60 protein-coding genes and 2 pseudogenes (1 of these 62 running past the window's edge) are annotated in these 57671 nt (G+C 36.7%); 10 read left to right on the top strand and 52 right to left on the bottom strand.

What is annotated here, in order from left to right; translation table 11 throughout:
- Positions 1–305: 305 nt before the first annotated feature.
- Entirely contained in the window at positions 306–2021 is a 1716-nt protein-coding gene (cydD, locus tag MHH44_RS09870; protein ID WP_340718266.1) for a thiol reductant ABC exporter subunit CydD, read from the top strand.
- Positions 2005–3681, top strand: a complete 1677-nt coding sequence (cydC, locus tag MHH44_RS09865) for a thiol reductant ABC exporter subunit CydC (RefSeq protein ID WP_340718265.1) — start codon at positions 2005–2007, stop codon at positions 3679–3681. The genes cydD and cydC overlap by 17 nt, the downstream gene beginning before the upstream one ends.
- A gap of 230 nt (positions 3682–3911) precedes the next feature.
- Here the strand turns inward: cydC and MHH44_RS09860 are convergent, their stop codons facing one another.
- The 27 genes and pseudogenes from MHH44_RS09860 to MHH44_RS09735 all read right to left on the bottom strand — a co-directional run bounded on the left by MHH44_RS09860 (position 3912) and on the right by MHH44_RS09735 (position 22691).
- Complete coding sequence (locus MHH44_RS09860; protein ID WP_340718264.1) at positions 3912–4301, bottom strand: DUF302 domain-containing protein; 390 nt, start codon at positions 4299–4301, stop codon at positions 3912–3914.
- Between the two features lie 283 nt (positions 4302–4584).
- Positions 4585–4771 (bottom strand): annotated as a pseudogene (locus tag MHH44_RS21200) (ArsB/NhaD family transporter); the annotation flags it as partial.
- Positions 4772–4853: 82 nt separating this feature from the next.
- Positions 4854–5378 carry a peroxiredoxin family protein gene (locus tag MHH44_RS09855; RefSeq protein ID WP_340718263.1) on the bottom strand — a complete coding sequence of 175 codons (525 nt, stop codon included), beginning with the start codon at positions 5376–5378 and terminating at the stop codon, positions 4854–4856.
- Positions 5375–6061 carry an ABC transporter ATP-binding protein gene (locus MHH44_RS09850; RefSeq protein WP_340798455.1) on the bottom strand — a complete coding sequence of 229 codons (687 nt, stop codon included), beginning with the start codon at positions 6059–6061 and terminating at the stop codon, positions 5375–5377. The genes MHH44_RS09855 and MHH44_RS09850 overlap by 4 nt, the downstream gene beginning before the upstream one ends.
- A complete protein-coding gene (locus MHH44_RS09845; RefSeq protein ID WP_340718261.1) occupies positions 6058–6870 on the bottom strand; it encodes an ABC transporter permease in 813 nt (270 codons plus the stop codon). The genes MHH44_RS09850 and MHH44_RS09845 overlap by 4 nt, the downstream gene beginning before the upstream one ends.
- Positions 6867–7325 (bottom strand): nitrous oxide reductase accessory protein NosL, encoded by a 459-nt coding sequence (locus tag MHH44_RS09840; RefSeq protein WP_340718260.1) that lies wholly within the window; start codon positions 7323–7325, stop codon positions 6867–6869. Before MHH44_RS09840 ends, MHH44_RS09845 begins: the two co-directional genes overlap by 4 nt.
- Positions 7322–8653, bottom strand: a complete 1332-nt coding sequence (locus MHH44_RS09835) for a right-handed parallel beta-helix repeat-containing protein (RefSeq protein ID WP_340798454.1) — start codon at positions 8651–8653, stop codon at positions 7322–7324. Before MHH44_RS09835 ends, MHH44_RS09840 begins: the two co-directional genes overlap by 4 nt.
- 5 nt (positions 8654–8658) lie before the next feature.
- Positions 8659–9321, bottom strand: a complete 663-nt coding sequence (locus MHH44_RS09830) for a nitrous oxide reductase accessory protein NosL (RefSeq protein ID WP_340718258.1) — start codon at positions 9319–9321, stop codon at positions 8659–8661.
- 277 nt (positions 9322–9598) lie between these two features.
- The gene (locus MHH44_RS09825) at positions 9599–10381 is read right to left on the bottom strand and encodes a sulfite exporter TauE/SafE family protein (RefSeq protein ID WP_340718257.1); all 783 of its coding nucleotides are present in this window, start codon (positions 10379–10381) and stop codon (positions 9599–9601) included.
- A gap of 65 nt (positions 10382–10446) precedes the next feature.
- Complete coding sequence (locus MHH44_RS09820; RefSeq protein WP_251401579.1) at positions 10447–10674, bottom strand: sulfurtransferase TusA family protein; 228 nt, start codon at positions 10672–10674, stop codon at positions 10447–10449.
- A gap of 129 nt (positions 10675–10803) precedes the next feature.
- Positions 10804–11931, bottom strand: a complete 1128-nt coding sequence (locus tag MHH44_RS09815) for an MBL fold metallo-hydrolase (RefSeq protein WP_340798453.1) — start codon at positions 11929–11931, stop codon at positions 10804–10806.
- A gap of 112 nt (positions 11932–12043) precedes the next feature.
- A complete protein-coding gene (locus MHH44_RS09810; protein ID WP_340718255.1) occupies positions 12044–12439 on the bottom strand; it encodes a DsrE/DsrF/DrsH-like family protein in 396 nt (131 codons plus the stop codon).
- 1 nt (position 12440) lies between these two features.
- Positions 12441–13001 (bottom strand): sulfurtransferase TusA family protein, encoded by a 561-nt coding sequence (locus MHH44_RS09805; protein ID WP_340718254.1) that lies wholly within the window; start codon positions 12999–13001, stop codon positions 12441–12443.
- 50 nt (positions 13002–13051) lie between these two features.
- Positions 13052–13348 carry a rhodanese-like domain-containing protein gene (locus MHH44_RS09800; protein ID WP_340718253.1) on the bottom strand — a complete coding sequence of 99 codons (297 nt, stop codon included), beginning with the start codon at positions 13346–13348 and terminating at the stop codon, positions 13052–13054.
- Positions 13349–13360: 12 nt separating this feature from the next.
- On the bottom strand, positions 13361–13702 hold the full coding sequence (locus MHH44_RS09795) for a rhodanese-like domain-containing protein (RefSeq protein ID WP_340718252.1): 342 nt from the start codon (positions 13700–13702) through the stop codon (positions 13361–13363).
- Positions 13703–13712: 10 nt separating this feature from the next.
- Positions 13713–14189, bottom strand: coding sequence for a DsrE/DsrF/DrsH-like family protein (locus MHH44_RS09790; protein WP_340718251.1), 477 nt, complete (start codon positions 14187–14189; stop codon positions 13713–13715).
- A 49-nt stretch (positions 14190–14238) separates the two neighbouring features.
- Positions 14239–14499: a metal-sensitive transcriptional regulator gene (locus MHH44_RS09785; protein ID WP_340718250.1), complete on the bottom strand. Its 261-nt coding sequence runs from the start codon at positions 14497–14499 to the stop codon at positions 14239–14241.
- A 557-nt stretch (positions 14500–15056) separates the two neighbouring features.
- Positions 15057–16136: a sensor histidine kinase gene (locus MHH44_RS09780; protein ID WP_340718249.1), complete on the bottom strand. Its 1080-nt coding sequence runs from the start codon at positions 16134–16136 to the stop codon at positions 15057–15059.
- The gene (locus MHH44_RS09775; protein ID WP_340718248.1) at positions 16123–16806 is read right to left on the bottom strand and encodes a response regulator transcription factor; all 684 of its coding nucleotides are present in this window, start codon (positions 16804–16806) and stop codon (positions 16123–16125) included. Before MHH44_RS09775 ends, MHH44_RS09780 begins: the two co-directional genes overlap by 14 nt.
- Before the next feature lie 104 nt (positions 16807–16910).
- Entirely contained in the window at positions 16911–17663 is a 753-nt protein-coding gene (locus MHH44_RS09770; RefSeq protein ID WP_340718247.1) for a cytochrome c biogenesis CcdA family protein, read from the bottom strand.
- Between the two features lie 31 nt (positions 17664–17694).
- The gene (locus MHH44_RS09765; protein WP_340718246.1) at positions 17695–18279 is read right to left on the bottom strand and encodes a TlpA disulfide reductase family protein; all 585 of its coding nucleotides are present in this window, start codon (positions 18277–18279) and stop codon (positions 17695–17697) included.
- Positions 18272–18682: an OsmC family protein gene (locus MHH44_RS09760; protein ID WP_340718245.1), complete on the bottom strand. Its 411-nt coding sequence runs from the start codon at positions 18680–18682 to the stop codon at positions 18272–18274. The genes MHH44_RS09765 and MHH44_RS09760 overlap by 8 nt, the downstream gene beginning before the upstream one ends.
- Before the next feature lie 50 nt (positions 18683–18732).
- Complete coding sequence (locus tag MHH44_RS09755; RefSeq protein ID WP_340718244.1) at positions 18733–18939, bottom strand: hypothetical protein; 207 nt, start codon at positions 18937–18939, stop codon at positions 18733–18735.
- Between the two features lie 128 nt (positions 18940–19067).
- A complete protein-coding gene (locus MHH44_RS09750) occupies positions 19068–19445 on the bottom strand; it encodes a YidH family protein (RefSeq protein WP_340718243.1) in 378 nt (125 codons plus the stop codon).
- 153 nt (positions 19446–19598) lie between these two features.
- A complete protein-coding gene (gene trxA / locus MHH44_RS09745; protein WP_340718242.1) occupies positions 19599–19910 on the bottom strand; it encodes a thioredoxin in 312 nt (103 codons plus the stop codon).
- A 3-nt stretch (positions 19911–19913) separates the two neighbouring features.
- Positions 19914–20960: a TlpA family protein disulfide reductase gene (locus MHH44_RS09740; RefSeq protein ID WP_340718241.1), complete on the bottom strand. Its 1047-nt coding sequence runs from the start codon at positions 20958–20960 to the stop codon at positions 19914–19916.
- Positions 20961–20999: 39 nt separating this feature from the next.
- Positions 21000–22691: an FAD-dependent oxidoreductase gene (locus MHH44_RS09735; protein ID WP_340798452.1), complete on the bottom strand. Its 1692-nt coding sequence runs from the start codon at positions 22689–22691 to the stop codon at positions 21000–21002.
- Between the two features lie 662 nt (positions 22692–23353).
- On the opposite strand from MHH44_RS09735, the pseudogene MHH44_RS09730 reads away from it, so the two are divergent.
- A pseudogene (locus MHH44_RS09730) lies at positions 23354–23553 on the top strand (flavoprotein); the annotation flags it as partial.
- Between the two features lie 222 nt (positions 23554–23775).
- On the opposite strand, the gene MHH44_RS09725 reads toward MHH44_RS09730, so the two are convergent.
- The 5 genes from MHH44_RS09725 to MHH44_RS09705 all read right to left on the bottom strand — a co-directional run bounded on the left by MHH44_RS09725 (position 23776) and on the right by MHH44_RS09705 (position 31490).
- Positions 23776–24441 (bottom strand): hypothetical protein, encoded by a 666-nt coding sequence (locus MHH44_RS09725; RefSeq protein ID WP_340798451.1) that lies wholly within the window; start codon positions 24439–24441, stop codon positions 23776–23778.
- Positions 24434–26068, bottom strand: coding sequence for a tyrosine-type recombinase/integrase (locus MHH44_RS09720; RefSeq protein WP_340798450.1), 1635 nt, complete (start codon positions 26066–26068; stop codon positions 24434–24436). The genes MHH44_RS09725 and MHH44_RS09720 overlap by 8 nt, the downstream gene beginning before the upstream one ends.
- A 22-nt stretch (positions 26069–26090) precedes the next feature.
- A complete protein-coding gene (locus tag MHH44_RS09715) occupies positions 26091–29441 on the bottom strand; it encodes a helix-turn-helix domain-containing protein (protein ID WP_340798449.1) in 3351 nt (1116 codons plus the stop codon).
- A gap of 8 nt (positions 29442–29449) precedes the next feature.
- Positions 29450–30697: a hypothetical protein gene (locus MHH44_RS09710; protein WP_340798448.1), complete on the bottom strand. Its 1248-nt coding sequence runs from the start codon at positions 30695–30697 to the stop codon at positions 29450–29452.
- Positions 30698–30917: 220 nt separating this feature from the next.
- Entirely contained in the window at positions 30918–31490 is a 573-nt protein-coding gene (locus MHH44_RS09705) for an ATP-dependent DNA ligase (RefSeq protein ID WP_340799505.1), read from the bottom strand.
- A gap of 112 nt (positions 31491–31602) precedes the next feature.
- On the opposite strand from MHH44_RS09705, the gene ku reads away from it, so the two are divergent.
- Entirely contained in the window at positions 31603–32427 is an 825-nt protein-coding gene (ku, locus tag MHH44_RS09700; RefSeq protein ID WP_008407087.1) for a non-homologous end joining protein Ku, read from the top strand.
- Between the two features lie 50 nt (positions 32428–32477).
- Here ku and MHH44_RS09695 read toward each other — a convergent pair whose 3' ends face one another.
- Positions 32478–33038 (bottom strand): glutathione peroxidase, encoded by a 561-nt coding sequence (locus tag MHH44_RS09695; RefSeq protein ID WP_008407088.1) that lies wholly within the window; start codon positions 33036–33038, stop codon positions 32478–32480.
- Positions 33039–33361: 323 nt separating this feature from the next.
- Here MHH44_RS09695 and MHH44_RS09690 point away from each other — a divergent pair, with 323 nt between their 5' ends.
- Positions 33362–34603: an erythromycin esterase family protein gene (locus tag MHH44_RS09690; RefSeq protein WP_340798447.1), complete on the top strand. Its 1242-nt coding sequence runs from the start codon at positions 33362–33364 to the stop codon at positions 34601–34603.
- Between the two features lie 157 nt (positions 34604–34760).
- Here MHH44_RS09690 and MHH44_RS09685 read toward each other — a convergent pair whose 3' ends face one another.
- Positions 34761–35132 (bottom strand): VOC family protein, encoded by a 372-nt coding sequence (locus tag MHH44_RS09685; RefSeq protein ID WP_008407090.1) that lies wholly within the window; start codon positions 35130–35132, stop codon positions 34761–34763.
- Positions 35133–35327: 195 nt separating this feature from the next.
- Between MHH44_RS09685 and aac(6') the strand changes: the two genes are divergently transcribed.
- Positions 35328–35762, top strand: coding sequence for an aminoglycoside 6'-N-acetyltransferase (aac(6'), locus tag MHH44_RS09680; protein ID WP_008407091.1), 435 nt, complete (start codon positions 35328–35330; stop codon positions 35760–35762).
- Between the two features lie 15 nt (positions 35763–35777).
- The gene (locus tag MHH44_RS09675; RefSeq protein WP_340798446.1) at positions 35778–36218 is read left to right on the top strand and encodes a GNAT family N-acetyltransferase; all 441 of its coding nucleotides are present in this window, start codon (positions 35778–35780) and stop codon (positions 36216–36218) included.
- A gap of 55 nt (positions 36219–36273) precedes the next feature.
- On the opposite strand, the gene MHH44_RS09670 is transcribed toward MHH44_RS09675, so the two are convergent.
- The 6 genes from MHH44_RS09670 to MHH44_RS09645 all read right to left on the bottom strand — a co-directional run bounded on the left by MHH44_RS09670 (position 36274) and on the right by MHH44_RS09645 (position 41487).
- Positions 36274–36783, bottom strand: a complete 510-nt coding sequence (locus MHH44_RS09670; protein ID WP_008407093.1) for a YfiT family bacillithiol transferase — start codon at positions 36781–36783, stop codon at positions 36274–36276.
- A 30-nt stretch (positions 36784–36813) separates the two neighbouring features.
- Complete coding sequence (locus tag MHH44_RS09665) at positions 36814–38334, bottom strand: succinate CoA transferase (protein ID WP_340798445.1); 1521 nt, start codon at positions 38332–38334, stop codon at positions 36814–36816.
- A 383-nt stretch (positions 38335–38717) separates the two neighbouring features.
- A complete protein-coding gene (locus tag MHH44_RS09660) occupies positions 38718–39257 on the bottom strand; it encodes an NADPH-dependent FMN reductase (protein ID WP_008407095.1) in 540 nt (179 codons plus the stop codon).
- A gap of 203 nt (positions 39258–39460) precedes the next feature.
- A complete protein-coding gene (locus MHH44_RS09655; protein ID WP_008407096.1) occupies positions 39461–39772 on the bottom strand; it encodes an ArsR/SmtB family transcription factor in 312 nt (103 codons plus the stop codon).
- A 40-nt stretch (positions 39773–39812) separates the two neighbouring features.
- Positions 39813–40769: a cation diffusion facilitator family transporter gene (locus tag MHH44_RS09650; RefSeq protein ID WP_008407097.1), complete on the bottom strand. Its 957-nt coding sequence runs from the start codon at positions 40767–40769 to the stop codon at positions 39813–39815.
- Between the two features lie 181 nt (positions 40770–40950).
- Complete coding sequence (locus tag MHH44_RS09645) at positions 40951–41487, bottom strand: TetR/AcrR family transcriptional regulator (RefSeq protein WP_340798444.1); 537 nt, start codon at positions 41485–41487, stop codon at positions 40951–40953.
- A gap of 170 nt (positions 41488–41657) precedes the next feature.
- Here MHH44_RS09645 and MHH44_RS09640 point away from each other — a divergent pair, with 170 nt between their 5' ends.
- Positions 41658–43067 (top strand): MDR family MFS transporter, encoded by a 1410-nt coding sequence (locus tag MHH44_RS09640; RefSeq protein WP_340798443.1) that lies wholly within the window; start codon positions 41658–41660, stop codon positions 43065–43067.
- A gap of 39 nt (positions 43068–43106) precedes the next feature.
- On the opposite strand, the gene MHH44_RS09635 is transcribed toward MHH44_RS09640, so the two are convergent.
- Both MHH44_RS09635 and MHH44_RS09630 read right to left on the bottom strand, forming a co-directional pair.
- Positions 43107–44285: a M14 family zinc carboxypeptidase gene (locus tag MHH44_RS09635; RefSeq protein WP_340798442.1), complete on the bottom strand. Its 1179-nt coding sequence runs from the start codon at positions 44283–44285 to the stop codon at positions 43107–43109.
- A gap of 99 nt (positions 44286–44384) precedes the next feature.
- Positions 44385–47471, bottom strand: coding sequence for an efflux RND transporter permease subunit (locus MHH44_RS09630; protein WP_340798441.1), 3087 nt, complete (start codon positions 47469–47471; stop codon positions 44385–44387).
- Positions 47472–47564: 93 nt separating this feature from the next.
- Here MHH44_RS09630 and MHH44_RS09625 point away from each other — a divergent pair, with 93 nt between their 5' ends.
- Positions 47565–48386 (top strand): TetR/AcrR family transcriptional regulator, encoded by an 822-nt coding sequence (locus MHH44_RS09625; protein ID WP_008407102.1) that lies wholly within the window; start codon positions 47565–47567, stop codon positions 48384–48386.
- A gap of 41 nt (positions 48387–48427) precedes the next feature.
- Here the strand turns inward: MHH44_RS09625 and MHH44_RS09620 are convergent, their stop codons facing one another.
- A complete protein-coding gene (locus MHH44_RS09620) occupies positions 48428–49162 on the bottom strand; it encodes an alpha/beta fold hydrolase (protein WP_340798440.1) in 735 nt (244 codons plus the stop codon).
- A 102-nt stretch (positions 49163–49264) separates the two neighbouring features.
- A complete protein-coding gene (locus MHH44_RS09615) occupies positions 49265–50137 on the bottom strand; it encodes a DMT family transporter (protein ID WP_008407104.1) in 873 nt (290 codons plus the stop codon).
- 454 nt (positions 50138–50591) lie between these two features.
- Here MHH44_RS09615 and MHH44_RS09610 point away from each other — a divergent pair, with 454 nt between their 5' ends.
- The gene (locus MHH44_RS09610) at positions 50592–50972 is read left to right on the top strand and encodes a nucleotide excision repair endonuclease (RefSeq protein ID WP_008407105.1); all 381 of its coding nucleotides are present in this window, start codon (positions 50592–50594) and stop codon (positions 50970–50972) included.
- Positions 50973–51198: 226 nt separating this feature from the next.
- Here the strand turns inward: MHH44_RS09610 and MHH44_RS09605 are convergent, their stop codons facing one another.
- The 8 genes from MHH44_RS09605 to MHH44_RS09570 all read right to left on the bottom strand — a co-directional run.
- Positions 51199–51792: a hypothetical protein gene (locus MHH44_RS09605; RefSeq protein WP_008407106.1), complete on the bottom strand. Its 594-nt coding sequence runs from the start codon at positions 51790–51792 to the stop codon at positions 51199–51201.
- Between the two features lie 141 nt (positions 51793–51933).
- Positions 51934–52506: a 5' nucleotidase, NT5C type gene (locus tag MHH44_RS09600; protein WP_340798439.1), complete on the bottom strand. Its 573-nt coding sequence runs from the start codon at positions 52504–52506 to the stop codon at positions 51934–51936.
- Between the two features lie 9 nt (positions 52507–52515).
- On the bottom strand, positions 52516–53592 hold the full coding sequence (locus tag MHH44_RS09595; RefSeq protein WP_340798438.1) for an FAD-dependent monooxygenase: 1077 nt from the start codon (positions 53590–53592) through the stop codon (positions 52516–52518).
- On the bottom strand, positions 53585–54700 hold the full coding sequence (gene ribD, locus MHH44_RS09590) for a bifunctional diaminohydroxyphosphoribosylaminopyrimidine deaminase/5-amino-6-(5-phosphoribosylamino)uracil reductase RibD (protein ID WP_340798437.1): 1116 nt from the start codon (positions 54698–54700) through the stop codon (positions 53585–53587). The genes MHH44_RS09595 and ribD overlap by 8 nt, the downstream gene beginning before the upstream one ends.
- Before the next feature lie 12 nt (positions 54701–54712).
- A complete protein-coding gene (locus MHH44_RS09585; RefSeq protein WP_008407110.1) occupies positions 54713–55447 on the bottom strand; it encodes a GTP cyclohydrolase II in 735 nt (244 codons plus the stop codon).
- A gap of 135 nt (positions 55448–55582) precedes the next feature.
- Positions 55583–57028: a sodium/pantothenate symporter gene (gene panF, locus MHH44_RS09580; protein ID WP_179946246.1), complete on the bottom strand. Its 1446-nt coding sequence runs from the start codon at positions 57026–57028 to the stop codon at positions 55583–55585.
- Complete coding sequence (locus tag MHH44_RS09575) at positions 57028–57300, bottom strand: YhdT family protein (RefSeq protein WP_039967203.1); 273 nt, start codon at positions 57298–57300, stop codon at positions 57028–57030. Before MHH44_RS09575 ends, panF begins: the two co-directional genes overlap by 1 nt.
- Positions 57301–57503: 203 nt before the next feature.
- A protein-coding gene (locus tag MHH44_RS09570; protein ID WP_340798436.1) for a diaminopimelate dehydrogenase crosses the window boundary here: on the bottom strand, positions 57504–57671 show its final stretch. 816 nt of this gene lie beyond the right edge of the window; the window shows 168 of its 984 coding nt (coding positions 817–984); the start codon falls outside the window, past its right edge; its stop codon occupies positions 57504–57506.

Genomic DNA, 57671 nt, shown 5'->3' with positions numbered 1-57671 from the left:
TTATAACATAAATCATTACGATGGTTGATAACGAGAGCTCGTCACAAATATTGCTTTTTTCTTAGGCATAGTTATTCACCTCGTATAGAATATTTAATCAATTTAATTTTCTTCTAGTGCAAATTTAAAAGGTTTTTCATTATAAAACGGTGAGATGCTTCGATTAATGTTCGAATCTTCTTTTTCATAATTCCCGCTTATTGTACGCGTTTAAATTTATCCTAATCACGTAACACTAGTAAATATTCTACTTCGCCTGTTTTAGTATTCGTATAAATAGCTGATGTGCGAAAGGAGCGAATCTTATGCATTTTTTACAACAACTTACAAATAAAAATAAGTTGCTATTATTACTTCTCATTCTTATTTCCGGGATAACTGGCGCAAGTATCATATTACAAGCCTTAAGCATTGTAACAATTGTTAATGACGTGTTTATCGAACACGTACCGTTCCAGGATACGTTTCCGTCTTTTGGTTACTTATTTTTATCAATGATCGGAAGATTGCTTTCTCAATTTGGGATTGGCAAAATCGGTGGCATATTTGCAGCGAGCGTGAAAATAGCTGTTCGACATGAGCTTTTAGCGAAGTGGTCTGAATCTTCTTTAGAGAAGCACATTCAACATAAAACTGGTGAAAGAGTGACACTTTTTGTGGATACAGTTGAACAATTAGAAAGCTATTATCGTGAATACATTCCGCAAGTAATTAAAACAATCATTGTGCCAATAATGATATTAGCCACTGTCTTTTATATTCATCCTAATAGTGGTTGGATTATGCTCATTACTGCCCCGTTTGTGCCGATTACGTATATTATTATTGGCATGCAAACAAAGAAAAAATCAGAAGAACAACTAGAGGCTTTAAATCGTTTTTCAGGGAAATTTCTCGATTTACTACAGGGCCTGCAAACCATCCGATTATTTGGACAAAGTAAACAACAGGAACAAGTGCTAGCTACCAGTAATGAAGGCTTTATGAAACGTACATTAAGCGTATTAAAAATTGCGTTTGCATCGACATTATTTATTGAACTAATTGCCACATTAGGTATTGGCTTAATTGCACTCGAGATTGGCTTTCAAATGATTGTCTTTCAAACGCTCGCATTTGCACCAGCCTTTTTCATTTTGACACTTGCACCTGAGTATTATAATTCATTGAAGGAATTAGGCAGTGCCTTTCATACAGGACGAGGAAGCCTTGGTGCGGCAAATTTAATCGAACAGCAACTTACTGAAAAAACAGCCCCTGTTCAATGGGGTACCAATAGCTTACCAACGCAGCCCAAAATAGCATTAAATCAAGCCGTTTACAGCTATGCAAACGGGACGACCATTGGACCTATATCTTGTACAATATCTCCTAGAAAAACCGTTGCTTTCATCGGTCAAACTGGACATGGGAAAAGTACAATTTTAAATATGCTTTCAAGTTTGATTGAAATTGACCAAGGTTCCGTTATGTTAAATGATCAGCCGCGTGCAATCTATAAGGAATCGGACTGGTATGCTCAGGTAAGCTACATTTCACAACATCCTTATATATTCTCTGGTACGTTGCGAGACAATATTTGTATGGGGCTGCCGTATAGTGACGCAGAAATTTTAAGAGCATTGAAGGATGCCCAACTTATGGACTGGCTCTCAATGATTCCACAAGGATTGGACATTGCGCTTGGCGAAGGGGGACTTGGCTTATCAGGTGGTGAAAAGCAACGCGTTGCCATTGCGCGTGCCTTTTTAAAAAAGGGACACATTGTATTTTTTGATGAACCAACAGCTGGACTTGATGTGTTAACAGAACAACTATTAACACATTCCATTCAAGTATTAAGTGAATTTGCAACCGTCATTATTGCCGCACATCAATATAAAAGTATTCGCTTTGCAGATGTTATCTATATCGTTGAAAACGGACAAATTGCTGCTTATGGTACACAAGGTGAACTAGTCCAACATCCATTTTATCAAAAGATGATGAAGGGAGGATTTATCGATGAAATCATTAGTTGAGTTCATTTGGACAGATAAGAAAGATGTGTTACTAGCACTGTTATGTGGAACAATTGGTGGTTTAACAGCAGTTGCGCTTTTTGCACAAAGTGGGCTTCTTATTTCTAAAGCCGCGCTATTACCACCCTTTTATATCATTTTAATCCTAACCGCCTTTTTAAAACTATTTGGTGTAACAAAATCAATTAGTAAATACACCGAGCGCTTGATTACACATCGTGTAACATTTCGTTTCATCAGTAAAATTCGAATGCTATTTTTTAATAAACTGCTACCTAAAGCGCATTTATTAAACACTTATAAAAGTGGTGATTTACTAACCAGAGTTACAACAAATGTGGAGACTGTACAAAATTTTTTTTTACGTGTATTATACCCACCGTTTGTGACAGGCATTGTCTTTTTTACAACATGTTTATTTATGCTTTTCTTTTCAACTTGGATTGCGCTTTGTTTACTATTAGGCATTGTTTTAACAAGTCTTATCGTGCCGTATATATTACTCCGTATTCCGCATAAAACAGCAACTGAAGATAAAAAAATGATGACAATAGAGGGTACGGAATATTTTTATGGTTATCGTGATTTAGTCTTGCATAATCAGCTAGAAGCTAAAAAACAAACTTTATTACAGTGGAATAAGCAGTTCGCAAAAGCAAAACAAAAAGAATTGGATCAAGAACAATCAGCATTTTTAGGGAATCAACTTGTTGCCCTATTTACGACCTTTTTGATTCTGTTCATTGGTGCTTATTTAACTTCAACGAAGCAACTAGATGGAGTTTATTTAGCGATGATTGTTCTTGTTTCTTTAACGGTTTTTGAGTCTGCAATTCCCCTCGCAATGGCTCCTAACTATGTGAGACATACAAAAAAGGCCATGCAGGAGCTTAATGAAATCTCACCAACAATCGAGAAGCAGAACGGTATTTTACTTAGAGACAATATCCATTCAATTCATTTTAATCATGTTTCCTATGTTTATCCAAATATAGAACGACCAGCAATTGAAGACATAAACTTATCGGTACAATCCGGTCAAAAGATTGCCATTATAGGTCCAAGTGGATCTGGTAAGTCAACAATATTACAGTTATTGATGAATGAATTTGAACCAAGTAACGGGGAAATTTTATTTGATATGTACCCTTTATCAAGCTTTGATACTGACTCAATTTATAAACAATTAAGTATAATGCTACAGCACAACCATTTTTTTTCTGGAACCATAGAGACAAACTTACAACTAGCGAAACCAGAGGCAACACGTGAAAAAATGCAACTCATATTGAATAAAGCTTGTCTCTTCAAAAAACTAGAGGATGTTGTATATGAAAAAGGCGAGAATTTATCCGGTGGTGAAAAGCAACGTCTAGCTTTTGCTCGTTTTTTATTAAAAGATAGCCCGCTTTTGGTTTTAGATGAGCCATTTACAAGTTTAGATATTCAAACAGAAAGAAAATTGTTTCAAACGTTGTTAAATGAATCAACAAATAAGATACTTATACTCGTGACACATAAGTTAATAGAGTTAGACAAGTTCGATTGTATTTTTGTCATGCAAAACGGAAGATTAGTCGAAGCAGGAAAACATGCGGAGTTAATCAGTCAGCAGGGGCTTTACTTCGCCATGTACCAAAAACAATTCAACAATAGGTAGTTTGGATAATCAGTAAAAGCAAGATCTTAGCTATTATTTGTACCTACCAAAATAAACAAATTTTAGGACAAAACATAGTTTAGTGACTAATATGTTTTGTCCTTTTTTAAAAAGAATATTATTCAATTGATAGTCCTAGGTGTGATTCTTGTATAAGTATTACCCGTAATCCTTAAATAAAATGAAAAAACAAGAATGCATTATTTCATACATTCTTGTCCGGTAATTCATTATTTACTTTTTTCTAATACATCTATGAGGATTTTTTCAATTTTTTCTGCTATTGCAATTAATTCAGTATCATTTAATAAACCTATCATAGCAGTTGGTTTAGGAAGTCCAATTTTGGTTTTTCCTTCTTCTTCATAAACGGTAATTTTACAAGGTAAGAAGTAACCCACTAAAGGATTATGCTCTATTACTCGTGCCGCTTCTAATGGATTGCAAACTTCTAGAATTCGGTAAGGCTTTTTATAGCTGTCTACGCCTTTTTTCAGCAAAGTTTCAGTCAAGTTAAGTTGCCAAAGAACCCCAAACTTATTTTCTTTAAGATTTTGTTCTATAGATGTAATCGCTTCATCAATTGATTTATCACTATTTACTGTAAAATGAAAATCCATATATATCCCCCTATTTTGAATTATAATTTAATCAGATTATAATTTGATTATTTAGTTTGGATAATTTTAAAAAATCTATCCATTTCTTTAAAGCAGTTGCTTTATTAGAACAGCTAGTATTCCTTGTAATACTTTTGTGTCCATCTTTTTGCTTATTTTTACCCCAATTGGTGCTGCAATTAAACCCGCAACAATTATAATGACCGTTGCCAGATAGAAAAAGCTATTCCCCAATCATGTCTGCCGATATGATATTGACTAAGTTACTCACGGTAAAAGGTTAGCTCGTTGTACCATCAATATAACCCCTCGCCAAATAAACTGGAAAATCATTTTTCGCTAAACAATTGGCGTTAAGAACAGTACAGCTCAGCCATTCGAAATTAATGCAGCAACGGCAGCTCCGATCAAACTAATATACACAAACATTTTTATGCCATTCCCATTGCAACACGTGCCAGATGTAATGCCCAATAAACTTATCAAAATATAAAAGGATGTTTGAAACTTATAACTCTTACAAACATCCTTTCCATATATTTAGATCTTTACTTATAATAAGGGTTCTACATATTTAAGTAATAAAGCTTCATCCATTGGGCCTAAGATTTCACGAGCAATATTTCCTTCTCGGTCAATTATAATTGTCGCTGGAAGTGCAAAAGCACCATAGATCGTACTAATCTCTCCAGATGTGTCTAGTAAGATTGGAAACGTTAAATCATACTCATCCACAAACGCTCCTACATTTTTCATCTTGTCTTTTCTTGTAACATTCACAGCTAAAATTTCAATGTCTTGATTATATTCTTCATAGAATGTTTGAAAATGGGGCATTTCAATTCTGCAAGGCTCACACCACGAAGCCCAAAAATTTAAAATAACAATTTTCCCATGTTGCTCTTGAAGTGAAATTTTTTTCCCATCAAACGTTGGAAGTTTAAAATCTGTGGCTTGCATCATATTTTCCACTCGAACTGGAACATGTTCTTGCGATTCCTTTATGGTTCCAACAAGTTCCCAGCATATAAACAACATAACAGATACAACGAAAATAATCGTAAACCACTTTTTCATCGCTCTACCTCTTGTTTTGTTATTTGTAGCCATAGTTGCTCAAGTGTGTGGCATTTACCCTCTTGTAATAAGTATTTAATATCACCTGAAGCCAAAATACGGCCATGATGAATTAGAATAACTTGATCAGCAATTTCTTCTGCTAAACTTAGTAAATGCGTAGAAAATAAGATGATTTGCCGATTGTCCCGCTCTTCTTTGAGCATAGCTTTTAATTGGGCAATCCAAAAAGAATCTAACCCATTTGTCGGCTCGTCTAAAATATAAAATTGGCTTTCCCCCATTATGCTTTGTGCCAAATTCAATCGTTGCCGCATTCCTTTTGAGAATTGACCAACCTTTAAATTTCTTGCTTCCCATAAGCCTACTTTATCTAATAATTCTATCTGTCTTTTTACTGGGACCTTTTTCAAATTCCCTAAAAAGTGCATAATCTCCTTAGCTGTTAGCGTATCAGGAAATTCAATATCATCTGGCATAAATCTTACTTCTTGGGATTCGCGAATAATCTCTCCATTATCGGGGTGCAATAAATTCGTTAATATGTTAATAATCGTACTTTTTCCTGCCCCATTGGAGCCGACAAGCGCAGTAATATGCCCTGGCTTTAGTGTGAAATTGACATCAAAAATCCCTCGTTCCCCTTTAAATACTTTCGTAACATGATGAAGTTGTACCGTCATACTCGTTTACCTCGAATCTTCAAAATAATTGTCGCCACAACTAATGAAATGATGACCCATAGACTTGAAATGATGATGAAGAAAAGATAACCTGGTGGAGAAGAATAAAATTTCGACATTCCATAAAAGGCCGGCCCTAATACAGCTGTTTGCTCGGAAAATACGAAATAGCCATAACGAATCCATTCAAGTGGATTAAAGTGAATCGTTGCAATGACTAGCTTCTGTAAAAAGTTTTCAGACGTAACAGTACCGATCGCCATCACCATATAAGAAAATAATAAACTTATAACAGACCAAACCCCTAACCCCATTGCAAGTGCATGCAAGCGACTTTTTGCCATCGTTCCTACTAATATACTCACCGCATTAAATATGAGCAAAATCAAAGCTGTAATACCTATTGCAAATAGAGGTAGCTTCAGCCCGCCAAAGAAACTTCCCACTAGAAAAGCCACAGCAAACACAAACAGGACTACTCCCGCGAAAACTATGCAGAGTGCTATATATTTTGTCAACACATACTGTCCCATTGTTAAAGGATATGTTCGAAGTAATCCCAACCAGCCTGATTCTTGATCACTCGCTATATTCATACTGCCAATCGTTAACATAAACAGCGGCAACAAAAACAGCAAAATATTAAGTAAAGAGGCGGTTTGACGGGTAAAGCCCTCCGTTTCCGGTAAAGCTAAATGTTGAATCATTAAAATCGCAGTAAATACAATTGCAAATAAAATTGTTACAATCTGTATCCATCTACTACGTAAAAGCTGCTTACATTCCAATAAAATCATTTGCATGCTCATTCGTGCTCATGTACTCCCCAATTAAATGTAAGAAGCTCTTCGTAAGGAACAATTTCGCCTGGCTGCGCTTTTATATAATCGTTTGCTTCCTCTTGTGAATTAAAGGCGAGTACCCCATAATTCATAGGCGTCCAATATTCTTTAGAATACACATAAATGGCTTCTTCAATATTCAACCATTTAGAAGAATTAGTATCTCGAATAAAGCCTGCACCTATTTTCTCTTTCCCCTGTTCCAATACATATTCCATTAAGCAACCTAAATCATCAAAGGCGACATGATCACCATTTTTCAATACAATCTGTGCTGCATAATCCACATGTGTAATACTCATATTGCACATATAGCAAACATCTGCCTCTGCGTTAATTTCTCTCGGCTCATACGTTTGTTCACTACATGCTGCTAAAATGAAAACCGATATCGTAAACCCAATCCATTTAAATAATTTCATTTTAATCTTCTCCTTATAATCAACATGCTTATTAAAAGGATACTGCTAATAAGCAACTGCCAAATATGAATATCTATCTCCAAACTAAACGGCTTCTTTAAAATGATAGGGTATTCATCTACAACAACTTGTGTATTGTTTTCCGTTACTTCTGTATCCATCATATTTAAAGTCACAACACTGGGGGATTCCATAAAGTATTGATAAACGGGTTTACGTACCATCCATTGACCGAATGAATTCGTCGCTATATATTGGGTATCCCCTATCTGATCCCCGTTATAATCTTTTCCTTCATAATCGTCATAATAATTCCTTTTTAAGCTGAAACCTTGCTGATCTGTACGAACAGTTAAAATATTGCCATGAAATTCATTTTGTTGAACGAATAATTCTTGTGAGCGCTGTACATGTAAAACAGTACCATTTACTAAAAAGACATTCTTCTCAACTGTGATATCACGAGCATTTTGTATATCCATCGCCGTCGTATTTTCCCTTAATTCATTGTCTTCAAATAGCACATTCTCAACGTCATATACGTAAACTCCTAAACTGTTGAGCATATTATTTTTTGCTACCATATTATCGGAAATCTGTACATCCTTTGCAATCATCACCATAAAGCCAGTCATATTATTAAATAGGTTATTATTGGCTAACTCGATATGATTGCTATACATCATATGCATGGCATAACGACTATTTTTGATACTATTATTCGTCAAATGAATGTCCTCGACACTTTCAAGATAAAATCCGTCCAGTACTTGCTCTATATCATTATCTGTAGCTGTAATTTTCTTCGATTCATAGATTGCAACAGCGTGTCCCTTTGAAGAGAAATGTCCTTCTTTTCCGAGAACATCTACATCGTGCAGACTGATATTTTCACTTTTCGTAATTTGTATACCAGCCATCGAATCGCCTATTCCGACATTTTTCAAGTGAATATTTTGTACATTGCTTACAACAATCGCTGTATTCTCTGCTTGAAAACTGATATTCTCCAACACGACATTTTGTGTATCAGAAACTGTTAATGCCGTTGTGAGTGAGTGAATCTTAGTACCGTCCATTCCAATAATAGTGATGGGCTTTGTAATCGATAAAGAACCACGATAAACACGCTTTTCTAAGAAAAGCGTGCCCCCTGGTTCCGTACGATCTATTAATTTTTGCAACTGGCTTTTTTCACCCTTTAACGGTTTTTTCGGTTGCACAAAGCTAGGTGATTCATGCTGATGCTCCGAACTTGCTTCTGCAACAATCGGTGTAAGAATACCTACTAGTACGCCACAAACAGTGGCAATGATCCAGTTTTTCATTGTCATCACTCGCTCGATTCATCTGAAGACATATTTTCTTGGTGACCATTAGTATTATTTTCTTCATTCGAATGATCGTTATTCTCTCCATGACTATGCTCTTCGCCATTTTTCATTTGCTTTTTCTTATGACGTTCGATTGCTTGCGTTCTGATTTCATCAATTGTTGCCATAGCAGCATGCTCGTTCTCAGCAATGTAGTTTTCCGCATCTTCTTCAAACTTAAAGAAAATGTAGCCCCAGTTCATTGGTGATTTCATATCAGTCTTTACAGCAAATGCTTCTTCAACGTTAAACCAGTTTAGCGTATGATAATCACGTACAAATTTTTCATTCTCTACTTTATTGACATACTCATCGTTTAATAAACAGCCAATATCATCATAGAAAACCACTTCGCCATTTTCATGTACAGCTTGTGCAGAAAAGACACCTTGTTCATGATCTCGTGTATACACTTTCATATTGCACATATAACACGTTGTATCCTCTGTTGGCTCTTGTAAACGCTCATCTACAGTCCATTCTGCTTGTTCAGATACCGAAACCTTCTTCTCTTCTAGGGATTCTTGTGAAACCTCTGCTTTTTCACCACTTCCCTTCACTTCCTCATCACCACAAGCATATAAAGTGAGTGCTAAAGGTGCTGCAAACAATAGTTTTTTCATAATTCTCCTCCGACATGGATAGTTTTACAAATTCAATTATATAAGTGAAATATGGACTTCAATTGAAATGGATGTGACGATTCTATAGCGAATTAATGAACTAATCTTCACAAATTTTATTCTAAGATAGCTTACGATCTAACAGTCAACACCTTCAATCCTACCTCTAATCCAGTATGGCGCAAGTTACGAAAAAAATTCATGATCGTATTGCCTCAACTCAAACTAACTTCGTAAATAACAAATAGGAACTCTATTTTAAACTAACGATTTTGTACTATAAAATATCGATCCAGATTTTAATGGCTGTTGCACCAATCATAAGTGCCAATAACCATTGAAGAATTTTAACATTCATTTTTTGTCCGATTTTTGCGCCCAGAGGAGCTGCAATGATACTTGCAATAATCATAATAAACGCTGGCCAGTACTCAATTTGACCGGTAATGATTTTACCCACACTACCTCCGACCGAAGAAATAAATGTAATCGCTAAACTCGTCGCAATTGTTATGCGAGTTGGAATTTTTAAGACCGTTAACATAATCGGTACGAGTAAAAACCCACCGGCTGCCCCTACAATTCCTGAACCGATACCAACAATTAATGCTAATGAAATTGCCAACGCTTTATTAAATGTAATAACAGATGTGTCTTCAACCGTTTTACGGGGGATAAACATCATTACTGCTGCAATTGCTGCTAAAATTCCATATACGATATTCACGACTTCTTCTGATAAGAAACCTGAACCATAACTACCGATAAAACTACCGATTAAAATAGCGCCCCCCATATAGATGATGAGCTCTTTGTGCAGTAAACCACTTTTTCTGTACGCCCAAACACCCGCTATCGATGCGAAGAACACTTGAATCGCACTAATTCCTGATACTTCATGTGCAGAGAATGCTGCAAGTCCAAATAGTGGTGGAATGTATAAAAGTAAAGGGTATTTAATAATAGACCCTCCAACACCTAGCATCCCTGAAATAAATGATCCAAAAAATCCAAGTGCGAAAATAACGGCTATAAATGTGAATGATAAATCGATTTCCATTTGTTTGTCCTTCTTTCATAAAAATTAAAGCGAGTAGAACAATGCTCTACTCGCCCAAAACACTGTTATGCTTTTTGAATATAAAAGTACAGTACGCCTGCTTCTTCTTTTTGCTCTAAAATTGTGTGACCACCTGCGCCAGCCCATGCTGTGAAGTCTGCAAGTGCACCTTTATCTGTTACTTGTACCTCTAATACTTCACCTGAGTTAATTGTGTCAATTGTTTTTTTCGTACGTACGATTGGCATAGGGCAAGCTAAACCTTTTGCATCCAAAGTTTTTGTAATATTCATGTTGAATTCCTCTTCTCGTAAATTTCTTTTTTGTAAGCGATTTTCTAATTTACCGAATAAAACGTAAACGGTTACTTGCCTTTTGAGCGTGAGACAAGCATAGGTGTAACATCTCATTGCTAAACTAAATTAGCGTACTGCACAACGGTTAGGACCAATTTCCATTTCCGTTTGTTCATCATCACTAGGCGTCACTTTACCCATATTCACGGTACGAATTTCTTGGTACGCGTTTGGTTGTGGTGGTAAGTTATCTGTAACCATTGAACGGAATACGTCTTCGTCTTCTACGTTTAAACCGTGGTTTTCAGCAAATAAATCACCCAGGCGCTTCGCTACTGTTCCATTTTCGTTTAACTCGTCAATGATCATGAAGTGTGCTGGTAACACGATTAAATCTTCTGTTAATCTGCGGTAGCGAGAATATAATGTTTCGCGTAAGTCACCAACCCAGTCCTCTGCAAGACCTGCTAAGTCAGGGCGACCGATTGAATCGATGAATAAAATATCACCTGTTAATAAATACTTGCCGTCAATCACAAATGATGTTGAACCAATTGTGTGACCTGGTGAATAAAGTGCGCCTACTTCAATTTGAGAAGTGCCTAACTGTACTTTTAAACCATCTTCAAGTGGTGTGTAATCAAATACAACTTCTTCTGCATCTTTTGATGGTAAATAGTATGTTGCCCCTGTCGCAGCTGCGATATGACGACCGCCTGAAATATGGTCCGCATGTAAGTGTGTATCAAATACGTGCTTAATCTCTACACCTTTTTCTTTTGCAAAGTTTGTAAATACGTCTGTAAATCGTACTGCATCAATAATCGCTGCTTCCCCATCGTTGATAGCCATATAAGAAAGACAGCCTTTTCCTAAACGTACGAATTGGTATAACTCGCCATTGCCGTTAAGATCGCCTACTTTAATTGGCTCAAGGTACATTGACCAAGATTTCATACCTCCTTCAAGGTAGCCCACTGAAAGACCCGCATCCGATAACATTTCCGCTATCATGATAGAAGAACCTTCCTTCGCACATACTACAAGTACGTCTTTATCCGCAGGGATTTTCGGTAAAATTTCTTCTACCCCATCTAAAAGTTCGAAGTAAGGGATATTTAAGTAATCGAATTTATGACCATCAATTTTCCAATCTTCAAATGCATCTGCATTACGAACGTCTAAAATAAATAATTCTTTGTTATCAATCACTCTGCGTGCAACTTGTGCTGCTGTCCATGCTGTTACTGTCATATAATTGTACCCCCATAGGTATTATTTTAATTAAATTTTTTTCGGCTCAGGTAGCCTAATTGCTACCGGAACCAATGGATATGTTACATATATGAAAAGAAAATGCTAGTCATTAGAATGTTAATGTCGGTGCTGCGTCTTTTGCAAATTCTAGGAATGTAACGGCGCCACCAACTTCAATATCGTCCACGAAATCTTCTTTCGTTAAGTCCATAACATCCATTGTCATTTGACAAGCGATGAATTTCACGCCTAATTCCTGCGCCATTTCTACTAATTGTGGAATGGCTGGTACTTGTGCATTAGCAAAGCCTTCTGCGAAGTGCTCTTTTCCTGCAGGCATTTCAAGTGCTTGCATCCCTTGCTTGTGGATTAAGTTTAAGCCTTCAAATGTGAAGAAGATCGCTACTTCTTTTTCAGAAGCGGCTGCTGCTGTTGCGATATTGAATACTTTATACGCATCGAAAAGACCACCGTTAGCTGCTATAATTGCTACTTTGTTTGACATATTACTTTACCTCTTTCTGTAATTCGCCTTCATAACCTGTCATGCCAGGTAAGACGTTATAAATATTTGTATAACCTGCTGCTGCTAATTGCTGTGCAGCTAAGTCAGAACGCGTGCCTGTACGGCAAATGACATAAATAGTTTGTGCTGGATCAAGCTCATTCATACGGTCCGCTAAGTCACCCATTGGAATGGATTTAGCACCTGGAATGTGGCCAAAAGCATATTCTGCTGCTTCACGTACATCTAAAATTAACCCTTCACCGTTAACAGCGTCTTCATTTGAAATTGTTTGCTCAAATGTCTTTTCAGCTGATTCACTCGTTTCAAGATTACATTTACGAATATAGTGATAGAACACACCGTTATCTTCACTTGAGCCAATGTATTGATGACCTACTGTTTTTGACCATGCGGCTAAATCCGCCACAGAGCCTTTATCTGTTGCTTGAATTTCTAACACTTGCCCTTCAGCCACATCATTCATTGCTTTTTTCGTTTTTACGATCGGCATTGGACAAGCTAGACCTTTTGCATCTAGTTGTACGTCTGATTTAATCATTAGAAACCTCCATTTATACTTATGGTATTATTTATAATAAAATTTAAGATTTACTTCACTTCGCCCGTCCATTCAAGCATTCCGCCTGTCATGTTCGTTACATCAAAGCCTTGTGATTCTAAAAACATTGTTGCTTGACCACTCCGTCCACCTGAACGGCACACCATAATATAAGGCGTTTTTTTATCTAATTCCTGCATGCGGAACTCAAGTAATCCTAGTGGAATGTGCGTAATACCAGGAATATGGCCTGCTTCTACTTCTGCTACTTCACGCACGTCGATTAGATTCAATGCTTCGCCAGCTTCTAATTTTGCTTGTACCTCTATTGGTTGAATTGTTTTCAATATTTACTCCTCCTAGTATGCACTCATGCCACCACGGACATTCGTTACTTTTGTATACCCTAATTTTTTTAACTGCTTACATGCCTGCTTTGAACGCATTCCACTTTGGCAAATAACGACAATTTCTTTATCCTTTGGCAACTTTGAAAAGTCAGAACCAAGAGGAATGTTTTTAAATTGCTTTGCATTGCGTGCCTTATACTCGCCAGGTGTGCGTACATCGACAAAAACTTTATCTTTATCGTTAATCATTGTTTTAAGCTGTGCTGTTGATATATTGTTAACTCCTTTTGTTGGCTTCATACGCCAAGCAAAAAATGCGACAATTCCGATTATTAAAATTACAGTTTCCATTGGTCACCTCTTAAATGAATAAGTTTACGTTACCTTCTTCAGCATCTGCTAAATAAGCAGCTACACCAGCATACTGAATACCATCTAATAATTCTTCTTTTTGAAGACCCAGTAAATCCATTGTCATCGTACAAGTAACCAGCTTAATATCTTGTTCTTGTGCCATCTCAATAAGTTGCGTTAACGTTAATGCGTTGTGCTTGTTCATTACGTGCTTAATCATTTTAGGACCCATACCGAGCATTTGCATTTTTGATAAACCAAGTTTTTCCGCACCACGTGGCATCATTTTAGCAAACATTTTTTCAAGGAAACCTTTATTCACTGCTACTGGCTCTTGTTTACGTAGCGCATTGATACCCCAGAATGTATGGAAGATTGTTACCTCGTGATCATAAGCTGCTGCACCATTTGCAATAATGTACGCTGCCATTGCCTTATCATAATCCCCACTGAATAAAACGATTGTTGTTCTTTTCTTTTCCATAATATCTCCTTACCCCTATAGGTATAATTTATTTTAAAAATAAAAAGTCTTAGCGACTTTTTACTAACAACTCTACTGCTTCTTTTACCATTGCATTTTTATCTAAACTTGCTGCATCTTCTTTCGATAAACAATCTACTAAGTTGTCTGTGACAATAACACCAATTGTGCGATCAACAGCTGAGCGAACGGCACTTAATTGTGTGATAACATCCTTACAATCTTTCTCTTCATCCATCATACGTAAAATACCTTTAAGCTGACCTTCAATCTTTTTCATTCGTGCTGTAACCTTTGCATCGTATTGCATTATTTCACCTCTTTTTTAAATCATTTCATTATCTATTTCGTATCATACTACCCATACGGGTATATGTCAACAAATAAAACTTCTTTCATAAAACCTCTAAAAACATTAATTTATAAAGGTTAAAAAAATATTTAAGAGCAATTACTATCTGTTTAATATGCTACTACCCCTAAGGGTATATGTCAATTGATAAATTCACTTTTACACTAAACTAAAAAACAGAAGCTACTTTTAGATAGCCTCTGGTTTACATCTTCATTATTTATCTTGATATGTGACGGTCGATTTTAAATAAAAACGGCGATAAATAATCGCAGAGAATCCTACTACAATTAAAAGTAATGATACGACTTGCGCCGAACGTAGTTCACCAATTAAATATAAGCTATCTGTACGAAGTCCTTTAATATAAACGTCCGACCGAATACCAAATTAGTTCGCTATGTTCATATACCTCAAATAGTAGTACCCCCTAGGCACTTACAATCCTTAAACATAATACGTTTCTCCATCACTGCAAGCATCGTTCAATATGGCCGTTTCTATAGGAAACGACCTTAATTTCGAAGTGGGAGCTTTACAAGAAAGGTATGATAAGTACCGTCTGTCTTAAGCGAAACCGTCCCTTCATGCTGTTCAACAATTTGCTTGGAGATGGCTAGTCCGAGCCCTGCCCCTTTCTCTATTGAATGATTTATCGCGTCTACACGATAAAAACGTTCAAAAATCAATGGGTTTTCCGCTTCTGAAATGGTTTTTCCTTGTCCGCTAACTGAAATTACATAAAAACCCGTCATTTTTTTTCCGACAATTTCAATAGGTTTCATCCCTTCGTAATAACGAATGGCGTTTTCAATGAGATTACTCATTACCTGTGTAAGTCCATATGGATCTACTTCAAGTATTTGCTGCTCTAGTTGTACATGGAGCGCGATGTTTCTACTTTTCATTGTCCAACTAAACATTTGGATAACTTGATGTATGACGTCTGCTATTTCAATGTCTTGTTTTTGTAAATACTTTTGCTGCTCCGCATAGGTCAATTCTTCAATCGATTTTAATTGCTCCACCATCAAAATTAAACGCTTCGATTCTTGATGCAATGCTTGAAAGAGCTCTGGATTCCCAGAAATCACGCCCGTTTGAAGAGCCTTTAGATAGCCATTAATGTTGGTTAAAGGTGTACGAAATTCATGAGAAAACTCTGATAAACGCTGATGACGTTGCTTTTTATTAGATTCTAACTGGTTGACCAAGTCATTAAATTGATCCATCAACGCGGTGATTTCATCTTCATACTCTGAGCGAACATTTTGTACTTCTTTGCCTTGCTTCAACTTTTCCATCGACTCCATTAATTCACGTAACGGTTGTAATTGATGACGTGTAAAAAAATACTGAAGTGATACCACAAAAGCAGTAAATAATACAACGAAAATCCCTATGTACTGCAATAATATATCTTTAATAATTTTTCCTTCTTGAATCGCAACATTCTCGTCTACAACTATGCAAGTTGCTTCATAAATCGCCCAGCACGCAAACAAAATAAATGCGCTGATAATCAAACTATTGACGAATGTTAACCGCCATAACAACTTTTTTGATAAAAATCTCGCCCATCTATTTCGTAACAAACTTATACCCCATTCCTCGTACCGTTTGAATTCTTTTCGGTCGACTTGGGTTTTCTTCAATTTTCTCACGTAGTTTTTTGATATGGGCATCAATCGTTCGCTCCATCACGTCTTTCTCAAGATACGGATATAACGATTCGATTAACCTTTCTCGGGGCATAATAATATTTGGATTATCCATCAAATGAAATAGCAATTGAAACTCATGCTTCGTTAAACGGAGTTTTTGATTATATAGTAGGACTTCTCCTTTTCTTGGCTTAATACAAAGTCCATCATAAGTAATCTTTTGACAAAACTGTCCTGTTCGCCGTAAAACTGCCTCAATATGTGCCACTAGTTCCTCTGGGTCGAACGGTTTCGTCATATAATCGTCTGCACCGAGTCGTAGCCCATGAATTTTGTCAGCTGTCTGCACTTTCGCACTTAACATAATGATCGACACTTCATTTCTTCCTTGCTCCTTGACCCATTCACAAAGCAGTTCCCCACTGACTTTCGGTAACATCAAATCCAACACAATTAAACACGGATGCTCGTTAAGAAAAACAGACTTCGCCACCTCACCATCGTCTGCTTCTACGACCTCATAACCTTCTTTTTGTAAATAAATTTTAATGAGGTTACGAATCATTTGATCGTCTTCTACAATTAGTATTTTTTGTTTCATAGTACCCCCTCGTCCTGTTGGTTGAAGGGAGACACCTCCCTTCAATCAACAAAAAATTCTTATTTTATTGTACCGAAAATTGAATGCTCGCACTATCAACTGAACTAACCTAAATTAGAAAGCCATGTTCCTTCTATTAAGCGTAATAAAAAAATACTCAGTTGGGACATTTGGCCAAAAAACAATAAAATCCCCATGAAAATCATCATAATGCCACCAATTTTCATCAGAAGACCACTTTTTTTCACAATCCACTTTGATTTCCCGATGAAAAACGTTAACAGGATAAAAGGCACGGCAAAGCCAATCACATACATGAGAGTATACACTAAGCCTGCTCCTGGATTCGTCGCTGCTAATAATAAAATTGACGCAAAGATCGGTCCAATACACGGCGTCCATCCTGCCGCAAAGCCTAAGCCCACAAAAAATGTTCCGACATAACTTGTTGGTTTTTTCGCCACATGGAGTCTTTTTTCTTTCATAAGTACTGGAATCGTCAGCCATCCTGCCACAATTAAGCCCATAAAGACGATAAAAATACCCGCTAATTGCTGAATGAGTGTTGCCGTTTGCCCAATAAATAAATGCTGTAGCCACTGTCCAAAATAGGAGGCACTTGCACCTAAACTAATGAAAACCACGCCGATTCCTGCTAAAAAGGTAACTGAATGGATCAATATTTTTTTCCGAATTGCTGCCGTTTGATCGGCTTGCATTTCCATGACACTAATCCCTGTAATATAAGAGAGATACGCTGGGAATAAAGGTAATACACAGGGTGATAAAAATGACAGCACCCCGGCCCCGAATGCTAAAAGAATTCCCACGATGAGGACCGTATCTGTTTCAATCATGATTTCCCACCTACTTTTCTAATCAATTTTATTATTCATAGGAACGAAGGGCTTCAACTAATTCATTCATTACTTGCTCATCCATTGCTCCGATAATTTTTTGAAAAACACGTCCTTCCGCATCTAAAATATAGCTCGTTGGCAGCGTCATGATTTCATACGTGAGACCAACCTCTCCACTTTCATCGAGTAAAATCGGAAATGTTAGCTCATGCTCCTGCACAAATTGCTCAATTGCTGGTCGACCATCATCCATATTTTTTACATTGACAGCTAGAATTTCAACCTCTTCATGATGCTTCTCATAAAAACTTTGCATATGGGGCATTTCTTCTCGACAAGGTGGACACCATGTTGCCCAGAAATTGACGATTGTAATTTTCCCTTTCGAATCCGACAAACTTACTGGCTCCCCATTTAAAGTCGGTAGCGTAAAATCCTGTGCCACAGGAATGTCGGACGTAATTGCTCCCGTCTCAACCTGTTCTTCTGGAGCATCCATCATTTCTTGAGTCGGTTCGTTCACTTTTTTTGTCTTCTCACCGGCTAAGTAATCCCAAGTAGCATAGCCTCCAAGTAAAACGAGGAGTACAATCGCTAACAATTTCTTAATCATGCTCTTTCTTCCCCTTTGCTGTAGCGGGTACAATCGTAAATTTGATATCCACCGCTTCGATTACCGTTTGAATCATCCCACAATTTTTTACAACCAACTTTTCAAGCTTCGCTAGTTGCTCTCCCTTCACTTCCTCGTTAAATGACACGTGTGCTGTGATGACAATCGCTTCGATTCGATTCGCCATCTCTGGATTACGATGCCCCTCTGATGTAAATGAAACCTCTACAAAATGAAGACGCATCTTTTGTAACAGCATCACTAGTAACGATCCACTACACGTCGTCAACGAGGCGAGAAGTAACTCATACGGCTTATAACCTTTTAGTGGATTCGTAGACGTGTACAACTCACCAAATGACAACTGCCCAATCAATCGCTCCTGTTCATAAACAAATTGCATTTCACCCACTCCCTTCACTTGAAGTATGGAGGAGAAATGTGAAAATTTCGTTAATATATACAAAAAAAGCAAGCAAATGAATCATTCACTTGCTCGCAACTGGATGGAACTATTCGTTTGCTTCCTCTGAAGAAGTCATTTCTGCATGACCATTCACCTTCATTTGAATGGTCATGATTATGTGCTTCGCCATCTTTCATCATTTTCTTTTGATGACGTTCGATTGCTAGTGCACGAATTTCATCAATTGTTGCCATTGAAGTATCTTCATTTTCAGCTATATAGCCTTTTGCATCTTCTTCAATTATTACTTAATCTAAATGAACCAAAATCGGTTCTCTTCATTCTTTTATAGATAGATAGCTTTATAAAAAAACCGATTTTATCATGCCCATAATATAAACATGAAATAATTAATGATTAATAAAATAAAAATAATCATCAGTATGGATAATAAATTAATATGTGCACTAGATGGCTGAAACTTTCCATTCATAATCCCTTGCTCTTTATTTTTATAATTACGATTTGTAATATAAATGACGATAATACCTAAAATGCCAGAGAAAATACCTAAAATAATTGACAACACATCTACCCACGCATTTCGTATGTTTCCAATTGTAAAATGCAAGCTTGTTGCTAAAAAGCCCACTCCTACAATGGCAATAGCTGTTCGTACCCAAGCCAAGTACGTTCGCTCATTGGCCAAATGCTGTTGTGCATACTGGATTTGATTAATCTCCGTTTGGTCTTTTTTCATTTTTTCACCTCTTCCTTTTACTCTAAAAATAGAAATAATTTGTTTAACTCTATAGCCAGCTTTAAAAAGCATCTGTTTAATAGAGCGGTAAAATCTTTACAAAAGGACACTAGAAAAGCCATACACATTTGCTGTATATGGCTTCTTTGACCATTAATATTGCCGAATAAAATCAATTAAATCTTCTTTTGGCATGAAGCCCGCAGTCTTGCCTTTTAATTCACCGTCTTTAAATACTAACAACGATGGAATTGACATAATCTGATAGTTCGCTGCTGTAACTTGGTTCGTATCTACGTCTACCTTCACAATTTTCACTTCGTTGCCGATTGCTGCATCCACTTCCTCTAAAACTGGCGCAATCATTTTACATGGACCGCACCAGGCTGCCCAAAAGTCCACTAATACGACACCGTTTGAAATTTCTTGTTCAAATGTTTGATCTGTTGCATGTACAATTGCCATGTTTTATTCCTCCAAATATGTTTGATGTTTTTTGATTAATTGGCGCAAGCCCTCTTCACTGACAGGGCCTACGATGCGCTCCAGTTCCTCACCTTGTGCATTAAGTAGCACGGTTGTCGGAATGGACATTACCCGAAAGGCAGTTCCTACTTCATCTGTTTCATCCATTAAAATTGGATAGGTCACTTCATAAGTTTCCATAAAATTAGCCAATGCCTGCTCGCCATTATCACGGTCTGTTAAGTTCACCCCGATGAGCGCTACCCCCGCCGGTAAATTTCCCGCAAAGCTTTGCAAGTGTGGCATTTCTGCTTTACATGGTGGACACCAGGTTGCGAAGAAGTTAACTATGGTCAGTTTCTGCTCTTGCTCCGATAAATTATACATTTCCCCGGTCGTTGTCGGTAAATCAATCATTTCATGGGCTATTGTTTCAGTTGCTCTCTCTACATCCACAAGCATCATTGCCACTAAACTTAAAATACCCGTAATAACCAAATACTGTGCTTGCTTTGTTTTTAGATACACTGTTAACAAAACAAAAAGATGGACGAGTGTTAGACTACTCGTAAAGCCATTCAACCATGCTAGTAGTAAAAACTGTCCGAGTAACAGCCCGTGTTGATATTTTCTTTCAACAAGTACAAGGGCCAAAAGCCAGATCACCGCAAGCAGCCAGTGCTCCTGAAACCCTAAACTAATGACGTTAATTACAGCCACAACCCTTGCCCAGTATATCCAAATATCTGCCCATACTAGTATTTGTCTTTTTCTTAATAGAATAAAAGCAAGCACCACTAATGCGAGAATATGTCCTCTTAGCCCTCCGTCAAAATAAACTAGTGATAACGGTGCTTTTATAAAGTCAGGTAAAGAAAATAGGATATAGCTGAACTTCCAAACGAGAATATAGGTAATGACAAGTTGCTCTAATAATTTATTTGTTGCTACACCTGCCTTCCGACTTCTAAAATCGCTATAAAAAATAGCAAGTAAGAAAGCGAGCCATGCGATCGGAATATTTACTTGTCCTAAAGATATATACGTCATCTGAAAATTCCTCTCTACCAACAGTTGGCTCTCTATAGCTTATTTAAAATTATAATTTGTCACAATCGGATCACGGTTTTTTGCTTGATCCTGGTAATATTCATATAAAGAAATCCCTAAAAATGATCCTGAGATATTCGTAGCATTTGTATATCCACTATTATTCAGTGCCATTACCGCATTATAGCTGCGTTGTGATGAACGGCAGTGCACATAGACGGGAACATCCGTCGGAATTTCATGCATACGTGCACGTAACTCACTTAATGGAATATTGACAGCCCCTTTTAAGGCGCCTTGTGCAAACTCATTTGCTTCACGCACATCGACAATATACGCTTTTTCTTCAACTAAACCACGTACTTCACTCACACGTACTTGCTTGAAGCGTCCTGCCATTAAGTTTGTAGCCACTAATGCCGCTAAATTCACGACATCCTTTGCCGTTGAAAACATTGGTGAATATGAAAGCTCTAATTCCTTTAAGTCCTCTATCGTGCCGTTCATCGTAATAAGCGTCGCAATGACATCAATTCGCTTATCGGAATTGCCCTTACCGATTGCCTGTGCCCCAATAATACGACCTGTTGGCACTTCGAAAATTAGTTTGAAATGTAAGGGATTACTCGAAGGCATCAAGCCAACTTTATCCGGTGCAATGATATACACCGCATCGGCCGACATTCCAATTTGTTTCGCTGTACGCTCATTTAAACCTGTAGCAGCTGCTGCATAATCAAAAACTTGAATACTGGATGAACCAATGATCCCCTTATTTGTAACCGTCAATCCATACATATGATCTGCTGCTGCACGGGCTTGACGCTGCGCAGGACCGGCCAAAGCCAGACGCGTTGCCTTGTTCATTAATCGGTGGTAAACCTCAATGGCATCGCCCACTGCATAAATATCAGGGTCATTCGTTTGGTAATTTTGATTTACTTTAATCGCACCTGTTTCTCCTAATTCTAAGCCTGCTTCAGCAGCTAGCGACGTTTCTGGTCGCACGCCAATGGCTAGAACGACTATATCCGCCGCTATTACTTTCCCTGAATTCAATATAATCGCAGACGGTGTAATTTTTGCTAAACCATCACCTAAAGTTAAATCCACACCATGTTCTACCAATTCCTTATGTAAAATTTGCGCCATGTCATCATCAAATGGTGTTAAAATTTGTGGGGCAAATTCTACTAGGGATACCGAACGTCCAGCTAAACACAGATTTTCTGCTACTTCCACGCCAATAAAGCCACCACCTATAACCGCAATGTTTTGCGCTTCCTGCTCGACGACTGCTTTTTGTAAACGCTCAATATCTACAACGTTTCTAACGGTAAATACATGCGGTAAATCATTTCCGGGTAAGCTTGGCACAATCGGACTAGCCCCAGGCGATAAAACTAATTGGTCGTAAGATTCTGCCGATAGTTCATCGGTTACGACGTTTTTTACCGTCACCGTTTTGTCCGTCCGGTTAATCGCAATAACTTCACTATTCACGCGGGCGTCAATATTATGCTTGGCTTCAAATGAATCTGGTGTCATCATTAATAATTTTTTGCTGTCCGCTACAATACCACTTAAATAAAACGGTAATGAACAGTTTGAAAAGGAAACGTGTGGGCCTTTCTCAAACATCACAATTTCAGCTTGCTCATCCAAACGTCGAATTCTTGCTGCTGCGGAAGCACCGCCTGCAACTCCACCAATAATGACTACTTTTTTCATTGTGAACCCTCCTATGCCACTTCTTAGATTTGCAAATCACCTATTTCTTACACACATAATATACCCCGCTAGGTATATTGTCAACCGTTTTTATTATATCCATTCTAGTACTCGTTAAAGCTTGTCCTATCTCATCTTATGTAATATTCTTAGCTGCTTCCTTTTTCATTAGGGCTATAATTAAAGTATTTCCTTAATCTCATTTATCACTATTAGTATATATGTATATTTAGTTAATTCAAAAATTTAAAATAATTCATGGTAAAAAAACGAATCGACTTGAAGATAAAATGAATAACTTAAAACCAAACTCAGAAGTGAAAGCCAAGTTTTAGGCTGGACTAGAAGCATATAAACGAGATTCAATTGTGTCATTTGGAAGAATTTAAAGTCATCTAATATCTGAGAGTGAAATCCTTCGTCATAAGGAGATGCAGATAATTGAAATGAAATAGCTTAATATTTAAAGCTTCATTGTAACAAGAGAGGTCGTGTTCCCTAATAAAAAATGGGCTGATGTAAATGGATATAACGGAGAATAATCATCATTGAAGTATATTCGAGTAAAAACTACTATTGTCAGGACCTTAAAAGAACGTAGTAACTGCCATATTGTGATTAATTCTATCAATTGATACTACTGTAGAAAGTGCAGAAGCATCGAATCAAGCTTTTATATTGTCGTAATGAAAAGCTATAGACGTGCGTCAATCTTTTTTACGGCGACTGGTTATGAGCAAGTTCGTTCATTTTCAATTACTTAACGGGTGATATTGAAGCGGCTCTTAAAGTAAAGCAATATCTTCCTGAGACAGGCATATGTAAATTTAATTTAAATAGAAGTAGTACTTTAAATTGGTGATAAAAAAGAATCCATTTAAAAAAAGATTAATCAAACGGATTCTTTTATGGGTTTAAGAACTAAATAAACTTAATACTTCTTTAACTTCGTCTTGATTTCATCTACGGTTATTTGTTAAAGATTTAATTTAATTCTTTTGGAAGTATATAAACATATTCAATAATTTTAATTGTAATCCATAAAAGGTTCTCAACCAGGTATTGTCCTTTATCGAATCTAAATTTAATCCTTTTTAAATAAATCCGGAAACATAGTAGTTAGATTTTGAATGGAATCTTCATCAGCTATTTGGTTTACAGAAGAAAAAATCTTATTAAATTTATTTTCTTCTACTGTCATATGATCCGCTTTTCCACTATTGAATTGTAATAAATCTCCTTGAATGTTTTTAAAGTCACGAAGATGTGAAAAGCTACTAGTAAGGATTAAAGATTTGTATAAATTCTCATAATGGGTGGCCTTTTGTTTAGCTAATTTCACTTCTTCTTTCTGTTTTTCAACTATATATGGTAATTGTTCCAAATGAACCATTTTTTCTTTTAATGAAGTTAATTCTTGAAAAGTTTGCCGAAACATTTCTTCAAAATGGTAAAATTCGTCGATAATTTTTGTTTTGTTGTTATTATGTCGTTCAAAAATATCTTCAATATTTGGAAAGTAAACACCTTCCAATGTAGCGTTAGTAGGTAGAATAATTGGCTTATTTAGTTCATTAATATAGTCCTCAATTCTGCGTTTCCACGTTTGTCTTCCAATACCCGTTTCATTTTGAAGAAATTGAAAAGTAATTTTTTTCCTCCCATTTTTATGTTTAATGCTAAGTGCGATTTCTTTTAATTTTTCATCACTAATTTTTTTAGGGCGCCCAGGCTCTTTAGTTTCACTCATCTTTATATCTCCTAATCCATGCTTCAACAGTAGATCTCTGGTCCATTAATCTTGTTAGTTGAGAGGAAGCAGAATTTAATTTAGTTTGCCCAGATTCTTGATACTTATGGTTCTGAAGATCATAAAACATATTTTTGCTAAGTGAAAACATCATTTCAGTTACTTCCTGTATATTTCTTTGTATAGACAGCGAATAATCGGTTAACCACTTTAATCCTTCTTCTAAGTCATTTAAAGCTGGTTTAAATATATAAAAAGGTTGACATACTTTACATTCACCAACACAATCATTCGGGAAATCAAGATTACTACAGTATCCGAAATCTACTTTTCTAAGTTTTTCGAGCTCGATATCTTCATAAATTAATCCCTTATCGTATAAATATCTTGAAGTATTGTTTATGGTTTTACCTATGTTATTTTCAATATTTAATTCAAGTTTCTTTTGTGCAAGTAAATAAACCTGTGATTGTACATAATGGTCTATATGAGAATAATAGTTGAATTGCATTTCCAAATTATCGTGACCAGCCATTCTAGCAATTGATAACATATTGAATCCTTGCAAAAACATATTCATAATTGCAAAGTGTCTGGTGTCTCCTAAATTAATTTTTTCTAATGATTCATTTTGAATAACTTGGGTATAAAAGTCGTCCAATATTCGTTGTAAATATTTATCGATCAATCTATTCTTTTTTCCTTTTCTTTGACCAGAGCTCCCTTTTGGTTTTGGTAAAAATTTAACATACAGATTATAGGGAAATAAGTATTCTGTTTCAATTTTATTGTCATCTATAAATTGAATGTAGCATGAAATGATTTCGAATGTTTCTTTATCAATTTGAACTGTATCAGTAATATCTAGTTTAAAAGGAGAGTTTGCTTTTTTCTTCTCTCTGGGAATGGTAATCCAAAAGGTTCCATCATTTTTTTTATCTATACATTTTTTTTTAAGTTTAAGAACTTCAATAACTCTCATTGGTAATACATTTGTTAGTTTCCACCAAATTAAAATGGGATAAAACCGAAAATATTCCTCTGAATTGTAAGAACTAAAGAATTCCTCTATAATTTCATCGAAGGCAATTACATCAGGAAAATACGGTAGTTCTCGGTTTTTTTTCTCTGGGGTTTTTATAGAGTTACAAATATCGATAATCTCCGAACTCAATGGATGTTCATAAAAAGTTAAAAATAATCTAATTATCCCAGCCGTTTCAAATCCGACAATTGAGGTTTGCGACATTAAAAAGATTTCTAGTTCCTTTAAATCTTCAAATTTACTCGTTTTTAAGATAACTCTTTTTAATGTCATTAGTATTTTATGGCAAGTATTGATAGCTGTTCCTGTCATTCTTTTTAGAAGTATATAACCTTTTAGAGCTTTATTTAATTCTTGATACATCTCTAAATCAAATTTAAATATAATTTCTCTGTCTTTATTTTCGTTATATATTAACCACACTGATTCATCAAAATTATCAGCATTAATTAAAGAGTTTTCTTTCAAAAAAGAAAAGTATTTCCTCAATTCCTCTTCTGGAATTTGTGTATGTGTTACGTTTTCAATTGATTTTAATGTAATATTCTCAGAAAGTTTACCAATGTCGATTTTCACTTCCATATTATATGCCATCCCCTTTGGTTTACATTAGTAATGGACTCAACTGTAAGATTCGTTTTCTAATGCCAACTAGGTCAATAAAAGTTTCTATATATTTCTCTCCATAGACAGAAATAGCTTCATTTAGAAGTAATAAATATATTTTTAGAAAGTAAGAATCCCTCTCAATAATAGTTGTATACCTCGTTGACTCAATCGATGTCATTAAATTTTCAATTTCTTGTTTAATATGAATAATTGTATATACTTCTGGAATAAAGAATTCACATGAATAGCAAGACTGTAGATGCGGTTTCTCGCAATCAGGGTAACTCAAACATGAACCGTGTTCATTACGAGAAGGCCTTTTTCCACTTAGTATGCCATTTATTAATTCTTTAATTTGTAGATTATTTAATTTACTTAGTTTATTTAATATAGGCAGCCTTTTTTTATCTATATTTTGGAGAAATACTGCCCAATCTTCTATTTGCTTAGGGCTAAATTCTTTTCTGAATTCCATTATATAATGAGTTCTGACATCAATTGGTATTGGACCCTTTTCATCTTCAAATAAAAGTTTAATCAATGTATTGTATAACCATCCAAAATGACCTCTATTGAATAAGTTTAAGGAAACATTTCCAAGGGATCCATCGAAGTTTGTAGCTTTAACATAGATAGCTGTAGTATCTTCTTTTTCATGAGAACGCGTCTGCTGTGTATATGTTAATGCCAATTCAGGATCAGGAGCTTCATCTACAATACTATTAAAAAGATAAGTCATGGTTGAACGATTCATTACTAAACTTTTAAAGCCTCTTAAATCTTCATTATATTTAAAGAAATTTAAATGCTGATTGTTTGGTTTACGAGCTTTTAGACTATTTGAAATAAGTGTTTGAAGTAAATACTTATCCTTAGTATGTCGACGATGTAACTCGCAAATTATAAATGCATTTCCTGCAGCCAGGATAAAATCCATAGGTACAAGAAAGGTTAAGAGTGAATTAGTCTTGGACGTGGTTAAACTTCTTGTTTTATAATAAATTTGATTTATTACGATTTGAGCCTGTTCTTTTGTAACTTTGTTTGACAAAAACCATTCAAAATCATTAATATCTACGGCTTCTAATTCTATATTTATAAGACTATTAACAATGTCTATAGATCTCCACGTATCTATTAGATGCATAATAGTAAAAAGCCACATATTAGCATAATGCTGACTCTTTAAGGCCTCTAAAACATGCCTCTCAATATTTTTGGTATAGGAAAGGTATTCAAGATAAATCTCAGGAGAATAGATTTCTTTTTCCTTATCTTTAGTAGATGATGAAGGGGTAATAATAAAGTTTTTCTTATTATCGATACCCAAGATACCAAACACATACTGAAAAAACCAATTTACTAAAGTCCTGTGAGACAGTGCATAAGATTCATCTATAAGGATGGAATGGATTTCTTCTTCACTTAATTCAAAACATTCGTTAGTTAAATCTAAAATAATTTTTTCATAGCAACTTTTAGCTCGATAATATTCTGACTTAATATAGCTTATATGACCATTTAATGAAGATATTCGTACCGAAATATAATCAATATAGTACTCCCTAGTTTTCTCAATATGCTTTGGAATTTTGATAATTTTAATGGAATGAATTAAATGTTCTAGCAAATAAGCTTTATCGATTTTTATTCCCTTTTCGTTTGGTAGTTTTGTTAAATTTCTAATTCTCTTATATTCCTCTAAATCTGTTAGAGGGATATAGAAATAATTATTTTCTTTAAAACCATTAGGAAAATACCCTTTTTTTATATAACTACTTAACGTTGTAGAATGTATATTTAAATAACTAGCTGCATCACTTGCATTTAAACATTTTTTTTGTATTTCCACTTGTTTTTTTTGTTTTTCCAATTTTGTAATATATAATTTAATTGCATCTAGACTAATTGCTTTTAACTTTTCTCCGTTTTCTAGAAATTCTATAGGGGTACCTAATTTACCATTATTAATAAGTAAGCTCGCTGAATTATAAGGGATATTTAGTTTTTCAGCTACTTCTTTAATGTTTAAATAACCTTTAGGTTTTTTTATTTTAGACACGTATAACTTATAATTTAATTTCAATTTCTCAAAAAAATCATCAGGGAGTGTTTCCAATTCTTCTCGACTTAAATAAACTTTATTTTGTATAATTGTTACTTTAAATAAGTTCAATTCTAAACATTTTTTTATTGTTTTACGAGAGACACCTAATAATTCTGAAGCTTTATTACAAGATATTAACTTTTTTAATGACAAATTTTGAGATATAATTCCTTTGATTTCTTTCAGTGGAAGATACCAAGTGCGAAGCCAAAGTATTCCACCGGATATTTTTTTGTTATTTATCCAATTACCCATTGTTGAACTACTTACATTTAGAATATCCATAGCTTGCTTTGGGGTTACATAATTTTTATTTAAATCTTCAAGGAATTCCTCATACTTTTTTACAGAAGATTCAGGGATAAGAAAAATACTTGTTTGTCCTGAAGTAGATTCCCTAATTTTTTTAATTCCATCAAATCTACCCTGATTTATCCAACGTACTATTTCTGTTTGATTTACATTAAAGTATTGGGCTAACATATTTGTATTGTAATATCCCTTTGGAATAACTTTATTTTTATAAGCCAGAAGATCACCATTATCTCTCAGAAAATTTTCGAAATTTTCTTTAGATAATAGAAACTTACGCCCTCTTAGAGACAATTGTAAGTCAGGTCTAAATATTTTTAGGACTTGTTCAACTGAAACACCTAGGTTTTCCGACAATTCCTTCGTGCTTAACATTTGTCTTTCTTGGTCTAATTTTTTCTTGAGCGATACTACAGATGACTTAGATAAATACAATTTACCTTTCCAGATTATGCTGTCCTCAAAATATCCCCTTTTTTTTAGTTTATATAATAGACCTGCAGAAATGCCCAATGTTTCTTGGACAACAGTAGATTTTATATATCGTTCCTCAATATCATTGATTTCCCTTTCATATTCAACTACATCGGATTCAGGAATCAAATAGTACTCAGGTGAACCATGGGAAATTCTTGATTTTTCTATATTTTTAAAAATATTTTGATTTATCCATAAAAGAATTGTAGCTCTATTAACGTTGAATCTTTGAGCTAACATAATTACTGTGAAAAAGCCTTTGGGAACACCATTTTTCAGTTCCTTTGAAATTGTAAGTTTGAAATCTTCCAATACTATTTTATCAATCAAGATTCTTCTTGAATTAAAAGATGGACATGTTTCTAATCGATTTGATCTTGTCCAATAATAAACTTTTTTTTCAGACACACCGAGATAAATAGCAGCTTCTCTAATTGTAAATTTATCCAATCGTTCACCTAATTTCTTTTTTCATTTTTGCTTTCAATAAGACGAGGAATATAAAAACCATGCATATGATTTAATCTCTCTTCTAATTTTTTTCGAAACCTTGAGGTCCCCTTTAGATATCTTAATGAGGAAAGAAGTGAACTATCACCACGAGGGACTGCAATTTCATAAGGATTTTTTGCATACTCAGCTAACATATTACTAAAGATTCCTCTTCCAATATGAGTTGACCACTTAGAAATTCTAAGGTGGTGAGCAAGTAATTTATCATTAATATTATTGCTATTTTTTAAACAATATATAAAATATTTTTTTACCTTATCAAAGTATTGCCTATAACTTTTCGATGTCATTGCCTTTCCATCACGATTAACAAATAATGCGCTTGTCCCATCTTCACAAGTATATAGTTCTAGATGATCGTCATAAAGTTGGTAAAACCAGTTTTGTAAAATCATTACTGATTGCTTTCTTTCTTTCTTAACGTAATTGGCACCATTGATATCCTTTAAATCAGTACGGAACATGTTTTCCTTCAAATTTATAAGCAAAGATTCCCCATTTACCGTATGTTTAATTGAACTTCTTTTTATATTTACAACCTCACCAACTCTTAATCCACCGAAAATCTGAAAGTATAAACCGAGAACAATAGGTTTTGCAGTCAAGCAAGCTATTTCAAAGAATAATGGTAAATGTTCAATAGGAAAAGTGTGTTCCATTTCATTACTTGATAAACTAGGAAGAATAACATTTTTAAATGGAGATATGTGTATTTTTTTACCATTTTCGTTATAATATGACTCAAAAGTTGTGGAAGTGACTAGGGGTAAGCATTCTTTTTTTGAGAGGTAATAATAAAATAAAGTCAGGGTTCTTTCAATATCTTTAACAGTTTGCCTTGCTTTTCCATCTTCTGTTAAACTGTTAAGAAATTTCTCTCCATGAGTAATTTCTAAATCTCTTAATGATTTTAATTTAAATTTATTTCTATTATCTATAATAAAATTTAAAAAGGAGGATAAGTTTAAAGCATGTTTTCGCTGTGTGTTATATGAAGCATACCTCCAATTGAAAAAGATAAAATCAGTTATTGGATGTACTATTTCAAAATGATTATCCTTATTCTGAAGACATATAAATGCTATTTGCTTTTTTTCGAATTCACCATTTTTTTTAATTTTCCAATCAATCCAAATTGTATCAGCTCTAAATTTGTAGTTTGAATTATATATCGGATATATATTTGTACTCATTTAACCAACCTCCTCCCAAAATATAATTCCTATATTTACAATTAATGCATATAAATATATATATGTACAGAAATAATTAGAATTAATTGGAAAGATATATATTAATGCTATAAATACCCTTTAAATGTAATGTACAGTAATTTATTTCATGAAAGTTCCTTAATTCCTTTATATGGAGAGAAATACATTATATTTATTGTACAATTTATATTTTGTACAGTTATATGTAGATACTCGCAATGATCCCTTCCCCATTATGGGACGTTACTTTTTGCCAAAGTAAATGCGGATTTTCAAATACATCAATCGCTTGAAGTCTCTTTGAATCATTATATTGAACAGTGTCAAGTAAATTGAGCCGTTCAAAAAGATCGGATAATAATTGTTTTCTTGTTGTTAACCGGCTATTTCCCTTATCTTTCCCTTTTAATCTCAGTAAATCAAACACAATATAATGACATGGAAATGTCTTTGAATTTGATTCGATATTTTTTTGATTCGTCATTTTTCCACGTTTTTGCACAAACGAGAATTTACTTTGAAAATGATTGATTAAATAAACGATTTCTCCGTCAAAAATCAGCGGTAAATATGGTTCGATTTCAGCATAAATACTCTTACAGAAACGAATGATTTCTGGAAATTTTTCATTTAATACATTCCCATTTCGGCTTTTCAGCTCAGGAATATTTTTGCCCTTGTCCCAAACTAAAATACAGCGATAACCGTCATACTTTGCCTCATACAACCAATCGTCACCTAATGGAATATCCGGTACATCGGTTAATAACATAGGTTTCACATATAGGCCAACTTTCATTTTTATATTTATGCTTTGTTTTTTTTTGCAGACAATACATAAATTAAATTTTTAGTCCCATAGTAAGGAAAAATGAGGTGACAACATGCATACTGTCTGGAAAGGTAGTATTAGTTTTGGCTTAGTAAATATTCCCGTAAAGCTACATGCCGCAACTGAAAATAAAGACGTTAAACTTCGGCAGCTCCATAAGGAATGCCATACACCGATCAGCTACAAAAAGGTGTGTGAAGGATGTCAGGCAGAAGTAAAAGATGAAGATATCGTAAAGGCATACGAGTATACAAAGAACAAATTCGTCGTTTTGGATGAAGAGGATTTGGAAAACTTGCGTAAAGAAAATGAGGACAAATCCGTAGAGATTATAGATTTTGTTAAGCTGGAAGAAATTGATCCGATTTATTTTGAAAAAACATACTATTTATCACCTGATAATACAGGTGGAAAAGCTTATGTCCTATTACGAAAAACGTTGGAGGAATCAGGTAAAATCGGTGTCGCTAAAATTACGATCCGGTCAAAAGAGCAATTGGCCATTGTCCGTGTCTATAAAAATACATTAGTTATGGAGATCATTCATTTCCCGGATGAAGTGCGAGATGTCGGGGATGTACCGAATATACCAAGTGTTGAAGCAGTCGTGCAAAAGGAACTGGATACGGCCCTTATGCTTGTTGAACAATTGACAACAGAGTTTGACCCAACCAAATATACGGATGATTACCGTACAGCGCTCATGCAGCTGATCGAGGAAAAGAAAACGGAAAGTACGGTTGTGGCAAACGAAAAACGACCGCTACCTGATAATGTGACCGATTTAATGTCCGCATTACAAGCATCCCTGGATAAGACGAAGAAGCCGAAAACGAGAAAACGTGCAACCACTACAAGGACGAAAAAGAATGCATAAAATAAAGCCCATTTCCATTGAAGGAATGGGCTTTATTTGTAATGTGATTATTATACAGCTGCAGTTTCCAAAAGCTGTTCAATCGCATTTTCGATATCCAGGAATGAAGCATCCGGCTCAAAACGTTGAATGACACGGCCGTTTTGGTCTACTAGGAACTTCGTGAAATTCCAGCGAATATTGCGGCCGATTAAATAATCAGGATAGTTTGTTTGAATTGTATTGTACAAATGTTTTTGCTGCATTGTATCACGTACAAATTCCGGACAATCAACCTCGTGTTTTAAGTAGTTGAATAGCGGATGAGTCTCTTTGCCATTCACATCGATTTTATCAAATACTGGATATGTAACACCGAACTGTAGCTTGCATTGTCTTGCGGACGTTTCTCCGTCTTCCGGGTTCTGCTCGCCAAATTGGTTGCATGGAAATGATAGTACTGTGAACCCTTTTGCTGCATAGCGTTCATATAACTTTTGCATGTCTTCATATTGAAAAGTAAATCCGCAGTTACTTGCCGTATTCACAATCAACATCACTTGATCACGATAAGTTTCCATTGACAGGATCTCACCGTTCGTTTTTTTCACTAAATAATTATAAATACTCATTAAGTCATTCTCCCTAATTCAGTTAGTATAAAACTATCATATTATAAAATTCTACGAAGTACAAAATTACTAACCTGAAAGTTGTAAAAAGATTAGCATTAAATGAGCAAAATTAAAGGCGCATTGGATTCACGAAGAATCATGCGCCAAAATCATTCGATGGCTAACCGACCATCGTTACTAGCATCACCACTTATTTTATGTTTATACAAAATAATTTTCTTTTGTTTTTTTAATATGATCCCGAGTAATTTACACGCAGCTGGGTATTCATATGAGTAGTACGGGAAAGATAACGTTGTATGAAAGGAGCGAAAAAAAACATGCCAAGAAAACTGGTAGCTGCAATAAAAAAGCACGCCCTTCCCTTTAACGAACATGGTTTAAATAAAATTGTCGATTCGATTGGAAATGCCCAAATTGTGATGATCGGTGAAGCGTCGCACGGTACATCGGAGTTTTACACAGTCCGCGCAGAGTTAACTAAACTTCTGATCAACCAAAAAGGGTTTAATATAATCGCTGTTGAAGGAGACTGGCCATCTGCACAGGCAGTAAACCGCTATGTAAAAGGTTATGAAGATGACAATGCAACTGCCACAACAATTTTAAAGGAATCTTTTAACCGGTGGCCGCAATGGATGTGGGCAAATGAAGAAGTAAAAGAATTCGTAGAGTGGCTAAAGGATAAAAATGACACATTGAGCAATAAAGTCGGGTTTTATGGTATTGATTTATACAGTCTCTTTGAATCGATGGATGAAGTAATACACTTTTTATCTGAAAACCCTAAGTATAAAGCAGATTTTGAGCACGCAAAGAAGGCATTTTCCTGCTTTGAACCTTACAACAGAATGCCCGAACATTATGCCCTTTCCACTGCTCAATTTACGGATGAATGTGTCCGTGAAGTAACAGATTTGCTGAAATCACTGCGAAATAACAAGGAACAGTACTCGAATAAACATGAGGAAGATTTAAATGTCATGATGAATGCGCTTGTCGCGAAAAATGCTGAAACGTATTACCGCGAAATGATGCAGGATGCAATCTCGTGGAATACACGCGATTCACATATGGTGGAAGCGATTAATGAATTATTGAAGTATCACGGTAATGATGCAAAAATTATTATTTGGGAACATAATACACATATCGGAGATGCATCCGCCACAAGCATGAAAGAAGATGAGATGATCAACGTCGGTCAACTTATTCGTGAACAATATGGAATGTACAATACTTTTGCGATCGGCTTCGGGACGTATGAAGGTACGGTCATCGCTGCTGACAGCTGGGGAGATCCTTTGCAAATAATCCAAGTTCCCTCTTCCAAACTCAACACATGGGAAGGACAGCTCCACGCAGCTGGCGGACAAGATAAAATACTGATTTTTACTGATGAGAATCGGAAATTATTCAATGATCGGATTGGCCATCGTGCAATTGGTGTAGTCTACCATCCTGAATATGAAGTATACGGAAATTATGTTCCATCCAATATTGGTTCAAGATACGATGCATTTATTTACATTGAGCAGACGAAAGCTTTAAAACCTTTATAAAGCAAGCCTACGTTGATCGTATGGCTTGCTTTTTATTTTTAGGCTCTGTTGAAACGCTGTGACATAACGTATTAAGGAAAGATAGATTCGTTTCAATATTATTACCTTTTCACCACTCTTGTTGTGTGATGATATTAGGTAATAAATTTATCATAATTCACCAGTGAACTTGAAGTTTATTCCCATTTGGGTCATAAAAGTGGAAAAAGGCATGCCCATTATCTTCTTTTATATCTTCGACCGTAACTTGATGATCAATTAAGTGTTGATGAAATTTAGATAGTTCAGGACTCGTGAAGCCAATGCTAAATTCCTGGTTATTATCAATTGTGAAATGTGCAAATGTTTCATCTTCAGTAGGAACTAAGATTAATAAGAATGGTCCTTCATTTACTTTTAAAATGGCTCTTTCCTCAGTATTGTTTAGTAATTGGAACCCTAATATATCACTGTACCATTGTGCAGACACTTCTAAATCCTTTACAGGAATTCGAATATAATGGACTTGTTCAATAAATGACTTACTCAAAGCAATTTCTCCCCTTTATTAAATCAGCTATATAAAAGAGTTCTCTTTTTAAAAGCCTTTTCCCTTCCAATTTTTGCAATAGCTCGACCTTTAAATGAAAATAATTTTTTTACGATCCAGTGCATAACCACCTATCACCTTCCATTTTATTCTATAATAGTAAACATACTTATTACTATAAAACAGGAGGAACCTATGATTAAAGAAGCGACACTGGACCAAGCATCTGCAGCAGCTCACCTTGCTTTACTCCTTTGGCCAGGTAATGATTTACAAGAATTCGTACAGAACATGGAAGACGTTATTACAAACCAGAACAGTACTATTTTCTTAGCATTTAACGATGAAGAACCAATGGGGTTTGCACAATGTCAGCTCCGGTTTGACTATGTGGAGGGTACACATTCCACACCGGTTGGCTATTTGGAAGGCTTATATGTAGTAGAGGCTTCCCGTAGACAGCATTTCGCACAACAGTTAGTACAAGCATGTGAACATTGGGCTAAAGCAAAGGGATGTACAGAGTTTGCGAGCGACTGCGAATTGTCTAATAAGGACAGTTTAAACGTTCATCTTAAATTAGGCTTTACAGAAGCGAACCGCATTGTCTGTTTTACGAAAAAACTTTAAAAGGAGCGGTTCATAGTGGAATTTAAAAGAATGGAAGAATCCGATTTAGCAACATGTACAAATACATTTATAAAAGTATTTAATGCAGAGCCGTGGAATGACAACTGGAACGATGAAAGTGCGCACCAGTATTTATCCGATTACTACAATACCCCAAATTTTCTAGGTGTAATTGCTATCGAAAATGGTGTACTCCTTGGCTTTATAATGGGCGTGCAACGGAAGTGGTATAGTGGCGATGAATATTTCATCCATGAAATGTGCGTCGATCAAACGTTGCAAAATAAAGGAATTGGAAAAGCGATGCTCAACTATTTAGAAATCCAGTTGAAAGAGAAAACAGTTGAATCGATGACACTACTCACAAACCGAAATATTCCAGCAGAACATTTTTATAAAAACAATGGCTTTGATGAAATTGAACGTCTCGTCTTTTTATATAAGGAAATAAAATAGTACGCTCACAAAAAATGGCTTACCACTATTTGGTAAGCCATTACAATAAAAAGAATTAATTTGATAGGGCGATTTTAATATGAGCGAAATGATGCTCTTCATGCCATGCCAATTTCGCTAATTTTTTGGCTACTGTGATTGGCCCGTTTGTCTCATGTGTAAATTCACGTTTTAGCTGGTCTTCAGTTATACGTTGACCTAACGAAACGATCCGCTCATTAATACCTTCAAGCATTTTAATCGAACTTTCTACAGGTAAGTCATTGTCTGGCAGTACTGCCCACTTTTCTTGATTAAATCCCGGCACTGTCGGGTTATCGTCCGTTAGTGCCAGCTTCAGCCGCTGATACATGTTCAGCTGTGAATCAGCAATATGATGAACAAGCTGACGAACTGTCCAGGCACCTTCGCGGTAAGTTTTGTTTAACTGCTCTTCATTTAATGAATCGACCACTTCTCTTAAACGTGTCGTAAATGATTCCGTTTGTTGTAACCATTCCTTTACATTGGCAAGTGTCACCTGTTCAGGTACTTGCAATGGACCAATAGGAAACTTTACATCCATGTTAAAACGCCACCTTTGTCTGTTTATCCATTAGTGTTTAATTTTGTCGTCTTCAAATAACATTGTCCCATTCTCTTTTAAATTGTTATGGAATGAGAATGCTTTTTCAAGGATATGCGGTGTTTGGCCGCCTACTTTTTCTTTTGCCTCTTCGAAATAAGCACGTAACTGTTCTTTATATTTCGGGTGTGCAATTTCAATCAATTTCTCTGCTCGCTTCACTGGTGGAAGTCCACGAAGGTCCGCATAGCCCTGCTCCGTTACGATGACATCGACATCGTGTTCTGTATGGTCGATATGTGAAACGAATGGAACGATTGTTGAAATAGCTCCGTTTTTCGCTAATGAAGATGTAACGAAAATAGTAATGCGTGCATTACGTGCAAAGTCACCAGAACCGCCAATACCGTTCATAATCTTTGTGCCGTTAACATGAGTTGAGTTGACGTTACCGTAAATGTCGACTTCAATTGCTGTGTTAAACGAAATAACACCTAAGCGACGAATTACTTCCGGGTTATTCGAAATTTCCTGTGGTCGGAACATAATTTTATCTTTGTACTTTTCCAAGTCTTCCGCTAGTGAGTCCACGCGCTTTTTGGAAAGCGAGAATGCTGTACCTGCCGCGAATTTAACGATACCCGCATCAATCAGGTCAAACACACCATCCTGCAGTACTTCCGAGAATACTTCAAGATCTTTAAATTGAGACTTTTGCATGCCGTTTAATACGGCATTTGCTACCGAACCAACGCCTGATTGTAGCGGCGCTAAAGATTCCGGTAAATTCCCTACTTCCACTTCATTTGCCAAGAATGCTAATAAATTATCGGCAATTTTCTGTGTTTCCTCGTTTGGCTCGAATAATGGTGACGGAATATCCGGCTGCTCCGATAAAACAATCCCTTTTACTTTCGCAGAATCGACTTTAATTCCGATTTCACCAATTCGGTCCCCTGTATTGTAGATAGGAATTTCTTTACGCTCGCCTTGTGCTTTTTGAACATAAATATCATGAAGCCCTTCATATGCTTTTGGGGCTGTTGTATTAATTTCGATAATCACGTTTTCAGCTTTTTCTACAAAAATCGGTGAGTTCCCTACAGAACCTGTTGGAATCACGAGACCGTCTTCTGTAATTGCTGCTGCTTCAATAATCGCATAATCAATTTTACCTAGTGAACCTTTACGTACTTCTTCCGCTGTATGTGATAAATGCTGATCAATATAGTAAATTTCCCCGTTGTTGATTTTACCGCGCATAATCGCATTACCTTGATAAGGCACACGTAAGTTGATGATGCCTGCTTCTGCCATCGATTGGTCGGCAGTTGGACCCAATGATGCCCCTGTATATAGATTTACTTTGAAATTTTCCTGCTCTCCCCGTTTAGAAAGTGCAAGAGGAAATTCTTTAGGCTCTCCGAAAAGTGTAAAACCACTCATTCCCAGATTCATGCCGTCTTCAATCCAAGACGCGGCTTCCTCTGCTGAAACAACTTTGTTTAAAAACGCTTCATTTCTGATGAACTGACTTAAATCTTTTCCCATTAACAATCACCCCAAAATAATATTTTTAGTTCGATGTTACGATGAATTTCTGTAAATCCATATAGCCAATTAAAAAATCCGTTACACCTAATTTTTTAATCGCCTTATCTATATTGTAATGAGAGATTCGTCTTTCGTCCATTAGATACTTCCTATAATTTTGATAGATAAAAACTATAGTAAATAAAAAAGCAGATTTAAGGAGTATTCTTTCACCTAAAACAATATTTTTTTCGTCACACCATTCTATTGACAAAATGCGATATCTTTATCCTCTGCACTAGGCCTTACCGTCGGAGTCTCTTTTTGTTGCAGTAACATTTCCAGGAAAACTCGCCTTCATAAAAAACAACACCTCTTCTTAAAAAGAGGTGCCATCACTATTAAAACTTCTTCATCCATTCCACGAAGTTCACAATCACGCCGTCTAAAAATGCGATTGTCGCTTCATCTGTCAGTTGTCCTAGCGCATCAATTTTTTCATGAACGGCTCCAATATACACTTCGTTACCAGGTAAAATCGGGGAATTTAAACCGATTGCAAATAAAATATCTCGCAAATGCATTTGGGCTTTAACAGAACCTAACATTCCCATTGATGACCCCATTATAATGGATGGTTTGCCGTTCATCACTTTATCCACACGGCTTAGCCAGTCGATGGCGTTTCCTAACACACCGGGGATTGTAGCGTTATATTCAGGTGTTATCCAAAGAACTGCATCAGCTTCTTTTACTTTTGCCTTAAAGTTTAATACTGCTTTTGGAGGATCCATTTCGATATCCTGGTTATACATCGGCAGAGGGGTTAAATCCAGAATTTCCAAATCGAACTTATCAGCATATCGTGCCTGAATATATTTTGCGATCTTTAGATTGTATGATTCTTTACGGATACTTCCTACAATTGCTACAACTTTCATATTGAAAAACCTCCATTATTTTAGAATTCAACTATAAATGTTTTGTAAACTTGCTGCTGCCACCATGTAAATGGGCAATGATTTTAGTTTGCGACTTCCGTTTATTGATATACCCTACATTCTTCAATGTCGAAACCAATGAAAAAAACACGTAACCGTTCATTTAAGAAAACTTTTACGTGTTGATGACTGTTTCTATTTAATTAATGATGAGCATGATCGATTGCCTGATGGAGCAAGTTGATAACATGTTCATCTGCACTTGTATAATACAATGTCGTCCCTTCACGCCTGAATTTTACTAAACGTAAATTCTTCAAAAAACGTAACTGGTGGGAAACCGCCGACTGATTTAAATCGAGCTTTTCTGCAATGTCATTTACCGAATGCTCTTCACAGCATAACATGTTTAAAATACGGATTCGTGTCGGATCGCTTAACGCCTTGAACGTTTGCGAAACGACAAACAATGTTTCTTCATCCAATTCATGTTGGGTTCTTTTTTCCATTGTCATACGATTTACCTCTTTTCTCTTATACGCCAGGCGTAATTGATTAATGATGGTGGTGGTGGTGCTGATGGCTTGAATCTTGCTTCGCTGTACAATAAACCGAATGGTCGTGCTGATGCGTAGTTGTTTCAACTTGAATCGTCACGTGATGAATATTTTGATGTAGAAGATCATGTTCAACTTTCTCTAAAAATTGCTCACTTTCCTTAATCGTCAAGTCATCATTTACAACAACGTGACATGACAGCGCATTTAATCCACTTGTAATTGTCCAGATGTGCAAGTCGTGAAGCGCTTTTACCTCTTCATATTTCTCAATCGTTTCTATGATTTCATCAACAGTTATATCCTGAGGTGTGCCTTCCATTAAAATATGCAATGAAGCTTTCGTTAAATGATATCCGCTGCGAAGTACAAGCGCAGCTACAAAGACACTGGCCAATGGATCTGCCCATCCCCAATCAAAGAACAGTATAAGCAATGCGGCAACAATGGCACCGATTGAACCGATCATGTCACTGATCACGTGCAAATAGGCGCCTCTCATATTTAAATTTTCCTTCGTATCCGCACCGCGCATCATAATCCATGCGACTAAAATATTTACTGCCAACCCGATACTGCTGATTACGAGCATCCCGGTTGAAGCAACTGCAGGAGGATTCATGAAACGGCCGATCGCTTCATAAAAAATAAACAGCGCGATGATGATTAACGTCAGTCCATTTAGTGTGGCAGCCAATATTTCAATACGTTTGTAGCCGAATGTTTTACTGGCATTTGCTACTTTTTGTGCAAATACAATAGCCATTAATGCAATTCCAAGTGAAACGGCGTCGCTTAACATATGTCCTGCGTCAGAAAGCAGCGCAAGACTGTTCGTCAGCACCCCACCAATCGCTTCGACAATCATAAACCCGGTAATAATTAAAAAGGATATAAACAGCACTTTCTTGTTCGTACTATGCGAATGATGATGGTGATGATGATGCTCTCCCATTTAAAACGCCCCCATTTATTTTATATATGAACATATACTCATATATTAACATATTATGAATTCAGAAAATAGTCAATTACATATGCCCAGATTTAATGGCTGAAATTTTTTACACATGAAAAGATTTGCTAATTTTAGGAATTGTATACAAACTATAGTTTAGCTGTGAAAAACAACTAAACTATGTTCTGTACAGGAGGTAGATTTGATCAGCAATGTATGACGCATTTAAATAACCTCCATCTTTTAACCACCACGAGATCACACCGACAAGGGACGCCGCTTTTATATGACTGTCTACAAGCGATTTCGACGAAACACGGTCACTGTTCAGCCTTCTCGTATCAATCAATTGTTTCATTAATTGAAATAGCACTTTTTCAAATTGTTCAAACTGGAAAAGTAATCGTAAAGCGTGTTTTTGTGAGGCCAAATAATTGAGCAGCTCAACTAAATGTTCCTTTTCGTTTAACAGATGAATATGGTTTAAATCTGTTATTTTTTCAGTTACTTCATTGAAAATTTCTTTTGTTAAATCATCCATCAAATGATTTATATCTTCATAATGCAAATAAAATGTTGTTCGGTTTAACGTGGCTTGCTTTGTTACTTTTTGTACAGACAACTGACTAAGCATTACTCCTTTTTCCAAAAGTTCGAATACCGCTCTCTTTAACATTTCTTTTGTACGGATTGTTCGTGGATCTATTTTCATCATCAGATTTACCATTCCTGTCTATAAAATATTATTAAATCTACATATTTGAATAATTTGTCGATTAGTCTACAAAGTGCTTCATATTGTGTATGTCAAAGGCTCCTGCTCATTGTTAAAATACTTATTAGACAAACTGTCTATAAAGTTATCGTAGCGTAAGGGGTTTTAAAATGCAAAATGAATTATCGGAACAAACTAGAAAAATACTGCTGATCGTCATGATTGCAGGCTGTTTTTTCTCCACTTTAAATCAGACATTACTCAATGTCGCACTAAGTGATTTAATGAACACCTTTTCGGTATCGCCTACAACAATTCAATGGCTCGCAACAGGTTTTATGCTTGTGAACGGAATTTTGGTTCCAATTACGGCATTTTTAATGAAGCGCTTCTCAACACGCCAACTGTTTATTAGTGCGATGCTATTTTTATTAGCCGGTTCTGTTGTAGCAGCATGTGCGATGAACTTTGGCATGCTTTTAACAGGACGTATGATTCAAGCTGTAGGAGCAGGTATTATTTTGCCTTTAATGATGACCGTAATTGTCTACTTGTTCCCTGAAGAAAGAAGGGGCGCTATTATGGGGAAAGTCGGATTTGCGATTATTTTTGCACCTGCCATTGCCCCGACTCTTGCAGGATTTATTATTGATTATTTATCATGGCGCTGGCTGTTCATTAGCTTAATTCCATTTATCGTTATTATTATTGTCTTAGCGTATAAATACTTGATGAATGTAAATGAAGGTGCGAAATCGAAAATCGATTTGATCAGCTTAATTTACTCAACATTCGGATTCGGTCTCTTATTGTTCGGGTTTAGTAGTGCCGGAAGCCGCGGATGGGATGATGGAGTTATTTTAACAACGATTGGTGCGGGATTGATTATTAGTATTCTGTTTTGCCAACGTCAACTGTCTTCACAGGATCCTTTACTGAATTTATCGGTATTCAGATATAAAATGTATTCCATGACGACGATTATAAATGTCGCAATTACGATCATCATGTATGCAGACTTGATTTTACTCCCGATGTATTTACAGGATGGCCGTGGTTTTTCTGCATTGGATGCAGGATTACTGCTGCTTCCCAGTGCGATTATCAATGCGTTTTTGTCACCGGTTACAGGGAAACTATTTGATAAGTACGGAGCAAAGCCTTTATTTATATTCGGTTTAGTTTTAGTTGCACTTTCGATGTGGCTCGTTATCGACTTGTCTTCTACTACTTCGTATGTATATATTCTAGTACGCACCATTATTTTACGGATTGGGCTGGCATTTATTACAATGCCGTTAAATACGGCTGCCCTTAATGCGATTCCAAGAGAACTGGCCTCACACGGGTCTGCCGTAAACAATACAATCCGTCAACTTGCTGGTGCAATCGGAACGGCTGTCATCGTAACAGCGTATACACTGCAGTTAACCGGTACATCCGTTCAGGTAAACGAAAGTTATGCAAATGCGGCTAGTTCAACATATTTCTATATGTTCCTATTAGCAATCGTTGCCTTTATTGTCGTACTTTTCGTTCCTAAACATAAACGGACAATGCCCGCTCAAGAAACAAACTAAAAACTGGTGAACCTCCGTAATCGGGGTTCACCAGTTTTTTTACCAGTTCCGGGCCTCATTGGCTATATAAAGTCCGACTGTTTTATTTTGCTTCCAAACATTATTCCATCTTTTTAACGGAACGGATGCTTCCCCGGCATATGGCGCGATTTCAACCGTCATTGCAGGGCGGTCTTTTACTTTTGTGAAGTAATCTTCAGATGCCGCTATTGGTTCATTTTTCTTTGTTACCGGCATTACTTTATAGCCGGTAATGGACGATACCCCTTTCACCAACTTTTTCGTTCGGCTGAACTTTGATTTCGTTTGGCTCCAGTAAATAAGTTGACCGGAAGAATGATATGAAATATACGCTAAATGATCCCCACGGTCGATCAGTCTTTTGATCGCAAGCGCTTCCGGTTCAGTATTTGGCGCTTTTCCTTTATATTCTTTGAACGAAGGCTTTGTCGTTTTGATTAAATGCCAGTTCACATTAAATTGACGATTCAAATCGACACCGTTTATATTTGCTTTCCAACGATTAAAATTGGTGCTGTTGTTGTTCATTGCTTTAAGCTTTGTCATCGATGTTTTTACTTTGCCTCCTTGCGCCAGTGTTACCCCATCAGGATTCACCATTGGCACAAATACGATGCTCACTTCACTTAAAATTTTCTTCACATCGTATTTTCCAATTTTAGTTCCGTTCAAATACGCTTTTAAATATGTATCAATCATTTCCATCAATACATTTGTCGTCATATGTTCGCGTCCATGAAAAGATGCATCCATTAATACTTCCTTTTTACCCGTTCCAACTTTTAATGAATATAAAGAACGTCCCTCAACCGAATTCCCGATTATCTTCAATTTCGTCAGTGATGGATACATTTGAGAAACGAGCTTTAGCTTTGCTGCCACTTCATCGGACGTGATTATTTTCGAACCATCGACTAACTGGATATAGTGAATATCGGTTAAAGGGATGTAGGCTTCTTTGGAAGAATAGTTGATAACTCCGGATGTACCTTTTAATGCCTTCAATAATAACTTTTCACCTTTTGATACAGTCTTTATGATGTTGCCGCGCTCATCTTTTAGTTCTGTATTCTTCTTCGCAACTACTTGTACCGGGTAATTACCAAGCCCGATTGCGTTTGAAGCTGCTTCGGCAGAAATCGAACTAAAACTGAATATGGCTGCAGCTAATAGACTGAACAACAATAGTTTCTTCATAAAATGCCTCCCGCTATGTATATCAAAACTTTTCTTCTATACCCATAACTTTACTATAAAAAACAGCCTGCAAGAATTACTTCTTACAGGCTGTTCGTATTAATTGTCTTTTACATCTTTACGATTCTTCTTCAGCATTTTTGATAATACTTCATATACAATCGGTACGATGATTAATGTTAATAATGTTGATGATAATAAACCACCAATTACTGTTACAGCAAGGTCTTGAGAAATCAGACCGCCGCCAGCACCACCGAATGCCATTGGTAACATTGCACCAATAGTTGCAATCGCCGTCATTAAGATTGGACGTAAACGAGTTGCACCGGCTTCCAGAATTGCTTCACGCATGTTCATGCCTTCATGTTCCATACGGATAATGCGGTCAACAAGTACGATCGCATTTGTGACAACAATTCCGATTAACATCAGTAATCCCATCATAACTGAAACCGAAATTGTAAGACCTGTTGCGAACAATCCAATCCATGAACCGATTACTGTAAATGGTAAAGAGAATAAAATCGCAAATGGTGCTAAACCTTCACCGAATGTTACTACTAAGATAAAGTAAACAATCGCAATAGCTGCAATCATCGCAACCCCTAGTTGAGTAAATGTTTCAGCCATATCTGCAGCTACACCACCTACACCAGTCGTAACGCCTTTCGGTAATTCTAGATTAGCAATTTTCTCATCTGCTGCAGATGTTGCTTTTGATATATCTTTGTCTGTGATCGTTGCAGATACAGTCGCAAAGTATTCGCCTTTTTGACGAGATAATGAATTTAAAGTCGTACCTTCTTCAAGTTCAACAATGTCACCAATTGTCATTGTTTGACCAGTTGCCGTTTGAATCGGTGTTTCCAGTAATTCATCAATATCCGCTGCTGCAGATTTTGCTTCGCGTTGAACAACTACATTAATATCAGCGCCGTCACTTTCAACAGTTGTCAGCACTTCTTTTGTATTATTTGTTTGTAAAGCCATTAAAATTTGAGCAGTAGTCAGACCGTATTGTAATACATTTTCCTGATCTACTTTGATTACATTTTCTACATATGGTGCAGAAGCATTAGACTCAACTTCATCAAGTCCTTTAACATCAACTAGAACATCTTCTACTTGAGCAACTGCTTCGTTTAACTTATCTAAATCTTCACTATATAGTGTATAGCTTACTTCATTCGATGACATACCCATCGCGAAGTTTTGCGTTTTCCACTCGCCGGATTGGCCAATGTTAAAGATATAGTCTTCTACTTCTTTTTTCGCTTTCGGGAAATCTTCCATATCCGGATCGAAAATCGCATAGATTAAACCACCGCCTGCACCACCGCCAGTCATCATTGCAGCAGCATCAGTAGAAGGTTCTGTGTTCACCGATAATTGTAAAATATCGATATCTTCACGTTTCAATAACTCTTTTTCTACTTCTTCAATATTCGTAAGTGTCTCTTCCATCAATTCGCCAGTTCCAGGTGTGTATGTTAAATACATTACTTTCTCTTCTTGAGAACCCATGAAACTAAAGCCGATTAATGGTGTTAGCGCTAGTGAACCAACTAATAGAACAATCGCAATAATTGACGAAATCCATTTATGGTTTAAAGATTTTTCCAAGAAATTACGGTATGTTACTGCAAGCTTACCGACTTCTTTATGCTGACTTTCAGACTTTTCACCGTAAATTTTCTTACGGAATAATGTGTGTGAAAGTGCAGGTACGATTGTAATCGCAACGATTAATGATGCGATTAAAGCAAATGACATTGTTAATGCGAATGGTACGAATAATTCCCCTACCATACCGCCTACAAATACAAGTGGTGCGAATACTGCAATTGTTACTAATGTTGAAGACATGATCGGCTTGAACATTTCAATTGTTGCTTCACGAATTAACGCACGGCCTTGTAATTTCTCTTCTTTTAAATGCATACGACGATAAATATTTTCTACTACTACAATGGAGTCGTCAATTACCCGTCCGATTGCAACCGTAATCGCACCAAGCGTCATAATATTCAGCGTAATATCCAGCCAGTGCAATGCCATTAAAGCCATGAATACTGACACTGGAATTGAAATAATCGAGATAATAGTTGATTTAAAGTCACGCAGGAATAATAGGATAATTAATACTGCGATTAAACCGCCAAATACCGCTTTTTCAACCATTGTAAAGACGGAATCTTCAATTGGTTTCCCTTGGTCTAAAGAAATATCGATTTTAAGACCTGAAATGGCTTCCTGCTCTTCTTCGATTAAATCTTTAACCGCATTGGCTACAGTCACCGTATTGGCATCCTGGCCTTTTACGATTTGAATCGCAATCGCATCTTTACCATTTGTTCGAGATACTGATTGCACTTTACCTACTTTTTCGATTTCAGCAATATCCCCTAGTTTTACGAAAGGAACCGGGTTGGTTTCAGAAGGTGTTACAGGAATCAGCATTTCTTTTAACTGTTCTTCTGTTTTGAACTTGCCGTCAACTGCAACAGCTTGCTCGCCATCTTCAAACTCGTATAATCCTAACGAGACTGCAAGGTCACTTGCCTGAATCATTTGCTTAACAGATTCTTCCGTTAAACCTAATTGTGCCATCTTTTCTTCATCATATGTGAAGGCAACTTCTTCAAGATGTTGACCTGTAACTGTCGCAGATGCAACACCGTCAATTTTGTTTAGTTTCGGCAAAATTATTTTCTCTACTGTCGACGTCAGTTCAATAATATCTTCATCCGAACTACTTACTGATAATGCAATAACAGGCATCATGTTCATACTGATTGCCATGATCGAAGGTTCTTGTGCACCTTCAGGAAGCTCAATATTATCTAAAGCAGCTTCTAACTGACGTTTCTTTTCATCCATATCCACGCCATATTCATATTCCACTTGAACTTGTGAAACATTTGATGAAGATGTAGAATATACAGCCTTTACATCTTCTAAACTTTCAACTGCCTTTTCATAAGGAATTGAAAGATCATCCATTACTTGCTCTGGTGTTGCCCCAGGATAAACACCCATAACGATTAGGAACGGGATCGAAATATCTGGAATCGACTCCATTTTCATACGCGTGGATGAATAAATACCGGAAAACACGATAATGATTGTTAGTAACCATACTGCAAGCTTATTCTTTAATACGAAATTAACCAAGCCCCTCACAGTTCCACCTTACCTTTCTTGACTATATGTAACCACCATTCTATAATAATGACTAGTCGGTCACGTGTCAATTGAAAGGGGCTTGAAAATATTATGACAAGAAAACAATTGATAATCGATTCAGCACTACATTTATTTGCCGAAAAAGGGATAGAAGCTACGTCAGTACAGCAAATTACCGATCATTGCGGCATTTCTAAAGGTGCTTTTTATTTATCATTTAAATCAAAAGACGAGCTCGTTTTTTCTATTATTGAACATTTTATGAACAATATAATTCGCGAAGTTGACCAAGCAGTCAGTGAAGGTAATACGCCTTCAGAAAAGCTCCATATCTACTTTGTTCATACTATGAAAGTATTGTCACACTATGCGGGATTTGCGGATATTTTGATGAAGGAAAACGTTTCTGCCATCAATAAGGCATTAATTGAACGGATTCATTATTATGTAGAGCTTTCCAATAAAAATTTGGAAAAGCTGCTGTTTGAAGTATTTGGCGAACAAATCGAGGGACGACAATATGATTTAGTCGTTATTGTAAATGGGATGGTTCAATCGTATATGCAGTATATTTTCGACTCGTGCCAGACATTTGATGCGATGAGGTTTGCAGATTCGCTTGTTGAGAAGACAACTTTATTAGCGACAAAAAGTAAAATAGCGCTGTTGCAAAATACTTCACAGTTTTACAGACGGATCGAAAATTATTCGATTGATCATATAGTGGAGGAACTAATGTTGCTTCAACAGCAGACGACGAACAACTTGGAACTCGATTCCCTCCAATTATTAATAGAAGAACTGAAAAGTGAAAATCCAAGAAATGCGATCATTATTGGTCTCATCTCCAATTTAGAAAAAAACGAGTCCTTTAATTGGATTACGTTATATTTGAAAAAGCAATACAGTTAAAAAGAGAGGGACCCAAAAAATGGATCCCTCTCTTTTTAGTTTTAGCTGTTTAGGAAACGAATGATTTCTCTTGCTACCGTTTGAGAATCTTCCACCATACCAAGATGTCCTGTATTGGTTTTTACTTTCTCCACATTCGGGTTGGATGTCGTAATCGGTGTGACAGCTTTGTCCTGTTCTCCTTCAATGACGAGAATTGGAATTGATATTGTATCGACAAGATCTCGTTGGTTTGGACGTGACTTCATAGCACCTAGTGCAGCAACAAGGCCTTCTTCTTTTCCTTCATAGGCAACTTCTTTTGCAAACAGCACATCTTCCGTTTTTGCATCGGGCGCAAGGAAGTTATGAATCACTCCGTCTACGAACGAGCCTGTTCCATGTTCCTGAATCTCTTCTTGTTGTTTCGTTCTTTTATCGATTGCTTCTGGTGTATCCGATGAGTCGGATGAATACAATAAGACAGCCTTTTCGATTTTAGAGTATTGTTTCTCGATTGCCGCCAATGTAATATAGCCACCCATCGAATGCCCGACCCAATAAGCCTTTTCAACTTTTTCCGTAACTAATACATTGATTATATCTTCGGCATAGCGATAAACTGTATATTCCCCTTCCGGCATTTCACTTTTTCCATGCCCTGGTAAATCGATTGCAATGACATCAAATTGCTTTGTTAAAGGTTCCATAATTTTTTCGAATATTGCTGTACTCCCTAAAAATCCATGTACTAATACTACAATTTCCCCAGAACCATTTCGCGTATAATTTAACATATAACCAGTCCTCCCCTGAATTCATCTCTTATCCTTTTCCGTATTTCTATAATAATAAACAAAATCAGCCATTTTAAACGGATTGCTTAAAATGGCTGTTCATTATATATAGGATTTTTTACGTCTAAAGGTCGGTTTGACTTCTGCAAACAAAATCGCAAAGAAGATAAGAACACAACCAACAAGCATACGCCCAGTTAAAATTTCATTTAAAATAAGGACGGAGAACATCGTACCGAACAATGATTCCGTTGATAGAATAATGGCAGATTTCGTAGGGTTTGCATATTGCATGCCGATATTTTGGCATACATACGCCACAGCAGTACAAAATATTGCCAAGTACACTATGATACCCAACCCTTCTGAAGTATAAGTCGTCGGCACTTCCCCTAGCATGACAACACTAATTACACTTAGGACAGTCGCCGTATAAAACTGGACAATTGTCAGCGCTAAAGCATCTTCAGTTTTAACAAATACATTTGTATAAAAAATATCGAAAGCGAATCCGACCGCACAAAGAATCGACAGGAAATCGCCGAAATTGATCGTCATTGAATCCTGCAATGATAAAAAACCAATTCCGACCACTGCCACACCAGCTGCGATAAACTCAAACCGGTCAATTCTTCTTTTGTAAATGACATAAGCGATAATTGGAACGATAATGACATTAATCGCTGTCAAGAATGCATTTTTAGATGGGGTTGTATATTCCAAGCCCATGGTCTGCAGGGCAAAGGCGATAAACAAGATTGCGCCGAGAATCGCACCTTTCCATATTACAGCTTTTGAAATGAGTTTTAATTTTTTATAGAAAATGAAACTTAAAATAATGGAAGCTAATAAAAATCTCCCGGCCATCAATTGAAAAACGGTCCAATGTTCAAGCCCTTTCGCCATTCCGACAAAACCGCTTCCCCACATGACAGCGGTGATGAGCATGAGCAGCTCACCTTTATATTTTTGCATATGATTCCTTCTCTCTTTTTAAACTACTGTTTATGTATAATTGTTTTTAGCTGAACAAACTACTTTTACAATAGACAAACTTCGAGGAAAAAGAAAGCGAAAATTCAAAAATTATCTTAACTTGCAGTAAAGTTAGAATTTTTTGCTTGACTGGGTTTGTTAGAAGTAGTTTTTTATTAGCTTAAAGGTATGTAGATTATGGTATTGATTTAGTTTTGTTCGGAGTTGTTACAAGAAAAAATTAGTTTACCAGTGTCGGATAATATGTATACACTTCGTATAGTTGTTTAAGGAAATTCCTTTTATATTGTCGGAAATATCCATAGTTTTGAAAATAACGGTAAAAAATCCGCTTATTTTACTATTCGCCAATGCCTGGACTACTATATCAATAGCATTTTATCGTATTATCGTGTAAAATAAACTTTTAGAATAATTTAGGGACGTGAACAGTTTGATTAAAATTGAAATGCCAAAACCAGATTTAGTAATTCGTCAACGCGAACAAGTGTTAAAACCAGGGGATGTTGAAATTACACCATACTTCGGATTTATTGATTTCCATAAAATTACGCGTGATAAAGGCGGTATCTTCTTCTTCTATAATGAAAAGAACGAGCTTTTATTCGTAGGTAAAGCACGTAAAATCCGTCAACGTATCAAAAAGCACTTTGAAGACAATGTTTCACCAATGAAAAACCACCGTGCTGAAATTCACAAAATTGAAGTATATGAAATTGAAGATCCAATGGAACGTGAAATTTACGAAACATTTGCAATCAATCAATTCCAGTCAAAATACAATATCGATAAAGTTTTTTTCGAACGCGCATAAATTGTGAGACATAGCCCAAAAATGCCATTTTCCTCCGAGAGAGAAAAATGGCATTTTTTCTATGCGTTAAAAATTGATTTCCATTCCGGGACGCTTTCCGCGGGCACGGCCTGAGCCTGTAGTCTCAGGCGTCGTGCTGTTCCCGCTGGAGTCGCCCTCCATTCCAATCAATTTTACAAAATATCCGTTTATTAATTTACTTCTACTTTTCTGCACAAATCTTTAATTATTCTGCTTTAAAATCGAGCATTTCATTAATTTTCGATAAATCTTCCATAATGCCTTTTTTCTGGATGGCAATGCCGTCGTACCATTTGTTTAAAATGTCCTGCATGCCCTTCTCGATTTCTTTTCCTTCCGATACGAGCTGTACCATCACGTCGATTACTTTTGTACGTTCTTCGTAAAACTTGACGCGTGCCGGAAAATCTTTGCCGATGTTTTGTTTAAAAATATAGCCGAGTTTAATAATTCCATTATTCATCAGCTGCTCCGAGTAAAGTGTCGATCCGACAACTGCTAAACGCTCTTTAAAATCCGGCTCTTCTTTAATATAGTTTTGCATCAGGAGGGCAACCTCATCTGCGAAAGATTTGAGTTTGTTGCGCTGTCCTTCCATCAATTCTTTAGATTCCTCGAAAATATTAAGCATCAGTTCTGTATGTTCAAGCATATTTTTCACTTTATTTAATGGTTCTTCACTTGCCCCATTCAGACGTACTTGAATTGTACGATATACATATTGGCGTTGTAAGTAGGCCGACAGTAATATAATCCCGTTGTAATGAACGCTTGCTTCGTAATGTTGTTGTGTTATCATAGTAAAATCCTCCAACCAGTATGTCTATACACTGTTAACAATACCACATATTCTTTCTCTTGAAAGGAAAAAATTCAAACTATTTTAACTTTTATATAAAAAAGAAAGTCTCGGAATGGCTCCGTGACTTTCCCATATCGATTACACCGATGCGTAACCGACCAGTTTTTTAAATTCATCCCAACTTGTAAGACGCGTATATTCCACAGTCTGATTGTATGACTGGTTTTTCACGATTACTTTCGTTGTGCTACCAGCCAATGTGTTTAAAACAGCTGGTTTATCATCTACATATACATCAAGTTCCAGGTTTTTGATAATATCGATTTTCTCATGGTCTGCCATCCCGCAGTAAAAACGCTCATCCACAACCGGGAACCCTTGTGCTTTTACCCATGCGCGGGTCTGTTCACAATACCCTTTCGGACGGGATGTAATATAGTAAATTTCATGCCCTTCTTCTGCTAAAGCGTTCAATACCTCTTTTGCGCCTTCAAAGCTTGGACAATTCGTGAAATAGATTTCTTCCATTGAGTCTTTCCACATTTGGTTGCCTTCTTCATTTGTTAGCCCAAATGGTTCATGGATTTCGACAGTTGCAATTGTATCAAACACATCTTCGCCAATCGTTTTGTTCAATTTTTTATTATATAAATGAAACGCATGTCGACGTAAATCGATTAACGTATCATCAATGTCAAATCCGAATTTCATATCCCTCACCTAACTTAATACGAGAAAAGCTTCATGAAACTTTTGCTCTTTTTCTATTTGTATTGCCTGGATTTTTTCAATCTGTTGTTTTCGTGCTGTTGCGCAGCTGATAAAATCAAACTTCTCATTTTCCAGTAGCATTTGTGCCAGCATATGGGCATCCATTAACGAACTATTTAATCCGTACGCGCCGGTCGGAGTCATCGTATGCACAGCATCCCCGATTAATGCAACACCTTCTTTACCCCATTGCTCCGTTGTACTGCTGAATACATCAAGCAGCACAAAGTCTTTCCATGACTGGATATGTTCCTGTACGACAGGGGCCAATTGTGGAAATGCTTTTACGAGCTTTTCAATAAACGGCATAAAAGGCTGTTTGCGTAATTCCGGATAGCTTCCTTTATTAATATTCCAGCCGATTTGTACAAATCCTTTTGCCTGTGTAAACAAGGAAATTTGCATGCCATCAACAAGGGCCATTTTAATGGAAGGTGTCCAATTTGCAGGTGCCGGTATTCTTGCCCAGAGCAGATCATAGCCATGATCGCGGATCGTTACATCTAAATTCGCCAATTTTCTAACTGTAGAATAGCGCCCATCCGCACCGATGATAAGCTGTGCCTCAATTGTCATATCTATATCACCTTGTTTGGCGCGAACTGCTGTATATTGTCCGTGCTCGTTTTGAACAAGCTCTTTAACCGTTGTATTCAATAAATAGTTAAACGTTGGATAGCCTTGTGCCTGCTCGATAATTGCTTGAAGCAAATGAGCTTGCGGAACATGGATGCCTAAATGCCCTACAGCCGGATCCGGTTCAATTGTTTTAAACTTTTCACCGCTCATCCAATATTCCAATGTTTCCATACGCAGCAAACCGAGCTGTTCAATTCGTTCGAATAGCTCATACTGTTTTAAAATCCGCTCGCCTTCTTCATTTAAATGTTCCCCGCGGAATGCCTTTGCAAAGCCATTTGTCCGTTCAATTAAAAGAACAGACACATTATTTTTCGCTAATATATTGGCAAGAAGCGCACCGCCTGGACCACCGCCAACAATGCATACATCCACTTTTTTAATCATGTAAACCAGCCTTCTTTGGATAGGCAATAATATGCAAATCTTCCCCGACGTGAGTGACTTCACCAAATTCAAGCTGATTTGCCACATCGATTGTTTCTACATCAGTTCCTGTAAACGGTGTAATGGAGTTTTTCCCACCCAATACTTTCGGTGCGATATACACGATATACTGGTCAATGAAGCCGCCTCGTAAAAATGACGCGTTCACATTGCCCCCACCTTCAACAAGCAGATGCGTAATACCCTTTTTAAATAATGCTTTCAACATATCCTCTATGTGCAAGCCTGTTTTTTCTTTTTCTACTCGAATAATTTCAACACCATTACGCTCCAATTGCTGTGCCTTTTCTTCATCAGAATCGAGTGAAGTGACAATGATTGTACGAGCTTCCGTTGTGTCCGCAATATGTGCATCAACCGGTGTTTTCAAAGTACTATCCAACACGACACGTATCGGGTTACGACCTTGTCGATCATCCTTTAGTCGCGTCGTCAGCTTTGGATTATCATTTAAAACCGTTTGTACACCTACTAATATCCCGTCCACTTCATGACGCAATTCATGTACATCCCCGCGCGCTTCTTCCCCTGTAATCCATTGTGAATGACCATTATATGTCGCAATTTTGCCGTCAAGTGTCATGGCGAATTTCGCAACTACAAACGGACGCTCTGTCAGCATATTATGAATAAAGCGTTCATTCAGCTTTTGTGCTTCCTCTTGAAGCACACCGACTTCCACTTCGATTCCCGCATCGCGTAAAAGACGAATACCGCGCCCAGCTACTTCAGGATTTGGATCTTCCGTGGCAACGACGACGCGCTTAAACCCGCTTTCTTTCAACAGCTTCGCACAAGGTGGTGTTTTGCCGTAGTGTGAACATGGTTCCAGTGTGACATAAATTGTCGCATCTTTTGTATGTTCACCTGCCATATTCACCGCATGTACTTCTGCATGGGGTTCCCCTGCTTTTCGATGAAGTCCTGTACCGACAATGACACCATCTTTTACGATAACGGCTCCAACTAGCGGATTTGGATTTGTATTCCCTCTGGCACTTGCTGCCAATTCAAGCGCAAGCTGCATATAGTCCTGATCAGTTTTCATTAGAAATTCTCCTTACACAGTTAACTTTTCAACAATTCCGATATGTCCAGACTTTTCTACTTTAGTTTTCAAGTACTGTTCATTCGTTTCCGTCAGGCCGCCCCATAATGGAATATGGCCATCCGCAAGTAAACCGTTTTCCTGCAATGCTGCAAGTTTTTTCGGATTGTTCGTAATGAGCGTTACCGGTTTTGCCCGCAGGACTTGCAATACTCGGATTGCATCATCATATGAGCGGACATCATCTTCAAAACCGAGTGCATGATTCGCTTCCACCGTATCAAACGCTTCTTCCTGCAATAAGTAAGCAAGTGATTTGGAAAACAGACCAATACCGCGACCTTCATGATCTGCCAAATAAAAGATAGCGCCACAGCCGTGTTCAACAATCATCTTCATGGATTCATGTAGTTGATAGCCACAGTCACAACGCTGTGAACCGAAAATATCACCTGTATGACAAATGCTGTGCATACGGATCAATGCATCATCCTGATTGGCAAAATCACCATACACAAGTACAGATGACTGCTGGCCAAAAGCTAAATGCATCGATGATACAGAGTCTACTACCTGTTCTTTCGTCTGGTTTTTTTCAACAGTTGTCCATGAGTACCACTGGAATGTTGCTTCTAGATTTTCTTGTTTTATAGGTAGCTTTACCGGTCCGACAACTGCAATATTTTGCAGATCATCACGACGTACAAGCTGAATTTTATCTTCTAAAATAGCCATTATTTTTTTCATCTTATCACCTTTATTTTTTATTAAGTTACTTTATGTAACCTAGTTTACAATAATAAGCGTTTAACGTCAAATAAACCAGAACTATCAATTGATAGTCCTGGTTTCTATCATACAGAGCCAAAACGATTCTGGCTATTAGAAATGGTAATCTTCTATTTTTTTCACCTTTTGTGCAATCATACTTACTGCTACAAATGTGATAAGAGAAGCTATGATCGGAATTGTTACGGAATGCATGCCATAAATATTTTCCGCAAAACGGTAGATGACAATATATAATGTCAGGCCGACAATCATCGAACTGATAGCCCCGTATTTGTTTGCTTTCTTCCAGTACAGGCCAAAAACAACACTCCATAAAAAGGCCGATTCCAGTCCGCCGAACGCAAACAAATTCAGCATGATTAACAGCTCAGGCGGTTTAACGGCAAAAATAACTACCGCGCCCCCGATAATGCTTGTCACCCAGAAGCTGCGATTTTTAATTTGTGCATCGCTTGCTTTCGGGTTGATATAGTTTAAATAAATATCTTTTACAACCGTAGAACTTACTAGTATCAGCAGTGCATTAACCGTCGACATAATGGCCGCCATTGGAGCTGCGAGTACGATTCCTGCCAGAACCGGCGGCAGCACTTCCAATGTCAGCAGCGGCATGACTTTATCGCCGACTTCAATTCCCGGCATGACCGGACGTGCAAATACACCGATTAAATGCATGCCAAACATGATTGTCCCGATTCCGATTGTCCCGATTAAAATGGCTTTATGTAGGCTTTTCGAATCTTTGTAACTCATCGCACGAACCGCGATTTGTGGCAAACCAATAACACCAAGTCCAATTAAAATCCAAAATGTTGAAACATACAATGGTGTCAGGTTTTGTTCCGCACCAAATGGCGTCACTAAATTCGGATTTTCTGCAACCAATCCTTGCATAATTGTGTCAACACCACCACCGGCAATGACTGTAGCAATAAGAAGGATGACCGTACCTACAATCATAATCGATCCTTGCAATGCATCCGTTAACGCAACAGCCCGGAAACCACCGATAATTACATACGCCAATACGGCTACTGCAAAAATGAGCAATGCACTTGTATAAGAAAGCCCTGTCAACGATTCAATCAGACGTGCCCCACCTACCCATTGCGCTGTCATGGAAGCAAAAAGGAAGATAATGATACTGATTGCCGATAAAATAACAATGGTATGGCTGTCATAGCGTTTCTTTAAAAAGTCGATTAATGTAATCGCTTCAATTCGGCGTGCCACAATCGCAAATTTTTTGCCGAGCACCATTAAAACAAAATAACCTGCAGGCAGTTGTGCCATTGCCAACAGAACCCATCCAAGACCTGTATTATAGGCAACTCCTGGTCCCCCGATAAAACTTGAGGCACTGCCATATGTCGCCATCATCGTCATCGCCAGGATGAAACCGCCCATTTCGCGACCGCCTAAAAAATATTCCTGTAAAAACGAATTAGATGTACGGACTTGGCGATTTGCCCAAATCCCGATACCAAAAATGATGATTAAAAATATGAGTAATGGAATAATCACAGACCAATGTATCATTTTTGATCGTCCTCCTCTTCAAGTGAAATATCTTTGAAGAAAAGCTTCATCGCAAGCCAGATGGCAATAATCATGAAAATGGTTCCTGCGATACAACTATAGAAAAACCATGCCGGAAATCCGAATACATAGTCATACTCAAGCGGGTCACCAGAACCAAGCCCATACGCAAATCCGAACCAGATTGCAAAGTTGATGATGACAAGCACGACACCGATCAGTGCTTCTTTATGTGCGATTTTAAAACGCTTATCCTGCACATTAAACATCCTTTCTGTTTACCATTTAAATCTGCTGTAATTTCAGATTCATTAGGGAATTAACTCGCTCTAAGTGGACAATCGTCATTTTAGAGACTTAACCTCTCTATTCTACGTTGCCAAACCTTGAATGAAAAGACTTTGTCGACGATTTGTCTAGCAAAAATAAAAAAGCGTCGCCTAGATTTACTAGACGACGCCCCATTTGGAAATTACAGTAACTCTTTGCGCAAATCGGCCGGTGATTTTGGGGATAATAAACCGTATGGAATGTCGAACACCGTTTTTGCCCCTTTGTCTCCCTTTGCGTGCAATTTGTATGCAGCGCGGGCATAGGCAACGAGAACACTTGATGTAAACATCGGATTCGATTCAAGCGT

The sequence above is a fragment of the Solibacillus sp. FSL K6-1126 genome, assembly GCF_038003445.1.
GTDB classification, from domain to species: domain Bacteria; phylum Bacillota; class Bacilli; order Bacillales_A; family Planococcaceae; genus Solibacillus; species Solibacillus silvestris.
Note: the sequence above shows the minus strand (reverse complement) of the source record. Positions and strands in the feature narration are given on the sequence as shown.

Bases quoted from the DNA above. Each gene is read 5' to 3' on its own strand.
- MHH44_RS09760 (WP_340718245.1), bottom strand. From the start codon at position 18,682: ATGCAATTTGTTTATGAACAGGAGCGATTGATTGGGCAGTTGTCATTT.
- MHH44_RS09705 (WP_340799505.1), bottom strand. From the start codon at position 31,490: ATGTTATTAACCGATGTACCGGATATTCCATTAGGTGACGATTGGTTG.
- MHH44_RS09740 (WP_340718241.1), bottom strand. From the start codon at position 20,960: ATGACGTATATATCTTTAGGACAAGTAAATATTCCGATCGCATGGCTC.
- MHH44_RS09595 (WP_340798438.1), bottom strand. From the start codon at position 53,592: ATGATTAAAAAAGTGGATGTATGCATTGTTGGCGGTGGTCCAGGCGGT.
- MHH44_RS09775 (WP_340718248.1), bottom strand. From the start codon at position 16,806: ATGAAACAAAAAATACTAATTGTAGAAGACGATCAAATGATTCGTAAC.
- MHH44_RS09635 (WP_340798442.1), bottom strand. From the start codon at position 44,285: ATGAAGAAACTATTGTTGTTCAGTCTATTAGCTGCAGCCATATTCAGT.
- cydD (WP_340718266.1), top strand. From the start codon at position 306: ATGCATTTTTTACAACAACTTACAAATAAAAATAAGTTGCTATTATTA.
- MHH44_RS09650 (WP_008407097.1), bottom strand. From the start codon at position 40,769: ATGGGAGAGCATCATCATCACCATCATCATTCGCATAGTACGAACAAG.
- MHH44_RS09695 (WP_008407088.1), bottom strand. From the start codon at position 33,038: ATGAGTATTTATAATTATTTAGTGAAAAAAACGAACGGTGAGATCCTG.
- MHH44_RS09815 (WP_340798453.1), bottom strand. From the start codon at position 11,931: ATGACAGTAACAGCATGGACAGCAGCACAAGTTGCACGCAGAGTGATT.
- MHH44_RS09670 (WP_008407093.1), bottom strand. From the start codon at position 36,783: ATGGATGTAAAGTTTCCTATTGGTCCATTGCAAGTACCTGAACAGGTG.
- MHH44_RS09860 (WP_340718264.1), bottom strand. From the start codon at position 4,301: ATGGATTTTCATTTTACAGTAAATAGTGATAAATCAATTGATGAAGCG.
- MHH44_RS09765 (WP_340718246.1), bottom strand. From the start codon at position 18,279: ATGATTAAGAAATTGTTAGCGATTGTACTCCTCGTTTTACTTGGAGGC.
- MHH44_RS09835 (WP_340798454.1), bottom strand. From the start codon at position 8,653: ATGAAAAACTGGATCATTGCCACTGTTTGTGGCGTACTAGTAGGTATT.
- MHH44_RS09600 (WP_340798439.1), bottom strand. From the start codon at position 52,506: ATGAAATTCGGATTTGACATTGATGATACGTTAATCGATTTACGTCGA.
- MHH44_RS09820 (WP_251401579.1), bottom strand. From the start codon at position 10,674: ATGAATATTACAAAAACTTTGGATGCAAAAGGTTTAGCTTGCCCTATG.
- MHH44_RS09645 (WP_340798444.1), bottom strand. From the start codon at position 41,487: ATGATGAAAATAGATCCACGAACAATCCGTACAAAAGAAATGTTAAAG.
- MHH44_RS09825 (WP_340718257.1), bottom strand. From the start codon at position 10,381: ATGGAAATCGATTTATCATTCACATTTATAGCCGTTATTTTCGCACTT.
- ribD (WP_340798437.1), bottom strand. From the start codon at position 54,700: ATGAAAACTGATCAGGACTATATGCAGCTTGCGCTTGAATTGGCAGCA.
- MHH44_RS09755 (WP_340718244.1), bottom strand. From the start codon at position 18,939: ATGGCAACAATTGATGAAATTCGTGCACTAGCAATCGAACGTCATCAA.
- MHH44_RS09655 (WP_008407096.1), bottom strand. From the start codon at position 39,772: ATGACAATGGAAAAAAGAACCCAACATGAATTGGATGAAGAAACATTG.
- MHH44_RS09735 (WP_340798452.1), bottom strand. From the start codon at position 22,691: ATGAAAAAAGTAGTCATTATTGGTGGAGTTGCAGGCGGTGCTTCCGCA.
- MHH44_RS09790 (WP_340718251.1), bottom strand. From the start codon at position 14,189: ATGGAAAAGAAAAGAACAACAATCGTTTTATTCAGTGGGGATTATGAT.
- MHH44_RS09785 (WP_340718250.1), bottom strand. From the start codon at position 14,499: ATGCAATACGATGCAAAGGTTACAGCACGAATGAAAAAGATTGAAGGT.
- MHH44_RS09660 (WP_008407095.1), bottom strand. From the start codon at position 39,257: ATGAAAGTTGTAGCAATTGTAGGAAGTATCCGTAAAGAATCATACAAT.
- MHH44_RS09665 (WP_340798445.1), bottom strand. From the start codon at position 38,334: ATGGGAAAAGATTTAAGTCAGTTCATCAGAAATGAAGCGTTTTTAAAC.
- MHH44_RS09605 (WP_008407106.1), bottom strand. From the start codon at position 51,792: ATGATAACACAACAACATTACGAAGCAAGCGTTCATTACAACGGGATT.
- MHH44_RS09810 (WP_340718255.1), bottom strand. From the start codon at position 12,439: ATGTCAAACAAAGTAGCAATTATAGCAGCTAACGGTGGTCTTTTCGAT.
- MHH44_RS09690 (WP_340798447.1), top strand. From the start codon at position 33,362: ATGCCAAGAAAACTGGTAGCTGCAATAAAAAAGCACGCCCTTCCCTTT.
- MHH44_RS09850 (WP_340798455.1), bottom strand. From the start codon at position 6,061: ATGACGGTACAACTTCATCATGTTACGAAAGTATTTAAAGGGGAACGA.
- MHH44_RS09710 (WP_340798448.1), bottom strand. From the start codon at position 30,697: ATGAGTACAAATATATATCCGATATATAATTCAAACTACAAATTTAGA.
- cydC (WP_340718265.1), top strand. From the start codon at position 2,005: ATGAAATCATTAGTTGAGTTCATTTGGACAGATAAGAAAGATGTGTTA.
- MHH44_RS09625 (WP_008407102.1), top strand. From the start codon at position 47,565: ATGACAAGAAAACAATTGATAATCGATTCAGCACTACATTTATTTGCC.
- MHH44_RS09770 (WP_340718247.1), bottom strand. From the start codon at position 17,663: ATGATTGAAACAGATACGGTCCTCATCGTGGGAATTCTTTTAGCATTC.
- MHH44_RS09725 (WP_340798451.1), bottom strand. From the start codon at position 24,441: ATGAGTGAAACTAAAGAGCCTGGGCGCCCTAAAAAAATTAGTGATGAA.
- MHH44_RS09720 (WP_340798450.1), bottom strand. From the start codon at position 26,068: ATGGAAGTGAAAATCGACATTGGTAAACTTTCTGAGAATATTACATTA.
- MHH44_RS09805 (WP_340718254.1), bottom strand. From the start codon at position 13,001: ATGATTAAATCAGACGTACAACTAGATGCAAAAGGTCTAGCTTGTCCA.
- MHH44_RS09750 (WP_340718243.1), bottom strand. From the start codon at position 19,445: ATGAAAAAAGACCAAACGGAGATTAATCAAATCCAGTATGCACAACAG.
- MHH44_RS09575 (WP_039967203.1), bottom strand. From the start codon at position 57,300: ATGTTTAATGTGCAGGATAAGCGTTTTAAAATCGCACATAAAGAAGCA.
- ku (WP_008407087.1), top strand. From the start codon at position 31,603: ATGCATACTGTCTGGAAAGGTAGTATTAGTTTTGGCTTAGTAAATATT.
- MHH44_RS09855 (WP_340718263.1), bottom strand. From the start codon at position 5,378: ATGAAAAAGTGGTTTACGATTATTTTCGTTGTATCTGTTATGTTGTTT.
- MHH44_RS09845 (WP_340718261.1), bottom strand. From the start codon at position 6,870: ATGAGCATGCAAATGATTTTATTGGAATGTAAGCAGCTTTTACGTAGT.
- MHH44_RS09840 (WP_340718260.1), bottom strand. From the start codon at position 7,325: ATGAAATTATTTAAATGGATTGGGTTTACGATATCGGTTTTCATTTTA.
- MHH44_RS09585 (WP_008407110.1), bottom strand. From the start codon at position 55,447: ATGAAAAAAATAATGGCTATTTTAGAAGATAAAATTCAGCTTGTACGT.
- MHH44_RS09620 (WP_340798440.1), bottom strand. From the start codon at position 49,162: ATGTTAAATTATACGCGAAATGGTTCTGGGGAAATTGTAGTATTAGTA.
- MHH44_RS09615 (WP_008407104.1), bottom strand. From the start codon at position 50,137: ATGCAAAAATATAAAGGTGAGCTGCTCATGCTCATCACCGCTGTCATG.
- MHH44_RS09795 (WP_340718252.1), bottom strand. From the start codon at position 13,702: ATGGAAACTGTAATTTTAATAATCGGAATTGTCGCATTTTTTGCTTGG.
- MHH44_RS09830 (WP_340718258.1), bottom strand. From the start codon at position 9,321: ATGAAAAAACTATTGTTTGCAGCACCTTTAGCACTCACTTTATATGCT.
- trxA (WP_340718242.1), bottom strand. From the start codon at position 19,910: ATGGCAATTGTACATGCAACAGATCAAACATTTGAACAAGAAATTTCA.
- MHH44_RS09640 (WP_340798443.1), top strand. From the start codon at position 41,658: ATGCAAAATGAATTATCGGAACAAACTAGAAAAATACTGCTGATCGTC.